Consider the following 57,671-nt stretch of genomic DNA (forward strand, 5'->3'; position numbering starts at 1 on the left):
CCACAGGACGGGACCGTCTAGGCCGGCGGAGACGGTCCCGTCCTGGGGCTCCGCCCGGGACCGTCTAGGCCGGCGGAGACGGCGACGGCTGGACCGGGGCCACGTCCGTGGCGGTGGCGCCGTGAGGTGGCGGGGACTGCCGGAGGGCGGCTTCGCGGGCGTACGAGCGGAGGTACCCGACCACCGTGTTGGTGACGGCGACCAACGGCACGGCCACCACCGCTCCGCCGATCCCGGCGACCATCCCACCCGCGGCGACGGAGAGCACGACCGCCAGCGGATGCACCCGCACCGCCCGCCCCAGAATGAACGGCTGCAGAATGTGGCCCTCGATCTGCTGCACGGCAAGGACGACGGCGAGCACCATCACGGCGGTGAACACGCCCTGCGTGACGAGCGCGACGACCACCGCGAGGGCGCCGGACACCACGGCGCCGACGAGCGGGATGAAGGCGAACAGGAAGATGAAGACGGCGAGCGGGACGGCCATGGGGACATCCAGGAAGTAGATGCCGAGGCCGATGAAGATGGCGTCGATCATGGCGACGATCACCGTGCCGCGGACGTACGCGGTCAGCGTGCGCCAGGCCCGCGGACCGGCGCCGGCGACACCGGGCCGCGCCGCGGAGGGGACGAGCTTCAGCGTCCACTCCCAGATCCGCTTGCCGTCGTAGAGCAGGAACAGCGTCGAGAACATCGTCAGCAGAATCCCGGTCAGCGCCTCGACGATGACCGTGACGCCCTCGAGGCCGGCCGAGGTGATCTGGTCGGTGTTGGCGCCGATCGCCTCGCGCAGGTTCTTGGCGATCTCGTTGATCTGTTTGTCGGTGACATGGAACGGGCTGTTGAGGAGCCACTTGCGCAGCTCGTCGATGCCGTCCTGGACCTGGTTGGAGAGATTGTCGATGTTCTCCATGACCTGCCAGACCACGAACCAGCCGACCAGGCCCATGATCACGAAGCCGAGGATCGCGGTGAGCGCGGTGGCCAGACCGCGCGGCACACCGAGCTTCCGCAGCCGGGCCACCGTGGGCTGCAGCAGCGCGGTGATGAGCAGGGCGGCCACGAAGGCGAGCACCACCAGTTGTACGGCGCTGATGACCCGCATCAACACCCAGACGGTGCCCGCGAGTACGAGCAGCCGCCAGCCGGCCTCGGCCGCGACACGTACCCCCCACGGCACGGCCGCGGAGGGGTCGGGGCGGGCGGCCACGGCGGGAGCGTAGAGGGGAGGTGCGGGGACCTGGTCGGGTGTGGACGAGCCGGTGTCTTCGGGGGCGTCCGCCAACGGGTCGGCAGCACGGGTCCCGCCCGCGCCCGCACACGCTCGGTCCTCAGACGCGCCAAAGCCGTCCGAGTCCTCGAGTGTCTCCCTTTCGACCTCGGCGCGGCGTTTGTCCAACCGGTCGCCCAGTTCGGTCAGTCCGGCGCCGACCCGGCCGAGCCACTGTGGCACTCGTGACATCATCCGTCCCTTTTCCCCGTCGCTTCCCACCACTCCCCCCTGGAAGTCGTCCCGTCAGACCGTACATGCCCGGGGCATCCATTGCCCGGTCGCGGGGACGTCATGACCGAAGCCCCTCACCAAAGGACGGTGAAGGGCTTCGCGAGGTTGAGCTGCCGCCGGGCGGCCGTCGGCTCAGTACCAGTTGTTGGCCTGCCAGAACGACCAAGCCTCACACGGGCTGCCGTACCGGCTGTCCATGTAGTTGAGGCCCCACTTGATCTGGGTGGCGGGGTTCGTCTGCCAGTCGGAACCGACGGACGACATCTTGGAGCCGGGCAGAGCCTGGAAGAGACCGTAGGCACCGGAGGACGCGTTGACCGCCCGGTAGTTCCAGCTGGACTCGTGGTCCACGATGTTGCTGAAGCACTGGAACTGCCCGCTCGGCACCATCTGGCGCGCCATCGCCTGGATCTGCGCGACGGTGTACGAGCTCTGGACGGAGAAGGTGGTGGCGTCACGCGTGCTGGAGCGGCTGGCCTTGGCCTCCGCCTCCTTGCGGTCCTTGGCTGCCTGCTCGGCCTTCTCCGCGGCCTTCTGCTTGGCGATCGCGTCCTCGGCGGCCTGCTTGCGGGCCGACTCCTCCGCGTCCTTCTTGGCACTCGCGTCCGCGGCGATGGCCTGGGCGTCGGCCTGCTGAGTCAGGGACGCGGTCTGCACCTGGGCCTGCTGGCCCGCGGGTATGTCCGCGAGGAGCGTCACGTCGCCGGCCGTTGCCTCGGCGTCGCTCGGGGACTGCGCGGTGCTGCCCGAGGCAACACCGGTTACGGCGCCGACAGCGGTGACCGCGGTGGCCGAAGCCACTGCGAATCCCCGGACCGAAATCCGGCTCACACGGTTTCCTTCCAGCATCGCCCGCTACAGGTGACCCTCGCGGACGCAATCGTGCCCCTTGGCACTGGCCTCCCAACTGCGGGGTCACGGGAGGCACGGGCCCGGTGGGAACTCCCGCGAGGGGAGCGCCGCGTGGTGCTCGGGCGGCATACGACGGCTCTATGGAGTTCTGGGGTTCCTGTTGTGCCGTACCGCTGGGGGTACAAGTGTGTCGTATGCGGGGCCTGACAGGAGTGAGACTCTGCCGTACCCCGACGCCGCAAGGCAATTCCGAGTTGCGTGTGAAAGCTCACACCTCGTTTGCCTCAGGAGTTTTCCGGAAACGAGCGCGCAGCACGGCGCCGCCCGGCTAGGCTCTTGGCCTTTTCCGGGCGGCGTCAACTTCCTGGTATTCGCCGCGAGTTGAGCGGCTGAGGGCAGAAGCCCTAGATGTGTCCGTCCTCCAGCATTTCGGTCACAAGCGCGGCAATCTGGGACCTCTCGGACCGGTTCAGGGTCACGTGCGCGAAGAGCGGATGGCCCTTCAACTTCTCGACCACGGCGACGACACCGTCGTACCGGCCGACTCGCAGATTGTCCCTTTGCGCCACATCGTGGGTCAGAACGACCCGTGAATTGGCTCCGATACGCGACAGAACGGTCAGCAGCACATTCCGTTCCAGCGACTGCGCCTCGTCCACGATCACGAAGGCGTCATGGAGGGAGCGGCCGCGGATGTGGGTCAGCGGCAGGACCTCCAGCATGCCGCGGGCGGTGACCTCTTCGATGACGTCGCGGCTGGTGACCGCGGAGAGCGTGTCGAAGACCGCCTGCGCCCAGGGGCTCATCTTCTCGGACTCGGAGCCGGGCAGATAGCCGAGCTCCTGCCCGCCGACCGCGTACAGCGGCCGGAAGACCATCACCTTCTGGTGCTGACGCCGCTCCAGGACGGCCTCCAGGCCCGCGCAGAGCGCGAGCGCGGACTTGCCGGTGCCGGCCCGGCCGCCCATCGACACGATCCCGATGTCCGGGTCGAGCAGCAGGTCGAGCGCGATGCGCTGCTCGGCGCTGCGGCCCTTGATGCCGAAGGCCTCGCGATCGCCGCGGACGAGCCGGACATTGCCCTCGGACGTGACCCGCCCCAGCGCCTTGCCGCGCTCGGACTGGATCGTCAGACCGGTGTGCACCGGAAGGTCGGCCGCCTCGGGGACATACGCGTGGCCGACATCGAAGAGGACGTCCACCTGCTCGCCCGACAGGGTCAGTTCGGACATTCCGGTCCAGCCGGAGGAGCCCGTGATGGCCAGCTCCGCGCGGTACTCCTCGGCGAGGAGCCCGACGGACGAGGCCTTGATCCTGAGCGGAAGATCCTTCGACACGACGGTGACGTCGAATCCCTCGGCCTGCAGATTGCGGGCGACCGCGAGGATGCGGGAGTCGTTGTCCCCCAGGCGGTAGCCACTGGGCAGCACGCTGGGGTCCGAGTGGTTGAGCTCGACGCGAACGGTCCCGCCGAGGTCCCCGATCGGAATCGGGGCATCGAGGCGGCCGAACCGCACCCGGAACTCGTCGAGCAGGCGCAGGGCCTGCCGGGCGAAGTACCCGAGCTCCGGATGATGCCGCTTGGCCTCCAGCTCCGTGACCACGACGATCGGCAGCACTACTTCGTGCTCGTCGAAGCGGTTCAGGGCGTTGGGATCGGCCAGCAGGACGCTGGTGTCGAGAACATAGGTGCGCCGGTCTGGCATACGGCGCTTTGTGCTGGTCACCACGGAAGGACGTACCCCCTCGGATGAGGTCGGGGAGCGACGAAGGAGATCTGGACCGGTCTCGGGCCCACTGCACGGGCCGACGACCGGCCCTCCGCTTCGTCCGTGCTGACCGCACGAGCGCGCTGGTGCAAAGGGCCTCCCGGGCGGACGGCCCCGTGCCGTCCGCTGAGATCCGACACCCGTGGTTCGGGTGTCGACCTGGATGGTTTATGCCCTCGAACATGCGCTGCCATGCCACGGCATAGGGCGGCGCACGGATGAACTCCTTGTTACTTCCGCCCCAGACCACCCGGCTCCGGGCCCGGACCTGGTGTCTTCCGGCTCACGGCCCCCACGGCGGGTGAGCCGAAGGGGCGCGTGCCGGGAGCGAACCGAGCCTCAGAACCTCAGCCGCCGTAACGGCGGTGTCGCGCCGCGTAGTCACGCAGGGCGCGCAGGAAGTCGACCTTGCGGAAGGCCGGCCAGAAAACCTCGCAGAAGTAGTACTCCGAATGGGCCGTCTGCCACAGCATGAATCCGGAGAGCCGCTGTTCGCCGCTGGTCCGGATCACCAGGTCGGGGTCGGGCTGGGCGCCGGTGTAGAGGTGCTTGCCGATGAGGTCGATGTCGACGCACTCGGCGAGGTCCTCGATCGCGGTGCCCTTGTCGGCGGCGTCCAGGAGCATGGAGCGCACGGCGTCGGCGATCTCCTGACGGCCGCCGTAGCCGATGGCGACGTTGACGACTATCCCGTCGACGTGCGCGGTGGCCTCCTCGGCCTCCTTCAGGACGGTCTGCATCTGCGAGGGCAGGATGTCCGGCGTGCCGACGTGGTGCACCCGCCAGCGGCCGTCGGCGGCGAGGGTGCGGACGACGCCCTCGATGATGCCGAGGAGCGGGACGAGCTCGTCCGGGGGACGGTCGAAGTTGTCCGTCGAGAGCAGCCAGAGGGTGACGACCTCGACATCGGTCTCGGAGCACCAGCCGAGGAATTCCTCGATCTTGTCGGCCCCGGCCCGGTGACCCTGGGCCGCGGTGCTGCCGGCCGCCTTCGCCCAGCGCCGGTTGCCGTCCATGATGACGCCGATGTGCTTGGGCACCTGGTCGTGGTCGAGGTGGCCTTCCACCCTGCGTGTGTAGAACCTGACCAGGAGACGGCGCAGGTTGTCGCGCAGGTTCACGTGTTGTCAGCCCCTCCGTGCGGATCAGACAGGTGCGCCGCAGCGCAATCCCTGTCCATATGGCGGTCCCCGGGGGCGAAGCCTACCCCCGTACAACTGCGGCTCCGGCATGGGGTGTCAGTGCGCTGAAGTAGTTTCGTGTCCATGAACGACTCCCCCCTTTATCGCGCGTCAACCGAGCGATACGACTCAATGGAGTACCGCCGCACGGGACGCAGCGGCCTCCAGCTCCCCGCCGTCTCCCTCGGTCTGTGGCACAACTTCGGCGACGACCGCTCGCTCGACTCCCAGCGCGCGATCCTGCGCCGCGCCTTCGACCTCGGTGTCACCCACTTCGACCTGGCGAACAACTACGGGCCGCCGCCCGGCTCCGCCGAGCTCAATTTCGGCAAGCTCCTGAAGGAGGACTTCGCGCCCTACCGGGACGAGCTGGTCCTCTCGACCAAGGCCGGCTACCTGATGCACCCCGGGCCGTACGGCGAGTGGGGCTCCCGCAAGTACCTGCTGTCGTCCCTGGACGCGTCGCTGCGCCGGATGGGTGTGGACTACGTCGACATCTTCTACTCGCACCGCTTCGATCCGGACACTCCGCTGGAGGAGACGATGGGCGCGCTGGCGTCCGCCGTCCAGCAGGGCAAGGCGCTGTATGTCGGCGTCTCGTCCTACACCGCCGAGCAGACACGCGAGGCGGTCCGGATCCTCACCGGTATGGGCGTACGCCCGCTCATCCACCAGCCGTCGTACTCGATGATCAACCGCTGGACCGAGGACGACGCGCTGCTCGACACGCTCGACGAAGCGGGGATGGGCTGCATCTCCTTCGCTCCGCTCGCACAGGGTCTGCTGACGGGCAAGTACCTCAAGGGTGTCCCCGAGGGCTCGCGCGCCTCGCAGGGCAAGTCCCTGGACCCGGGCCTGGCGTCCGACGCCGACGTCGTACGACGTCTGAACGGGCTGAACGAGATCGCGGGCCGCCGCGGCCAGTCCCTCGCCCAGCTGGCGCTGACCTGGGTGCTGCGTGACGAGCGGATGACCTCCGCGCTGATCGGCGCGTCCAGCGTGCGCCAGCTGGAGGAGAACCTCGCGGCGCTTTCCGCGCCGAAGCTCACGGACGAGGAGCTGAAGGAGATCGACACGTTCGCGGTGTCGACTCCGGGCACGAACATCTGGGCCGGGCGGAGCTGAGTCCCGGCGCGGGGGCCGGGCCGGGGGCGTGGGGGCGTCTGCCGGGCCGGCCCGCGTACGGGGGCGCGCGGGCGGGGGGCGCGTAGGCCGGGGGTGCGCGCGGGCGGGGCTTGGTCGACGTACTGGGGGTGCCTGGCGGGGTGGCCGGTCGCCCCGGTGCGGGGCGGGTCACCCGGCTGAGGGCAAAAAAACGGGCCGGTCCGTGGGGGGGAGACGGACCGGCCCGAGGGGGGGTTTCCACCATAACCCTTCGTAAGTGATGCTGCGTGCATCGGCGTGCCACAACTACTCTCCGAAACCGGCCGACGACGCGGCGATGGGTGCGGAAGCTCTGATTCAGGGCCTGATCATGGCCGAATCCCAGCTGATTCCAAGGGAATCCGGGCGAATCCAGAGAGAACCAGGGGGTTTGCGCGCACTTATGGGGTGTGAGGCATCCGGGGCCCCGCGTCCTCCGCGTGGGTGACGCGTGTCGGAACGTCGGCTTGACGCCGTCGCTAACTTCGCAGTCATGGCCACGTTCACCACCCCGGAGACATCCGCACCCGTTCCGCTGGAGCTCGCCGAGTCGGCGCGGGCGCGCCGGCGGGGGCTGCTCGGGCGGGACGGGATCGAGGGGGCACTGCTGCTGAGCCCGGCGAGCGCGGTGCACACCCTGGGGATGCGTTTCGCGATCGATGTCGCCTATCTGGACCGGACATTGCGGGTCGTAGCCGTGCGCACGATGCGTCCGGGCCGGGTGGGGCTGCCGCGGCCGTGGGCCCGGCATGTCCTGGAAACGGAGGCCGGGGCGCTGGAGCGGTGGGGGGTCCGGCGCGGGGTGCGGGTGGTCGTCCAGGACCGCTGACCTGCGGTCGGAAGAAGCGGACCCAGCACCGCGCAGCCCCCTCCACTGCGCGGTGCCACACGCGCAGCTTTGCTCACGCGAATTACCCTTGGTCTGAACTTACGTGAACCGGGGAGTTCGGCGCGAGCCGCCCTCGATAACGATGTGGAAACCGTGTGGAGATGTCCGGGATACGGATTCACGTCTCACGGAGCGAGCGCTCGGCGCCCCCGGTCACGGCGAGGGCGACCGCCCCGGCTTGCGTGCCTCGATGAGGTAGCGGGTGCTGTGCGCCACGAACGGGCCGTCCTTCTCGATCCGGTCGTGGAGGGTCATCAGCCGGTCCCGGTACGCCTCGACCGTGAAGCCGGGGACCATCCAGACCACCTTGCGCAGGAAGTGGACGACGGCACCGACGTCGTGGAACTCCATGCGCAGCCGGGCCGTGCGCAGGTCGACGACCTCGAGACCGGCGGTCCCTGCGGCGGCGCGGGCGTGCTCGGGGTGGCGCCGGTTCCTGGTCCGTGCCGGCTGCGCTCCGAGGAAGTACTCGACGATCTCGAAGACGCTCGCGGGGCCGACCTGTTGGGAGAAGTACGTACCGCCGGGGCGCAGGACGCGCGCGATCTCGTCCCAGTACGTCGCGACCGGGTGCCGGCTGGTGACCAGGTCGAAGGCCGCGTCCGCGAACGGCAGCGGCGCGTCCTCCGGGGAGGCGACGACCACGGCGCCGAGCGGGTGGAGCAGGGCGGTGGCCTTGGCGACGTTCGGCGGCCAGCCTTCGGTCGCGACGGTGAGGCGGGGCAACTCGGGCGCGGAGGCGAGGACTTCGCCGCCGCCGGTCTGCAGGTCGAGCGCGGCGGACGCTTGCGCGAGCCGCTCCCCCATCGCCCGCGCGTATCCCCACGGCGGGCGTTCCTCGGTGGCGCGTCCCTCGAACCAGGAGAAGTCCCAGCCCTCGACGGGCGCGGCCGCCGCCTCGGCGACAAGGTCCTCGAAGGTACGGCTCGTGGTCATGAGGTCGATCCTGCCAACGGGCGGGCGCGTGCGCGACGGCATTTCCCGCGAGCCGCGCGGACGTACGCCGGGTCCACATCGTCGAGGAGAGGGCACGGCACGCGGGCCACGTGGGCATCCTGCGCGAGCTGATCGACGGAGGAGCGGGCGACCACCGGCCCGGCCGACCGGGCGGCCGCCGGCTACGGCATGGCCCGGCCGCCCCGGTTACGGCACGAGGGGCCGTACTTCGGTCGCCGCGAAGCGGAGGAAGCCCTCGGGGTCGGGTTCGTCGGCCGTGGGCTGGAGGACGACGGTGTCGGCGCCGGCGTCGGCGAGGCGCTGGACGGCCTTGGCGACGGCGCCCGCGTCACCGGCGACGCCGTGTTCCTGCGCCGGGTCCTCGCCGCCTGCGGCGATCTCGGCCCGCAGCCGGGCGGCCGCGTCCGGGCCGGTCGCCGTGTGCAGATAGACGACGACCTGGTGCGGGTCGGTGCGTCCCGCGGCCTCGCGGCCCTCGTCGATGAGCCGGCGGGCCCGCCGTACACCGTCGGGACCCGTGGCGGCGGTCAGGATCGTGCCGTCGGCCGCCTCGCCGGAGAGCCGCAGCGAACGGGGTCCGGTGGCGCCGGCCAGTACGGTCACGCCGGGCGCCGGCGGCCAGTCGAGGGCGACGCCGTCCAGCTTCACGTACCGCCCCTGCGTCGTGACCGTCTCCCCGCCGAGCAGTGCGCGCAGGGCGAGCAGATACTCACGCAGCAGTGTCACGGGCGACTCGGCGCGCGCCCCGACCTGTTCCATCCAGTCCTGCACGCCGTGTCCGACGGCGACGACGGCCCGCCCCGGGAAGAGGCGGTGCAGGGTGGCGGCCTCCATCGCGGTGACCGCGACATTGCGCAGGGGGACCGGCAGCAGTCCCACCCCGACGCGCAGCCGCTCGGTCCAGGCGAGGGCGGCCGCGGCGGCGGAGACGCCCCCTTCGAGGAAGCAGTCCTCCCACAGCCACAGTTCCTCCAGACCGGCGTCGTCCGCGAGCCGGGCCAGGTCGCGCAGGCGCTCAGGGGGCAGTTGGGGCCGGAAGACAGCACCGAGTCCAGTCATGGACCCTTCCTACCCACCGCCGGCGCGGCGGACAACCGCATTACGCGTCGGCGGGGCGGGGTTGGCGCACCGGCCCCGCTATTTCCGCTCGGCTCGCTCGTAGCGCAGGAGTACGACGCCGTTGCCGAAGGTCCGGGTCTCGATGAGCCGGAGGAAGGTGAGGGCATCCGTCTCGGGGAACAGGGGTTTGCCGCGGCCGATGAGGACCGGGTGGACGTACACCCGGAATTCGTCGACCAGGTCGTGCCGCAGGAACGTGGCGGCGAGGTCGGCGCCGCCCAGGCCCAGGTCCCCGCCCGGCTGCGCCTTGAGGGCACGGACCTCCTCGGGGACGACGTCCCGCACGACCTGCGTGTTCCAGTCGGCCCGCTCCAGCGTCCGGGAGTACACGATCTTCGGGATGTCACGCCAGATCCCGGCGAACTCCGCCATCGTGGGGCCGGCCGCGGGATCCTCGTCGGCCGTCGGCCAGAACTCGGCCATCAGCTCGTGCGTCACCCGCCCGCTCAGCAGACCGCCGAGCTCCTTGACGTATGCGTTGAAGTGACGGTGGAGTTCCTCGTCGACCTGGTGCCAGCTGATGTCACGGCCCGGTCCCTCGATGTACCCGTCGAGGGACACCGAACTCATCAGAACGATCTTCCGCACCGCAGCCATCCCTTTCGCCGCGGCCGCGCCCTGGGCTCAGCCGCTGTCTTGACCCGACCCAGTGGGCTCGCCCGAGCCGGTGGACTTGTCCGAACCCGAGGACCCGCTCCTCGGGAACGACACCTCCACCCGGCGGTTCTTGCGCCGGCCCTGTTCCGAGGTGTTGTCGGCGATCGGGTAGTCCTCGCTGTAGCCGCGGACCTCGAAGGTGACGTCGCCGCCCAGGTTAGCGGCGAGCTGGTCGTGGACCGCCTCGGCGCGCTTCTTGGAGAGGGTCAGCCCGTGCGCGTAGGAGCCGAGGTTGTCGGTGAAGCCGAAGACCCTGACGTTCGAGGCGTTCTGCGCCCCGATCTCCTCGGCGATCGCCTGGATACGGGAGCGGGCCTCCGGGTTCAGCTTCGAGCTGTCCTTCGGGAACAGCACCTCGGCCTGGAGCGCGAACGTCACGTTCTCGTTCGTGTCCACCCGGCGCTCCTCGCCACCCAGGTCCTCCACGACCGACTTGATGTCCAGCACCTTGGCCGGCGCGAGCGTGGCGCCGTCGGCCAGCTTCAGCCCCGGACTGGTCGCGTCCACCTCCGGTGGCGGTGACGTGGTCACACTGCCCGGCGGCGCACTCGGGTCCTCGTCGTCCGCATACGCCGGACCGGGCAGACCGAGCGTGACCAGCACGGCGAACGCGGTGAGCGTGGTCGCGGTACTGCGGCGTGGGAGAGCGCGTGGGAGGGCCATGGGTCACTCGCCCTCGGAGAGTTCGACGGAGGCGGGGGGCATGGAGCCGACTTGGAAGTTCACTTTGGTGGTGGCGGTGGGCGGGGCGGGGAATTGGGCGAACCAGTCGGTGGTTTCGCCCGGCTGGAGGCCTCCCGTGAACCTGGTGCACAGGCACCGGCCCTCGGTGTCACGGAGGATCAGGTACTTCTTCTTGCCCGTCGAGTCGATCAGACTCGCGCCGGCGATCGACCCACCGTTCCCGGCCAGTTCACGCTCGTCGCCCCGCCAGTCGGCGGCGACCCACGACTTGGCGCCGCCATTCGTCACCGTGCCCTCGACGGTCACGAACCCTCCGTCGTCCCGGGTGGCAGAGGTGACCTTCAGCGTGAGGTCGCCCCCCTTGACCTCGGCGAGAGTCTGCTGCGACGACGGCGAGGCGGACTCCTTGTCCTTGTTGCCGCCGCCTCCGCTGTCCTTCGCCGGCGAAGAGGACGCGCTGGAGCCCGACTTGTCGTCGTCTCCGCCGCCGCAGCCGGCCACCGTGAGGAGCAGCCCAGCCGTGATCGCCATTGCGCTCAGCGCCCTGCGGCTCTTCAGGGTGTGCCGGATATCCATCGGTACGGCTTCCTCTCACTCGGCCAGATGCACAGAGAACAGCACAGACGCGTCGGGAAGGTCGGCCGGATCGAAATCTCCGGGGTCGATGTTCACGAGTTCGTCGCCGCAGTCCAGTTCCAGGGGCTTTTCGGGATCCGCGTCCGGGTCGAAGTCGCAGCGCGGCTGGATGACGGCGGTGGCGTGCGCCTTTGCCCGCATGCCCTCCGTGCCCGGAATGATCGAGTCACCGACCGTGTAGTTCGTCTCGATGGCGACTTCATAACCCGGAAAACCGTTGTTCGTGGTGGGCTCGACGCTCTCGACGGTCGACTCGTTCTCGGAGGCGAGTTGCTGAGCCGCGGCTGTCGCGCCCGCACCGGCAGGGGGCAACTCGCCCAGCCAGTCGAGCCAGTTGTCGTCCTGCCCGATTGCAGCCGTCAAGCCGTCCATCAGCTCGTCCCGGGCGTCCTGCGCGGCCGCCAACGCCGCAGCGTCCGCCGCGGATTGAGCTCCATTGCGGGCGGACGCTGCCTGGGCGAACGCGAAGAAGGCGAAGGCGGCGAAGAGCAGGATCGCGGTCAACCAGATGTAGATGGGCAGTGTCTGCCCTCGGTCGCCGAGACGCCGTCGGGCTGTCAGCCTCCGATGACGCTGGTCACGGCGTCGAGGATCGCGCCGGAGATCAACCCGTCCAGCCCCAGCCCATCGATCAACGTAAAAATCCCCGCAATAATGATCATCAACCCCGCATACTCCACAAACCCGGCCCCCGCGTCCCCCCGCATCCGGGAGACCACGGTCCGCTTCCAGCTGTCGAACCTGTTCATCGTCACTGCCCTCCCGCGCGACGCGATTACCGACCCGAGCACCGTACGTGAGAACCCGCGTACTCCGGGTGGGTCCAGGGGCCCAACTTCTGGCGGGAGGAATCATCGGTTCCACCCCCCACGCGCGGTCCCCAGCCAGTGGGCGATCGCTTCGCTGCGCGAAGAACTGTGCAGCTTTGCGAAGATGCGGTTGATGTGGTTCTTCACGGTCTTCTCGCTGATGAAGCAGGCGGCGGCGATCTGCTGGTTGTTCATGCCGGACGCGATGAGATCCATGACCTCCACCTCCCGTGAACTCAGGCCGAAGTCGAGCCGGTTGGGGCCGCGCCGCGGCCGCATGTCCGCGGACCGGGGCCGAGCCTCCGACGACTGTGCCACAACTGATTGCAGATGCGAAGAGATTTCGTTCGGTTCGTACGAAACACCGAGTGAATCCGCCACAGCGGTGGCCCGTCCGTGCGGCAAGTCGCGTACGGCGGTGATCAGTTCGGGGGCTGTGAACTCGCCGTGGACGAGGTAGCCGGCCGCGCCCCGGCGCAACGCCTCGGCCACGACCTCGGGTTCACGGCTGTACGTCAGCATCATCACCGGTGCGAGGTGCGTGAGCCGGGGCAGTGCGGTGAGGCCGTCGGTGCCGGGCATGCGGACGTCGAGCAGAACGACGTCCGGGGCGCAGCCGCTCGCGAGGGTCACGGCTTCCTCGCCGTCCGCCGCCTGCGCGACGACCTCGATGTCCGGGTGGGCGCCGAGCAGGGCGGTGAGTCCCGCCCGTACGACGGGGTTGTCGTCGGCCACGAGTACACGCAGGGGCGGGCCGGAAAGTGCCTGGTCAGGCATGGGCGGCCTCCTCTTGGGGGGTGGGTGCCGGTGCGGCGAGCGGCACGGTCAGGGTGATCTCCGTGCCGCCCCGCGGGGGACGGGCCAGGTCGAGGCGCCCGCCGAGGGACGCGGCCCGCTCCACCATGCCCAGCAGGCCGAAGTGGCCGGATTCCGCCAGGTCGTCGAGTACGGCGGTGGCGGGCAGGCCCACTCCGTCGTCCCGGACCGTCAGGCGCAGGGCATGGGCGGAGGCGTCGAGGCCCACGCGGACCCGGGTCGCCGACGCGTGGCGGTGGGCGTTCTCCAGTGCTTCCGAGACGATCGCCAGGAGGTGGCGGGCCGTCTCGCACGGGAGAGGCGGGACGCTTCCCGTGCAGCGCAGCTCCGCCGGGAGTGCCGTACGGGCGGTGAAATCGCCGACGCGCGCGGCGAGTTCGGCGGGCAGGTGCGGTCGTGCCGTGGTCAGATCCGTCCGGCGCCGCAGGTCCGATAGGAGCTCGCGGGACTCCGTCGCCGCGCGGCGGGCCGCGCCCGCCACCACCGTCGCCTGGCGCTTGAGGTCGTCGGGGTCGCGGGAGTCGGGGGACGCGGCCAGTGCCTCCGCGGCGAGGGCGAGTCCGTGCAGCGTCTTGGCCACCGAGTCGTGCATCTCGCGGGCGAGACGGGCGCGTTCGGACTCCACGGCCTCCGCGACGGCGAGCCGCGCGTGTGCCTCGGACAGGGCCTGGCTGGCGGCGCCGAAGCGGAACATCAGATTGCGCAGGGTGACGCCGATGATGCCGGCGCCGATGCAGAAGCCGGCGATGAGGAGGGTGCTCGCGCCGGTGCCGGGGCGGTGTGCCCAGGCCCGGAACACCGTGAGCAGGACTACGAGTTGGAGGCCGGTGAAGACGCCCGAGCCGCGCCAGCCGTACAGCAGGCCCGCCAGCAGCGGGGTGCAGACCGTCGCGTAGGCGAGGGGGGAGGCCGGGGAGGCGGTGAGGAGCAGGACCGCACCGAAGGTCAGGTCGACGGCCATCAGGCTCGGGTGGGCCAGCAGACGGGGGCCGAAGCGGTCCCAGTCCCTGAGCATGGCGTACGAGCCCATGATGCCGAGGACGGCGGCGGCGAGGACCGCGTAGCGGGGTGCTCCGTCCGTGGTGTTGGTCATCGCGAAGGGGGCGCCGACCGCGATGGCCGCCAGCCGTACGGCGAAGGCCTGTCGGCACAGGGCCTGGAGGGCGTTCAGTTGGAGACGGACGCTTCCGGGTGCCGGGGCATCGTCCGCGAGATAGCCGGCGGCCTCCGCGGGCCAGCCCGCACCCGCGTCCTCCGGCCGGTACCCGGCGTCCTGGCCGGCGTCGGGCCGCTCACCCGCACGGGCGGGGTGCCACCCGCGCCGAAGCGGGTGCCGCCCCTCGCGGCACCCCTGCCCCCGGATGTGCGGACGGCGGTTCATCAGCGGCCCAGGATCGAGCCGAAGTTGGTGCCCGAGCCGAGGAACATGCCCGTCGCGATCAGGATCATCGTGGCCGGGAGCATGAAGACGAGGGTCACCATCGTCGCCTTGGGGATGGTCTTCGCGGCGCGGCGGCGGGCGTTCTGGGCATCGGTCCTGCGCATGTCCGTGGCGAGCTGGATGAGGGTCTCGGCGATCGGCGAGCCGAGCTCCTCGCCCTGTTGGAGCGCGGAGACGAACTGGGCGACGGACTCGGAGGAGTTGCGCCGGCGGAGTTCGTCGAAGGCCTGGCGGCGGCTGACGCCCATGTCCATCTGGCGGAGCGTGATGCGCAGTTCGTCCGCCCACGGACCCTCGTACTTCTCGGCCACGCGGTCGAGGGCCTGGCGGAAGCCGAGGCCCGCCGAGACGACGACGGCCAGCACGTCGAGGAAGTCGGGCAGGGTGCGGTCGATGACGTCCTTGCGCTCGCGGATGGCCTGCCAGATCAGGGCATCGGCGGCCAGCAGGCCGAACGCCAAGGTGGCTGCGGCGAAGAGGAGTTGGCCGTTCGAGAGGAAGACGAGACCGAGTACGACGCCGAAGATGCCGTAGACGGCCCGGCGGGCCGCGTAGCGGTTGAGGGTGAGGCCGCCGGGGTTGCCCGCCATGTCGATGCGGCGACGCTTGGCGTCGACGCGGCGGGGGCCCATCAGCCGCAGCACGAGGGGCGCGAAGCGCATGCCGAGCCGGTCCACGGCGGAGTCCGCCTTGGAGACCCGGGTCGCGCCGACCTCCAGGGCGAGCACCAGGTCGCTGGGAAGCTTGGCGTCGGCGCGGATCATACGGATGCCGAGCAGGACGCCCGCGACGGCGGCACCCATCAGAGCGGCGAGCAGCAAGGCCGGCATGGCGGATTCCCCCTCACACTTCGATCTTGCCGAGGCGGCGGATGACGAAGAAGCCGACCGTGTAGAGGCCGAGCGAGATCAGTACGAGGGCCTGGCCGAGCGGCGAGCCGGTCACCCGGGCCAGGGCGCCCTCGTTCGACGAGTTGATCAGCAGCAGCGAGCCCAGGCCGAGGAGCGGGACGGTGAAGGCCGTCGCGTTCACCTCGGAGAGCATGGTGCGGACCTCGCGCCGGGTCTCCTTGCGGTCCTCCAGGGTCTGGGTGAGGTTGCGCAGGGAGCTGACGACCGAGCCGCCCGCCTTGTTGGCGAGGACGAGGGTGGTGACGAGGACGACGAGTTCGCGGGACGGGAGCCGTTCGGCGAGCTCGTCGAGCGCGTCGTCGACGGACCGGCCCAGGGTCAAGTGGTCGGCCACGCGGGCCAGTTCCTCACCGGCCGGCGCCTCCAGTTCCTCGGCGGCCATCGCCAGTGCGGTGCGCAGGGCGAGTCCGGCGGCGGTGGCGTTGGCCAGGAGCCGTGCCACGTCGGGGAGTTGGTTGATGAAGGCCTCGATGCGCTTCTGGCGTTGCCAGTTGAGGAAGATGACCGCGCTCCAGACGCCCACCAGTGCGGCGATCGGACCGAAGAAGGGGGCCAGGGCCGCGGCGGCGATCAGCCACAGCGCGACGACGACGGCGGTGACGTAGGTGAAGAACTCCCCGGCCGTCAGGTCGAGTCCGGTGGCCGACAGCCGCAGGTGGATGGTGCGGCCGAGCCGGGTACGGCGCAGCCGGCGGTCGACGCCCATGAACCGGCGCGCGCGACCGGCCGCCGTACGGACGGGTCCGCCGCCGGAGAGACGGTCGACGAGGGCCTGGCGGTGGGCGCGGCCGGAGGCGTACGCGTGCACGCCCGCGACGGCGAGCGTGCCGCACAGGACGGTGGCGCCGAGGGCCAGCAGAGCCGGGTTGTTCATGCCTGCCTCCCGTCCGGGATACGGGACTTCATCCGAACCCCAGCCCCGCGAGACGCCAGCTGGCTGCCTGTCTCGTGCGACGCCATCCGATCGCCTGCCACGTATGTCTCGTGTGACGCCATCCGATCGCCCGCCACGTATGACTCGTGCGACGTCATCCGATCGCCTGCCTCGTGTTGAGTACGTCGACGGCCTCGGTGACTCCGAAGGCGGAGGGCAGCGGCTCGCCCGCGACGTACAGCTTCTCGGCGATCCGGCGCGGCAGCGGCAGGTGCTCGAAGTGGCCGTGCACCACGCGGTCGGGCCCGCTGGGACGGGTCACGAAGCGGGAGACGGTGACGATGCGGAACTGTTCGCGGCCGTGCGAGACCAGCAGGGCGATCTCCGCGACCTTGCGGGAGCCGTCGGCGTGCCGGGCGAGCTGGACGACGACCTCGACCGCCGAGTTGATCTGGTCCTTGAGGGCCTCGAAGGGGATCTGGACCTCGGACATCGAGCCGAGGGTCTGCAGTCGCATCAGCGCGTCCTCGGCCGAGTTGGCGTGGACGGTCGCGAGCGAGCCGTCGTGGCCCGTCGACATCGCCTGGAGCATGTCGAGGGTCTCGCCGCCGCGGACCTCACCGACGATGATGCGGTCGGGGCGCATGCGCAGCGAGTTGCGGACCAGGTCGCGAATGGTGATCTGGCCCTTGCCCTCGACGTTCGGGGGCCGGGACTCGAGGCGGATGACGTGCTCCTGCTGGAGCTGGAGTTCGGCCGAGTCCTCGATGGTGATGATGCGCTCGCGGGCCGGGATGAGTCCGGAGAGGGCGTTGAGCAGGGTCGTCTTTCCGGTGCCCGTACCGCCGCTGACGATGACGTTGAAGCGGGCGCGCACGAAGGCCGCGAGGAGCATCAGCATCTGTTCGTCGAGCGAGCCGAGGCCGATGAGTTCGGGGAGGGTGTACGCGCGGGGGAAGCGGCGGATCGTCAGGGTCGGGCCGGTCAGCGCGAGCGGCGGGATGATCACGTTGACGCGCTCGCCGGTGGGGAGGCGGGCGTCGACCATCGGATTCGACTCGTCGACCCGCCTGTTGACGGTCGAGACGATGCGCTCGATGGTCTGCATGAGCTGCTCGTTCGAGGCGAAGCGCAGGGGGAGCTGTTCGACGCGGCCCGCGCGCTCGACAAAGATCGAGTCCGGGCCGTTGACCATGATCTCGGTGATCGAGGCGTCGGCGAGGAGCGGTTCGAGGACGCCCAGGCCGAGGGCCTCGTCGACCACCCGCCGGATCAGCTGGGAGCGCTCGGCGGAGGAGAGGACCGGGCCCTCGCGGCTGATGATGTGGCCGAGGACGCGTTCCAGCCGGGCGCGCCGTTCGGTCGCCGCCAGGCTCGACATCTCGGCGAGGTCGATCTCCTCCAGGAGCTTGGCGCGGTAGACGGCGACGAGATGTCCGTCCTCGCGGGCGGGTCCCCCCTCGTCCGGGGCGGCCATACGGGAGCGCAGGCTCATCTCTTCAGCTCCTCTCGGTCAGTCGTCCTGGTCGTTGGGCATGGTGGCGTGACGTTCCGCGGTCCAGCCGCCCATGAAGGGGATGACCGAGGGGATCTGGACCTGGACGGTGGCGGTGACCGTGTCGCCACCGCCGCCGACCGAGACGTTCGCAGTGAACCGGCCGTCCATCGCGGCCTGGCCCGCCGCCTCCCCTTCCCCGCCCTGCGACGCGACCCGCGCCGCCGCCCGTGCTCCGGAACCCGCCTGGTTGATGCCGTATCCGACGAGGCCGAGCTGAATGGCCGCCATCCCGATGAGGAGCAGGATGGGCAGGAATCCGGCGAACTCCAGCATGGAGACCCCTCGGTCACTCCAGCGCCGGGTCCGCCGCGCAGGTGCGGTGACCGCTTCGGCGTCAGCACAGCTGCCCGCACTCGGGGAGTCCGGCGTCCCGCGCACCCCGCGTCGCAGCAAGGAGACCGGCGTCATCCCACGTCCCCCTCCACCGCCGCACCCGCCTCGCCGTCGACCTCCCAGTTCACGTCGAACCCGGGGAAGAACAGCGGCACTTGGGCGTTCACCCGGGCCTTCCACACCGAGCCCTCGAGCGTGCAGGCGATGTCCGCGCCCTGCCAGGCGTCCGGCAGGTGTTCCTGGCCCGCGGCCTGGCAGGCACCCGCCGCGTCGCCCTGTACGGCATACGCCGCCGTCGCCGCCCGTGCCGCCTCGTCCGCCGCGTTCCCGGCGAGCGACCACGTGTAGCCGTACAGCACGCACTGCCACAGGATCGTCATCACGACGAGCAGCAGCGGGAACATCCCGGCGAATTCGAGGGTCACCGCTCCCCGGTCGCCGCCCTTGCGGCGGAGGGCGAGGGCGCCCCGTTCCGGTGAGGGCTTGCGGCGCCGGCCGCCGCCGCCCTCCGGGGCCGGGACCACCAGGTCCAGCTCGCCGGCCAGGGCCCACAGGGCCTGCTTGACCGTCGAGCGCGCGTCCAGGTCCTGGAGCCGGCCCGCGTCGACCACCGACTGGAGCTCCTTGAAGGCGGCCGGTACGGCGGAGCGGGCGACCTTCGTTCCGGTGACGCGCTCGACGAGGGACGGCTGGATCTCCGTACCGCGGGAGTGGCGGTTGACGACCGTCGTCGTCTCCTCGGCCTTGCGGATCTGGAGCCGGTCCCACATGCGGACCATGCGTTTGGCGGCGCGTACGGCGATCACGTCGGGGGTGACCAGGAGCAGGGCCTGGTCGGCCATCTCGACGGCCGCCGCGGTCGCGGAGTTCATCTGGGAGCCGCAGTCCACGACCACCACGTCGTGGCGGGAGCGCAGGGCCGCGACGACCTGGCGGGCCACCCGGTCGGTGACCTCCTCGCCGCGCTCGCCCTCGCCGGGCGCGAGCAGCAGCCCGATGCCGCTGTCGTGGAGGTAGACGGCGTCCTGGAGCACGCGCGGGTTGATGTCGGTGATGCCGGCCAGGTCGACGACCGACCTGCGGAACTGCACGTCCAGGTACGAGGCCACGTCCCCGGACTGGAGGTCCAGGTCGAGGAGGGCGACCGTACGGCCCGACGCCTGGGCGGCGAGGGCGAGTTGGACGGCGGTGACGGTCGCGCCGACGCCGCCCTTGGCGCCGGTGACCGTGACGACGGTGCCGCCGGGCCCCGTGTACAACTCGGGTGTACCGCTGCCGAGATGGCGGCGCATCCCGAGCGACCACGCGGCCGCCGCCTGGACGCGCTCGGCCAGGGTGTCGTAGCCGAGGGGCAGCCCGACGATGCCGCGGGCGCCGGAGTCCATGGCGGCGGTGAGCACGCCGCTTCCGGTGTCGGCGGTGATGAGGACGACACCGACCGCCGGGAAGCGCAGCACCACGTCGCGGACCAGGTCGAGGGCCGGGACCGGGCCGATCCGTTCGTGCACCAGGACGACCTCGGGCAGCTCGTCGAGGGATTCCGCGGCGAGCCGGGCGAGGGTGTCGAGGAGGGCGGTCGAGTCGGCGACGGGCGGGGCGGGTTCGGTGTCGGCGAGCTGGCTCAGCAGCGTGGTGAGCGCGCGGGCCGAGTCGATGTCGCCGACGGCGGGGAGGATGCGGATGGTCATCGACGACACCTCTGACGGCTGGGGCGGCTCGTACGGCGGGGCCGGCTCCTGCGACGGGTACCGGCGGGCGCGGTCGTCATGCGCGGCCTCCTACTTGTCCTCGTCGAGGGTGTACGTACGGTCGCCGGGGGCGACAGTGGTGGCGGAGCCGCCCGCGACCAGGGCGAGGCGGACGTGTGTCGCGAACGACTCGGCGTACGCGACCCGCTGGGCGTCGGCGGTGTCGAGCGCGAAGGTGATCGGGACCGCCTGCGTCGCCGTGCGCCGCTGGTCGGCGCTGGACTGGCCCGGTTCGAGCGCGGTGAGCTTGCCGACGTCGATGACGCGGGCGTTCGCGACGATGACCTTCGACTGGTCCTTGGCCTTGTCGTTCGCCGCTTCGAAGGTGGCGTAGATGTTGACCCGGGCGCCCGGGTCGATCTTTCCGGCCACGCCGGTGGCCGCGTCGATCATGATCGCGATCTCCTGCTGGCCCGACTCCAGGGCGGGCCGGTCCACGATCATGTCGGCCTGGAGCAGCGAGCCCTTCTCCAGCTTGGTGACCGCGATCTTGCCGCGGATCTCGGAGAGCCTTCTGACGGCCGTGGCCGACAGCCAGCGCTCGGGCATGGAGACCTTCTCGAACTGGTCGGCCGAGAGCTCCTTGTAGGGCGCGATGTCGCCCTTGACGCGGTACGCCGTCACCTCGGGGCCCACCTTCGAGTCCACGTCGTGGATCACCGAGAGCACTCCGGCGAAGGCGCCCACGGCGCACAGGGCCGAGAGGACCAGCAGGATGACGCCGCGGCGCTGGCGTGAGTTCACTACATCTCACCTCGTAGGGGCGTACCGGGTGCTTGCCCGGGCCTGCTGTTTCCGCCGGGGGCCGGGGGCGTCTCCGGGGGATGCGGCATGGCGCGGACAACCTCGATCTGGGGGCGGGGACGGCGGGGTCGAGCGGTGGTGCCTGGTGCCGATTTGGCGGTGTGTGTGGGGGGACTTGCGTGGCTTATGTGACGCCCCGGGGCAGGGCGCGTACCGAAGAGGCTGCCCGTACGGCGGGGGCCGGAAGCTCCGGCGGCGGGGCCAGTGGCGCGGAACAGAACCCGCAGCGGTCACCGATGAGTTCGAGGCCGCACCAGTGGCACTCCTCCCGCCGGACGGACGACACGAGCTGGTAGAGCACGGAGACGTCGTACAGACCCGCGGCGAACTCGACGAGCCGTGCCGTCCCCCACCAGCGCGCCGACTCCTCGGGCAGCGGTACGGTCGCCACGCCCTGGACCCGCCAGGCGGGCGCGAGCGTGGTGGTGACCCAGTCGGAGGGCGGCTGGCCGGCGGCGACGAGCAGCCGCGTGCCGAACTCGGGGCCCGCCAGCTCCTCCTGGCCGATCCGGACGAGCTGCGGTCTCGGGTTGGCCAGGACGCCGAACTGGGCGCCCGGTACCCACGACTTGGCGTGGGACTTCAGGGAGACGGGGACCCGGTCGAGCTTGGCGACCGAGCCGAGCAGGGCGCCGGCGTAGATGTAGTGGGCGAGCAGGCGCGCGGCGGAGGCGAGGACACCGGGGCTGATGTCGCAGGCGGACAGCTGGCGCAACTGCTGGGCCAGCAGGGCGAGTCCGAGGGGCGGCAGGTCGATGCCGAGCAGTGCGATGCGGTCGCTCTCCAGCACCGAGCGGACGGTGTGCAGGCGCCGGGCGGCCTCGCCGGCGGCGGAGGCGGCGGACGCGGGGTAGAGCGAGATCACGTATCCGTGCTGCTCGATGAGCGCGTGCATCCCGGTGAGGGAGCTTTCGAGGGTCGCCAGGGGCTGGACGACCGCGGGCGGGGTCTGCCGGTCGTGCGGCGGGAGCACCAGGTCGGGACTGGTGACGGCTATCGCGGTCGGCACGCTGGACACCACCCCGTTCACTGGTGCGGGGTGGTCAACCGCCGCCTCAGATCGACCCTGTTTCGCCATGGACCGTCACAGATGGCCACAGATCGTCACTGTGGCGCCCTTCTGCCTCTGCACCATATCCACGGCATGCCCCGCTCAACACCGACTTCCCGAGATCAACTCACGGAAGGTGCGGGCATGATCAACGCAGAGTGAGCCGCATATGCCACAACTCCCGCGCGCGCCAAGGGGATTGAGGGCCGGGCGGTACCTCCAGAGGTCTTGACAACCGAATTGGTCTGGACCACCTTGTACTTCCAGCGGTGGCCACCGTTCCGCAACCTCCCCGCCCTCTCCCCCTCACCGGAGGCAGCAGTGGACCGCGTATCAGGTATGTCCAGGCACAGACGCACATGGTCGGGAGTGCTCGCCGCCGTGCTGGGGGCGGCCACCCTCACCCTCACGGGGCTCGCCACCGAGGCCCAGGCCGCGGACGTCAACAACGCCAAGAACGCCGGCTACGAGTCGGGCCTCGGCAACTGGACCTGTTCGGCGAGCAGCGGTACGACCGTCTCCTCGCCGGTGCACGGCGGCTCGGCGGCGCTGAAGGCCACGCCCGCCGGGCAGGACAACGCCAAGTGCAGCCAGACCGTGGCGGTCAAGCCCAGCTCGACGTACACGCTGAGCGCCTGGGTGCAGGGCGGGTACGCGTATCTCGGCGCGAGCGGCACGGGTACGACGGACGTGTCGACGTGGACCCCGGACTCCTCCTCCTGGAAGCAGCTGACGACCAGCTTCACCACGGGCGCCTCGACGACCTCGGTGACGGTGTACACGCACGGCTGGTACGGACAGGCCGCGTACTTCGCGGACGACCTGTCGGTGTTCGGCCCCGACGGGGGCGGTGGCACCGATCCGGTCCCGACGATCCCGGCGGCGCCGGGCGGTCTGGCGGTCGCCTCCACGACGTCCTCGTCGGTGTCCCTGACCTGGAACACGGTGTCGGGCGCGACGGGCTACAACGTCTACCGCAGCGGTACGAAGGTGACGGCGGTGACCGGCACCTCGGCGACCGTGACCGGGCTGACCGCCTCCACCTCGTACCCCTTCCAGGTCACCGCGACGAACGCGGCCGGTGAGTCGCCGAAGTCCGCGACGGTCACCGCAACGACGGCCGCAACGGGCGGCGGCGGGGGCGGCACCCTGCCCGCGCACGCCGTCACGGGGTACTGGCAGAACTTCAACAACGGCGCGACGGTCCAGAAGATCTCCGCCGTCCAGTCCCAGTACGACATCATCGCCGTGGCCTTCGCCGACGCCACCACCACGCCGGGCGCGGTGACCTTCAACCTCGACTCGGCCGGGCTCGGCGGCTACACCGTCGACCAGTTCAAGGCGGACATCAAGGCGAAGCAGGCCGCGGGCAAGAAGGTCATCATCTCGATCGGCGGCGAGAAGGGCACGGTGTCGGTCAGCGACTCGGCCTCCGCGACGAACTTCGCCAACTCCGTCTACTCCCTCATGCAGACGTACGGCTTCGACGGTGTCGACATCGACCTGGAGAACGGCCTCAACGCGACGTACATGAGTCAGGCGCTGCGGTCCCTGTCGGGCAAGGCGGGCTCGTCGCTCATCATCACGATGGCCCCGCAGACGATCGACATGCAGTCGACCTCGAACGCCTACTTCCAGACGGCCCTGAACATCAAGGACATCCTCACGGTCGTCAACATGCAGTACTACAACAGCGGTTCGATGCTGGGCTGCGACGGCAAGGTGTACAGCCAGGGCTCGGTCGACTTCCTCACGGCCCTCGCCTGCATCCAGCTGGAAGGCGGCCTCACCCCGTCCCAGGTGGGCCTCGGCCTCCCCGCCTCCACCAGCGGCGCGGGCAGCGGTTACGTCTCCCCCACGATCGTGAACAACGCCCTCGACTGCCTGGCCAAGGGCACCAACTGCGGTTCTTTCAAGCCCTCCAAGACCTACCCGGCCCTCCGCGGCGCCATGACCTGGTCCACGAACTGGGACGCGTCGGCGGGCAACGCGTGGTCCAACTCGGTGGGCCCGCACGTGCACGGGCTCTGACAGCAGGTACGTCACTTCAGTACGACGGCGTCGGCCGTCCCGCGGATGCGGGGCGGCCGACGCCGTTGCGGTCCGGGCGGTTTCAGCCGGCCCGGGTGATCGGGGTGCCCTGCCAGTGGCCGGCCGCGGGGACCCGCTCCGCCGCCATGACCAGCGAGCCCGCGCCGACCCGTGCCGCCTCGCCCAGCGCGCTGCCCGGGAGGACGATGCTGTGCGGGCCGAGCACCGACCGGCTTGCCAGGGCGACCGGTTCGAGCCGCATGACGCGGTCGTGGAACAGGTGCGTCTGCAGGACGCAGCCGCGGTTCACGACGGCGCCGTCACCGACGCTGATCAGGTCCGGCTCCGGGAACCAGTACGTCTCGCACCACACACCCCGGCCGATCCTCGCGCCCATGCTGCGCAGCCACCAGTTCAGCACCGGGGTGCCGGTCGCGGGGCCGACCAGCCACGGAACCGCGAGCATCTCCACGAAGACGTCCCACAGTTCGTTGCGCCACACGAACCCGCTCCACAACGGGTGCCGCCCGGCGGTGAAGCGTCCCATCAGCACCCACTTCGCGGCCGTGGTGACCAGCCCGGCGACCACGCCGGCGCCGCACATCAAGAGGCCGGTCGCGGCCACCGCGCACCAGCCGCCGACGGTGTCCCACAGGTCCAGCAGTACGTAGGTCAGGGCGAGTTGAAGGAGCGAGCTGAGCATCATGGGGATCGCTCGGCCCAGTTCGACGGCGGTGCGGGCGGCCCGCAGGGAGGACGACGGGGCGAACGTGCGGGCCGGATCGTGCTGTTCCGCCACCCGGCGCAGCCGCATCGCCGGGCGTCCCAGCCACGACGAGCCGGCCGGGACCTCGGCGGGCGTGTCGGACAGGACACCGATCAGCGCACCGTCCGCGACGGACCGGTCGGGGCCCACGACACCGGAGTTGCCGACGAAGGCGCTGTCACCGATCCCGGCGGTTCCGAGCCGCACCCAGCCGCCGCGCAGCTCGTAGGGCGCGGCCAGCACATCGTCCGCGAGGAACGCGCGGTCGTCGACGCGCAGGAGCCGGGGCAGGGCCACGACGGTCGACGCCTCGACGTTCCTGCCGACATGGGCGCCGAGCAGGCGCAACCAGACCGGGGTGAACAGACCGGCGTACAGCGGGAAGAGGGTGGTGCGGGCCATGACCATCAGGTCGTGGGTCAGCCACGCCGACCAGCCGGCCCTGCTGTGCGCGGGGTGCAGGCCGGGCACAAGGCCCCGGCCGGCGAAGCGGACACCGGCGAGGATGAACAGGGCCTGGCAGGACGTCCCCAGGAGCACCAGCGGCGGCAGCCACAGCAACCGGCTGGACCAGGCCATGCCGTCCTCGCCGGTCACGGCTACGAGCATCAGCAGCGCGGGGGCCGCGGCCACGGCCATCAACACGCCGCGCACGGCGGCCGTCAGGATGTAGACGAGCGCCCAGGCCCGGGAGCGGGCCGCGCGCGGCCGGGGCCAGGCGGTCTCGGAGGCCGTTGGCCGAGCGGGCGATCCGCCCCAGCACTCGCCGGAGGGGATCTTCGTGCCCTCGGTCACGGTGCTGCCGGTGAGGACCTCCGCACCGTCGCCGATGTCCGCGCCGGGCTGCAGGGTGACGCGTCCGCCGATGCTCGCTCCGGCTCCGATCCGTACGGTGCCGACCCGGAGCCGGTCGCCGTCGATCCACCATCCGGCGAGGTCCGCCTCGGGGTCGACGGACGCGCCGTCGCCGAAGTGCCCAAGGCCGGTGACCGGCGGCAGCGTGTGCAGGTCGACGTCCTTGCCGACGGTGCAGCCCAGCAGTCGCGCGTACCAGGCCGCCAGGGGGGTGCCGGCCACTCCGACGAGTCCGATGGCGGCCACCCAGCGTTCCGCCGTCCACAGGCGCAGGTGTGCCGCTCCGCCGCGCCGGTGCTCACCCGGCCTGCTCCGGCCGCGCAGCAGTCGTGCGCCGCCCGCTGCCAGCAGGACGCGGGTGGGCGAGGTGAACATGACCAGCCAGGCGGGGGCGAGCAGCCACCAGGACACGGTGGGCAGCCAGGAGGTGAAGCCGACGGTGGCGAGCACGTTGCCGGTGAGTCCGAGGGACAGCACCCAGCGCAGTCCGGGGACGCAGAGCAGCAACGGCTGCAGCGCGGTCTGGACCCAGCCGGTCCACCGGGGTGTTCCCTGCGCCCTTTTCTCGTCCTGCGTGCTGTCGGCTTCTCGCTGCGGTGTGCCGGCGGCGGGGTCCGCGCTCACCATGCGGGTGCGCAGGGCGGCGGGAGTGGTGTTCAAGTAGAGGTCGGAGACGGAGATTTCGGGGAAACGCTCGCGCAGTGCGGAGACGAGCCGGGCCGCGGCGAGACTGGTGCCGCCGAGGTCGAAGAAGTCGTCCTCGGCTTTCACGTCGGTGCCGAGCAGATCGCTCCAGACGCCGAGCATCCACGTGGTCACCGGGTCGGCGAGGTCCGTACGGCCGGCAGTGGCCTCCTGCGCGGAAGCGACCGCCGCCGGTCCGTCCGGCGAATCGGCCGGGGCGGTGTGCGGTGCGGGTTCCGCCGGCAGCGGCCACGGCAGGGCGTCGCGGTCGGCCTTGCCCGAGCCGCGGGTCGGGAAGTCGGCCAGCACGGCGAGCCTGGGCACGAGGGGTGCGGGCAGCCGTTCACGCAGCCGCCGGGTCGCGTCGGCCCGGTCGAACGTCGCGGGGCTGCCGTCGGCGGGGACGAGGTAGCCGATCAGTACGTCGAGGCCGCCGGCCGTGCGCCGGACGGTCGCCGCGGCCGCGGCGACGGAGGGCAGATCGAGCAACGCGGCCTCGATCTCGCCGAGTTCGACGCGCCGTCCGCCGATTTTGACCTGGTCGTCGGCGCGGCCGACGAACTCCAGGCCGCGGGGGTCCGCGCGGACGAGGTCGCCGCTGCGGTAGGCGCGGTCCCAGTTCAGCGAGGGCAGCGCCGTGTACCGCTCGGCGTCCTTGACGGGATCGAGGTAGCGGCCGAGCCCCACGCCGGCGATGACGAGTTCGCCGGTCTCGCCCCAGGCGACGGGCTCCCCGTCCGAGTCGACGACAGCGAGTTCCCAGCCGTCCAACGGGAGGCCGATGCGGACGGGTTCGCCGTCGAGGAGCTGGGTGGCGCAGGAGACGACGGTCGCCTCGGTGGGGCCGTAGGTGTTCCACACCTCGCGGCCGTGGCAGGCGAAGCGCCGGACGACCTCGGGCGGGCACGCCTCACCGCCGACGATCAGCAGCCGTACCGCTGCGAGCATGTCCCGTGACCACAGCGCGGCCAGCGTCGGGACGGTGGAGACCACGCTGATCCTGCGTTCCCGCAGCCAGGGGCCGAGGTCCGCGCCGGTCCGGACGAGGGCGCGCGGCGCGGGCACCAGGCAGGCGCCGTGCCCCCAGGCCAGCCACATCTCCTCGCAGGAGGCGTCGAACGCGACAGACAGGCCCGCCAGTACGCGGTCGCCGGGGCCGATCGGTGCCTGGCTCAGGAACAGTCGGGCCTCCGCGTCCACGAAGGCGGCCGCCGAACGGTGGCTGATCGCGACGCCTTTCGGCTTGCCGGTCGAGCCCGAGGTGAAGATGATCCAGGCGTCGTCGTCGGGTCCCGGGCCGCCGTCCCGGCCGCCCGGGACGATCCCCGGGCGGTTCTCCAGCGCGTACCCGTCGCCCAGTACGGCGCAGACGCCCGACTCGCTCCAGACCAGTTCGGCCCGTTCGTCCGGGTCGTCGGCGTCGACCGGTACGTACGCGGCGCCGGCGGCGAGAATGCCGAGGATCGCCAGGTAGAGGTGGGCGCTGCCGGAGGTCATCCGGACACCGACCCGGTCACCCCTTCCGACGCCCGCGGCGCGCAGGACGCGCGTGATGCGGCCGACCTCCTCGTCGAGCCGGCGGTAGGTCAGTGCGACCGTGCCGTCGTCCACGGCGAGGGCTTCCGGGGCTCCCGCGACGGAGCGTTCGAGGACGTCGAGCAGGGTGCGCGGCGCGGCCGGAGGACCGGACCGGTAGACCCCCTGCTCGCGAGTAAGGAGCTGTGAACTCCGGTCACCTTCAATTTTTTCCCGTACCTTCACTTTTGGTGCCAATTTCGTTCATCCCTGCCATGTATGTCTGCGGGTTCCTTGCAGACGCGGAAGCGGTCGAATATTCGACTCACTCGAATCCGTCGTTTGCCTGGGCGAATGAACATTAGGCAGGGCACCCTGTGGATCCACGAGCAGGAACCAATGGAACTCCTTTGACGATCCAGGATCCCGTCTGCACCGGCAGTGACCTGGGATTTTGTACTTCCGCAGCCCGTCACGGAATCGTCACAGAGGTCGTTACAAATAAGCCATTGATAAACATCAGGCCACACGGCAAATCGCAATGTGAAATATCAGTAGGGCCTAAGTAAAGAATGGGTTGGGAGCCGTGCGGGCCATTGCGCCGCGATGGTCGAGCTTCCCCCGCGCGCCGGGCCGGCCTCCGCTTGCCCATACGCGGCTGCGGGCAGCGGGCAGCGGGGCCGCTCGAAAACCAGTGGAGCAGTGCCGCCGTACGCCACTACCGTGCTGGCGGACCAAGTCGCCTGGATACCCGTCCCGGGTTCGGACCGACAAGGCCTACCACTTACTCCGAGGCGCCCGGCGCCCGGAGGAGGGCGGCGCCCAGGACTCCGTAAGGATGGCGAGCAGGGAAGTCGCAAGTCACGACGGCGTCGGCCACTCACACGCGTGGCCGACGCCGTCAGCCGTCGACATCGTTTTCGTTACAGCGAGGTAGCCGACATGGGACGCTTTTCCGAGCAAGTGGACCAAGATCTTAAACAGGCCGGCTGGACGCCCGACCGGCAGGTTGATCCAGCACCGTGGCTGTCAGCCTTCGAAGCTGAGGGCCTCCATGGGCACCCGGCGGCCAGCGCCTTCTTGGCCGAGTTCGGAGGCCTCGCAGTGGACATCTCCGGTTCCGGAATCAGCCGTGCCCGCGAGCCTTTTGAACTCAATCCCCTGCTGTGCTTGGGGGAAGGAGACCGTTTTAGTGCGTGGGGCGAGGACATTAAAAGGTCGATCTTTCCGGTAGGAGTGCTTGACCAAGGGCGTTTCTTCCTTGGGATCGATGAGAACAGCGAGATCTACCTCCTCGAGACCTGGCTGGCTTCTTTCGGCCGCATGCCAGAGGCCATGAGCAACCTCATCCTCGGTGTCCAGCCGACTGTCATTGACGATGGCAGCGACTAGGCCTCACAACTCGGGGTGTTGTGCGGCCGATCGGATACCCCGTCGCGGGTTCGGGGCGGGGTATCCGGCGCGTCGAGGTCCCGATCCCCGTGCCGATGATCCGATGGCCGGGCTCAGCACTCCCCTCTGGCGGGGACCGGAGGCATCGTGCACGAGCGCGCTCCGTATGCGCTTCGGCGGGCGGGCGGTGGCCCGGGCCCAGCTCGACCATCTGCTCAAGAAGTCCGAGCAGCCCCACATCACGCTCCTGGTCATCCCGTTCGAAGCGGGCGCTTTCCCCGGGGCCGGGCAGACGGTCCTGTACGCCGAAGGGCAGGTACCGCAGCTCGACACCGTACAGATCGACAACTCACACGGGCCCGACTTCCTTCACGCAGACACCCAGTTGGCGAAGTACCGTGCGCACTTGGACTGGATGGAACGCATCGCGCTGACACCGCCGGCGTCACGCGACTTCATCCGCAGCATCGCCAACGACCTCTGAGGAGACACCCCGTGGACGACATCAGCTGGGAAGAGCCCTTCTGCGGCGAGGGAAACTCCTGCTTCCGCCTCGGCACCGACGACAAAGACAACGCCTACATCGCGATAGCCGGAGCCGAGGACACGTATCTCACGGACAGCCGTGACGCCCTGCGTACGTTGATCCGGGACATCAAGGCGGGCAAGGCCGACCACCTTCTCTGAGGGACCCGGCGGAGACCCTGATCAGAAGAACTCCGACCACGGCTGGTCCCAGATCTGCTTGACGCACAGGACGACGAAGAGCAGGCCCGCGATGGCCAGCATGGAGTTGCTGAGCAGGCCGTTGCGCCACTCCGGGGGTGTGCGGGCGGAGTTGAGGAGCCAGATCAGGGTGAGGGCGAGGAAGGGGAGGAACGCGGCGCCCAGGACTCCGTACAGGATGATCAGGCGGAAGGGCTGGCCCTCGAAGAGCAGCACGATCGGCGGGAAGGTCAGCCAGAGGAGATACGCACGGAAGGGCCAGGCCTTCTCGCGGGCACCGGACGCCACCTCCTCGCCGGACGCCGGCCCCACACCGGACGGCAACCCCTCGCCGGACGCCACCTCCTCACCGGACGCCGGCCCCACGCCGGACGGCATCTCCTCGCCGGACGCCACCTCCTCACCGGAGGCCGACCCGACGCGGGACGGCTCCCCCGCGGTGGACGGCGCCCTGTCGGCCGCGGAGGCGACCGGCGCCTCGCCCGTGGCCGCGGCCAATGCATCCGCACGGGCCGCCCGGTCCCTGCGGTTGCGTTCCACGAAGTCGGCGAACATCAGGCTCACCCCGTGCCAGACGCCGATCAGTGAGGTGAAGGACGTGGCGAAGAAGCCGATCAGGAAGAACTTGGCGGTCGCCGTGCCGTACTCCGCCTCCAGGATGTCGCTGAGCTGGATCAGCCCCTTGTCGCCGCTGGCGATGGCGACGTTCGAGGAATGGAGAAGCTCCGCGCCCACGAAGAGCATCGCGACGACGAAGATGCCCGTGGTGATGTACGCGACGCGGTTGTCGAGCCGCATCACCTTCATCCAGCCCGTGTTCGTCCAGCCCTTCGCGTTGACCCAGTAGCCGTACGCGGCGAGCGTGATCGTGCCGCCGACGCCGCCGATGAGGCCCAGCGTGTTGAGGACCGAGTCCTTCTCGTCGGGGAGGACCGGCAGCAGTCCGGCGAAGGCGTCGCCCAGATGCGGGGTGACCCGGATCGCCAGGTAGACGGTGACGACGAACATCACGCCGACCAGGACCGTCATCACCTTCTCGAAGACCGCGTACTTGTTGAACCAGACGAAGACCAGACCGACCAGGCCGGTCAGGATGGCCCACCACTTGAGGTCCATGACGTCCGGGAAGAGGGCCTGCAGGGGCAGACCGGACGAGGACATCGCCGCCGCGCCGTAGACGAAGCCCCAGATCACGACGTACGCGACGAAGAACCAGCTCGTCCAGCGCCCGATGCTCGCCCAGCCGTCGAAGAGGGTGCTGCCGGTGGACAGGTGCCAGCGGCCGGCCGCCTCGGCCAGGGAGATCTTGACCAGGCAGCCGATGACGGCGGCCCACAGCAGCGTGTAGCCGAAGTTGCTGCCCGCGATGAGCGTCGCGACGAGGTCACCGGCGCCCACCCCGGTCGCGGCGACGACGATCCCGGGCCCGATGTACTTCCAACTGGACTTACGAGGGCGGGAGATGGCCTCCCCTGACACGGACTTCCCAGTTGTCTCCGCCATGTTGTTCAAGGAAGCGTAAAGCGGCCGCGCGCACAAGAGGGCGTGGTGTGCAGGATCGGCCAGGATGTGCAGGCCGCGTACACCGCCCGGCCGATTTTCGGATGGCTTCCACCAGGCACCCTTGACCTGCTCATGCCACGCCCGCACCATGAGCGCCACACCCGCACCAAGCACGTCGGCATGAACCACCCCCCGCTCCACTCCCCTTCCGGAGACCCCGGAATTCCTGGAGAACCTAGGAGACTTCATGCGACTTCGCATACGCGGCAGCGGCAGCGGTACCAGAGGCGGCGGCCGGCGCACCGCCGCCCTCGCCACCCTCCTCGCACTCGCCCTCGCCGCCCCCCTCACCGCCACGGCCACCGACGCCACCGCGACCGGCGCGAAGGCCCCCGCGCCTTCGTCCGACGACGTCCGCCAGTACGAGATCCACCAGAGCACCGACCCGGTGACCCGTACGGCCATCCAGCAGACCGGTGTCACCGTGGACGAGGCCGACGAGGAGACCGTCGTCGTCTCGGGCCGCGCGGACCAGATCAAGAAGCTGCGCGGGCTCGGCTACGACGTCTCGCTCCTGGGGTCCGCCCCCGACCGCACGAGCGGCTCGGACGTCCGGATCCTCGACTTCCCGTCGGCCGACTCGAAGTACCACAACTACGCCGAGACGAACACGGAGATCGACCAGCGGCTGGCCGCCTACCCGTCCATCATGAGCAGGAAGGTGATCGGCAAGTCGTACGAGGGCCGGGACATCGTCGCCATCAAGGTCAGTGACAACGTGGCGACCGACGAGTCCGAGCCCGAGGTCCTCCTCACCTTCCACCAGCACGCCCGCGAGCACCTCACCGTCGAGATGGCCCTCTATCTGCTGCGCGAACTCGGCGCGGGCTACGGCTCCGACTCCCGCGTCACCAGCATGGTGAACAACCGCGAGATCTGGATCGTCCCGGACCTCAACCCGGACGGCGGCGAGTACGACATCGCGACCGGCTCCTACCGCTCCTGGCGCAAGAACCGCCAGCCCAACAGCGGTTCCTCGTACGTCGGCACGGACCTGAACCGCAACTGGAACTACAAGTGGGGCTGCTGCGGCGGCTCTTCGAGCTCCAAGTCCTCGGAGACCTACCGAGGCGCGTCGGCCGAGTCGGCGCCCGAGGTGAAGGTGGTCGCCGACTTCGTGCGCGGCCGTGTCGTGGGCGGCAAGCAGCAGATCACGGCCGGCATCGACTTCCACACCTACAGCCAACTGGTGCTGTGGCCCTTCGGGTACACCACCTCGGACACGGCGACCGGCATGACGGCGGACGACCGCAACGCCTTCGCTGCCGTCGGCCAGAAGATGGCCGCCAGCAACGGCTACACGCCGGAGCAGTCCAGCGACCTGTACATCACCGACGGCTCGATCGACGACTACCTCTGGGGCACTCAGAAGATCTTCGACTACACCTTCGAGATGTACCCGAGCTCCAGTTCGGGCGGCGGCTTCTACCCGCCCGACGAGGTCATCGAGCGGGAGACGTCGCGCAACCGGGACGCCGTGCTTCAGCTCCTGGAGAACGCGGACTGCATGTACCGCTCCATCGGCAAGCAGGCGCAGTACTGCCCGAGCTGACAGACCGGCACAACGCCCTACAGGCACATCGGTTGACGGGCGAGCCGGCCCGGCGCGCGGACGCTCAGTCGTCCGCGGCCACCGGCTCGTCCCCGGCCTTGTCGGACTCAACAGCCTTATCAGCCATGGACTTCTTGGAGGGCTTGGAGGGCTTCGACTTGGTGGCCTCGGCGGTCACCTCGTTCTCGGCGGCCTCGGAGGCCTCGGAGGCCTCATCGACGGCATCGGCGTCGTGGGCGTCGACGGCATCGGCGTCGTCCTCCGTGCCATCGTCGAAGTAGGCGTCGAGGACCGCGTCGAGCTGGCCCTCCCACTCCGCGAACCGCGCCCGGGCCGTCGCCTCGATCTCGATCGGGTACCAGCGGCGGTCGGGCGTGTGCACCGTGATGGTGAACCGCTTCCCGAAGCGCGGCGACTCCGTCTCGACGGCTCCGATCTCGTCCCAGCGGAACTCCGCCTGCTGGTCGTCCAGACGGAGTTGTACGCCGCTGTGGTCGGCCTTGATCGAGGCGCGCCGGTCGGAGGCCTCGAAGACGGGACCGTCCGGCTCGGGGTCACCCTCCTCGTCCTCGTCGGCGGCCTCGGCGGATGCCTCACCGGGGGCGGACTCCTCACCGAAGACCGTCCCTTCGGAGGCCGTCCCGTCGGAGGCCGTCCTTCCGGAGACGGAACTCCCCGGGACGCCCTTCTCCGGGACGGAGTCCTCGCCGTCGGTCCCCGCTGTCGCGGTCCCCGGGGCGTCGGCATCCGCGGCCGCGTCCTCCGGCGCCGCGGGCGCGGGTGACGTGATCCCGGGGATGTACGCCGGGTCGGCCGCGGCGACGGGGACGACGGGAACGACGGATCCGTCGAGGGGCTGGCTGTTCGAACCTATGCGCTGCTCCACGCGGGCAGTATGGTCGACGATCCTGTGTCGGGCACAGCCAGCCCCGTTATAGCTACGCGGCTGTTATACGAAACCGCCCGCCACCGGACGAAGCCGCCTCCCCGCCATCGGATGAAGGCGCCCTCGCCACCGGACGAAGCCGCCTCCCGCCATCGGATGAAGGCTGCCCGTCGCCGCCGGCTGAAGGCGCCCCCGCCGCCGGACGTGAGCGCCCGTCGCCGCTAGACGAAGACGCTCACGACCGCCGCCATGGCGAAGCCCACCACCGACAGCACGGACTCCAGGACCGTCCACGACTTCAGGGTGTCGCGTTCGGTGATGCCGAAGTACTTGGCGACCATCCAGAAGCCGCCGTCGTTGACGTGCGAGGCGAAGATGGAGCCCGCCGAGATCGCCATGATGACGACGGCGACGAAGGCCTGGGAGTGGTCCCCCTCGGTGAGCAGCGGGGCCACGATGCCGGCCGTGGTGACGATGGCGACGGTGGCCGAGCCCTGGGCGACCCGGAGGACCAGGGAGAGCAGATAGGCGAGGACGACCACCGGGAAGCCGACGTCGTGGAACGTGTCCGAGAGCGCCTGGGCGACATTGCTCGCCTTCAGTACGGCGCCGAAGATACCGCCCGCGCCGACCACGAGCAGGATGTTGCCGACCGGCTTCAGGGACGCGGTCGACACCGTCTCCAGGGACTTGCGGGACCAGCCGCGCCGGATGCCGAGCAGGTAGTACGCGAGCAGCAGGGCGATGGTGAGGGCGACGAACGGGCTGCCGAAGAACTCGATGACCGAGCGGCCGGTGGACGGGTCGAGGGCGATCGACGAGAAGGTCGCGGCGAGGATCAGCACCAGCGGCGTACCGATGATGCCGAGGACCGTGCCGAGCGACACGGGCTTCTCGCGCGGCTCCACGCCCGACGCCCGCTGCTCCTCGATGACGGCGAGCTTGGCCTCGGCGGCCGCCTCGACCATGTCCTGCGGTACGGCGACGAAGATCCGCTTTCCGATCCAGGCGGAGAAGACCCAGGCGGCGAGCACCGCGGGGATGCCGCAGACGATGCCCATGAGGATGACCCAGCCGAGCTGGACGTGCAGCAGTGCGGCGGCGGCGACCGGGCCCGGGTGCGGGGGCAGGAAGGCGTGGGTCATGGAAAGGCCCGCGAGCAGCGGCATGCAGTACAGCAGGATCGACTTGCCGGAGCGCTTGGCGGCGGCGTAGACGATCGGCGCGAGGACGAAGATGCCGACGTCGAAGAAGACCGGGATGCCGAAGATCAGGCCGGTCAGCCCCATCGCCAGGGGCGCCCGCTTCTCGCCGAAGAGGTTCAGCAGCCGGGACGCCAACACCTCGGCGCCGCCGGAGACTTCGAGGATCGCCCCGAGCATGGTGCCGAGGCCGATGATGATCGCGACATGGCCGAGGATGCCGCCCATGCCGGACTCGATGACGGAGACCGCGGTGGACTTCTGGACGGTGCCGAACAGTTCCGTGACCGACAGTCCCGCTCCGAGGCCGACGGCTATGGAGACCGCGAGCAGGGCGACGAACGGCTGGAGCCGGACCTTGATGATCAGGAACAGCAGCAGGGCGATACCGAGGGCCGCGACCGTGAGGAGTCCGGCGGTGCCGTCGATGAGGAGGAGCAGTCCGCCGGTGTGAGGTGGCGGTTCGGGGGCCGGGACTGGTGCTGCGAGCGGAAACGACGACATGGGGAGGGCCTCTGTTTCGTAAGTGCATGGTGCTTTCGGGCAGGGGGGATCGCGGCACGGCACCCCGGGATGACGGGCGCCGCACCGTGATGACGTACGGCGTGCGGGAGTTGGGGGGACCTGAGCCGTCAGGCGGCCTCGGACCTCAGGAGGCGTCAGCCCTGCGCGGACATCGACCTCAGAAGGCGTCAGCCTCTGCGTGGGCATCGACCTCAGGAACCGTCAGCCTCTGCGTGGGCTTCAGCCCGGCGGTCAGCCGAGGACGGCGAGCGCGTCGATCTCGATGAGGAGTCCGGCCGGCAGCCCGACGTACACGGTCGTGCGGGCGGCCGGGGGCGCGGTGAGGCCCTGCTCCTCGAAGTACGTGTTGTAGATCTGGTTCATCTCGGCGAAGTGGTCGACGTCCGTCAGATAGACGCGGATCATCACCGCGTCGTCCCAGGAGGCGCCGCCCTCTTCGAGGATCGCCCGGACGTTGGCCAGGGTCTGCAAGGTCTGCTCGCGCAGCGTCGGCCCGGCGGGCGTGGGCGGCTTGCCCTCCTCGGCGGGCAGGAAGCCGACCTGGCCGGCGACCTGGAGGATGTTCCCCTTCCTGATGCCGTGCGAGAACTTGGCGGGCGGGGTGGTGTGGGTCTTGGGGGTGAGGGCGGTCTTGTCGGTCATGCGGGGTCCTTACCTGGGGTCTTTCCGGAGTAGTCGCGGCTGATGGCGTCAGCCGTGCGGCGTACCAGCGGGAGCAGTGCGAGGAGTTCGTCGGCGGTGACGACGACGTTCGGCGCGGAGACCGACATCGCGGCGGCGACACGGCCGTCGGCCCCGCGGATGGGGGCGCCCACGCAGTTGATGGACTCCTCGTGGCCACCGAGGTCGGTGGCCCAGCCCTGTTCGCGCACCGTCGCCAACTCCTTGAGGAAGGCGGGGGCGCTGGGGATCGAACGGGCCGTGTACAGGGGGTAGTCGAGCTTCTCCGCGAGGGCGCGGCGCTCGGGCTCGGGCAGATCGGCGAGGAGCAGCTTCGCCACGGCGGCGACGGTGATGGCCACCGGTTTCCCGATCCGCGAGTACATGCGGACGGGGTAGCGGCTCTCCACCTTGTCGATGTAGAGCACCTCGTTCTCCTCGTACACCGCGAGGTGGACGGTGTGCCCGCACTGTTCGTTGAGGCGTACGAGGTGGGGGTGGGCGATCTCGCGGATGTCCAGGTTCTCCACGGCCTCCTGGGCGAGGGCGAAGAGGCGGGCGCCGAGGCGGTAGCGCTGGTCGGACTGGCGGTAGACGAGGCCGTGCTCGTGCAGGGTGCGCAGGAGGCGCAGTGCCGTGGACTTGTGGACCCCGAGGCGGTCGGCGACCTGTCCGAGGTCGGCGGGGCCCTCGGCGAGCAGCGGCAGGATGCTGAGCGCCCGGTCGACGGTCTGGCTCATGGGGTGGGTACCTCCTCGTCGGCCCGCGTGACGGCTGCGGTCCAGCCGGGGCCGAGTCGAAGTGTCTCCCACGCCTCGTCGTCCGCGGCGGCCAGCCGGTCGGCGTGGTCCCGCGCGGGCGGGGCGGCCAGGTCGCCGGGGACGGTGAGGGCGGCGGCGGCGATGAGGTGGCCGTGCCGCAGCCGGTCCCGGGCGGACAGCCCACGCAGGGTCGCGGAGAGGAACCCGGCCGCGAAGGCGTCCCCGGCCCCGACCGGAGCGACGACGTCGACGCACAGGGAGGGGACGAAGGTGACGGTGTCGGCCGGCCCGCTCTCCGCGGGCCGGTCACCCGCAGGCGCCATGCCTGCCCCCCGCTCGAAAAGCGTCGCCCCCCGCGCCCCCTGTTTCACGACCAGGGCCCGGGGTTCGGGCAGCGCGGCGCGGATCGCGGCTGGGCCGCCGGTGACGCCCCACGCGGCCTCGGCCTCGTCCTCGCCCACGAAGACCAGGTCGCAGCTGCGGGCCAGACCGAGCAGGACACCGCCCGGCTCCTGGCCGCTCCACAGGTGCACCCGGTGGTTGACGTCGAAGGAGACGAGGGGGCGGCCGTGCCGGGCCGCGGTCAGCTCGCGCAGCAGGGCCAGGCAGTCCGCGGAGAGCGCGGCCGTGATGCCGGACAGATGCAGGACGCGGCCGGAGTCCAGTTGCTCGCGGGGCACGTTCCCGGGCGACATGGCGGAGGCGGCGGAACCGGCGCGGTAGTAGACGACCTCGTGCGCGTCGGTGGCCCGGTCGCCCGCCGTACGGAAGTAGATGCCTGTCGGCCGGGCCGGATCACGGCGTACGGCCGAGGTGTCGACGCCGTACGAGGCGATCGTCTCCACCAGGTGGTCGCCGAACCCGTCGGCGCCGACCCGGCTCACCCAGCGCGCGGAGTGGCCCGCCGAGGCGAGCACGCACGCCACGTTCGACTCGGCGCCGCCGATGCCCCGCTCGAACGACGGCACGTCGGCGAGCCGCCCGGGCCGGGAGGGCAGGAACGTGACCATGGACTCGCCGAGCGCGACTACCTCCACGAGGGCGTCGCGGCCGTCGGCGTCGTCGGACACGGCACCTGCGGGTCCGTTGGGGGTCACGATGGCGGGGACTCCTTGCTCTCGCGGTCAACGGCACCGTTGACCCTGCGTTGGCTGGGATGTTAGACAGCAGTGAGCGACATACGCAATGACCGTTGCACATATCGCAACGCACCACATGAGGGAGGCCCCATGGGCGCCGACACCGCCGCGACCGCAGCCGCTTCCGGCGCGGAACGCCTCGCCGCACTCGGCACGGAACGCGTCGACCACCGCTTCAAGGGCCTCCCGCCGGACGCCACGGGCCTGACCGTCGACGAGCTGGCCGCCCAGCGCCGCAACCTCTTCACGGGCGGCTTCACGACGCCCGTGCTCGCCCTCTCCGCCGAGCGCCTGCGCCACAACCTCACGCTCATGGAGACGTACGCGGCCCGCCACGGCCTCGCCTTCGCCCCGCACGGCAAGACCTCCATGGCCCCGCAGCTCTTCCAGCGGCAGATCGAGCACGGCGCCTGGGGCATCACCCTCGCCGTGCCCCACCAGGTGCGCGTGGCACGGGAGTTCGGCATCCAGCGGATCTTCCTCGCGAACGAACTCGTCGACGCGGCGGCCCTGCGCTGGGTCGCGTCCGAACTCGCCGCCGACCCGTCCTTCCGCTTCATCTGTTACGTCGACTCGGTCCGCGGCGTGGAGCTGATGGACGCGGCCCTGCGCGGCGCCGCCCGCCCGCTGGACGTCGTGGTCGAGCTCGCCGCCGGCGAGGGCGCCCGCACCGGCGTCCGCACGGAGGCGGAGTGCGCGGCCGTCGCGGACGCGGTGGCCGCCACCCCGACGCTGCGCCTGGTCGGCGTGGCGGGCTACGAGGGCGAGGTCCCGCGCGCGGACCCGGAGCGCGTGCACGCGTGGCTGCGCCGTCTCACCGCGCTGGCCGGTGACTTCGACAAGGCGGGCCGGTTCGCCAAGAGCGGCGTCGACGAGATCGTCGTCAGCGCGGGCGGCAGCGCCTGGTTCGACGCGGTGGCGGACGTCTTCGCCGAGATCCCCGAACTCTCCCTGCCGGTGCTGAAGTTGCTGCGCTCGGGCGCGTACGTCTCGCACGACGACGGCCACTACCGCAAGCTCACCCCCTTCACCCGGGTGCCCGAAGAGGGTGCCCTCCAGCCCGCCTTCCGCCTCTGGGCCCAGGTCCTCTCACGCCCCTCCCCCGAGCAGGCGTTCGCCAACGCGGGCAAGCGCGACGCCGCGTACGACCTGGATCTGCCGATGGCCCAGGTGGTGCACCGCGACGGCGCCGAGCACGCGGCCACCGGCGTCACCGTCACCGGCCTCTCCGACCAGCACACCTGGCTCGCCACCACCCCCGACGCCGACCTCCGCCTCGGCGACTGGATCGGCCTCGGCCTCTCCCACCCCTGCACGTCCTTCGACAAGTGGCAGCTGATCCCCCTGGTGGAGGCGGACGGCACGGTCACCGACTACGTCCGAACCTTCTTCTGACCGACCCGAGCCGGCCCTTCGCGGCGAAGCCGAGGGGTGGCTTTTCTCGGCGGAGCCGAGGGGTGGCTTTTCTCGGCGGAGCCGAGGCAACGGACCGAGTCGGGTGGCCGCGGGTGGGCAGACACCCGCGCGGAGCGCGGAGAACGTACAGCGCGGGCGCAGCCCGGAAAGGCGGCACCAAGTGGACCTCGCGATCAGAGACGTACGTGTCGTCGACGGCACCGGCACGGCCCCCTACCAGGCCGACGTGGGCATCACGGCCGGCCGTATCACGGAGATCCGCAGGGAGGGCCCGCCCCTGGGGGGACACCGAACCCTGGACGCCCACGGCCTCGCCCTCGCCCCCGGCTTCATCGACATGCACGCCCACAGCGACCTCGCCCTCCTGCGCGACCCGGACCACAGCGCGAAGGCCGCCCAGGGCGTGACCCTGGAAGTCATCGGCCAGGACGGCCTGTCGTACGCCCCGGTCGACGACCGCACCCTCGCCGAGATCCGCCGCGCGATCACCGGCTGGAACGGCAACGGCGACGACATCGACTTCAGCTGGCGCTCGGTCGGCGAGTACCTGGACCGCCTCGACCACGGCTTCGACGGCGAGGGCATCGCGGTCAACGCCGCGTACCTGATCCCGCAGGGCTCCGTCCGGATGCTCGCCGTCGGCTGGGACGACCGCGAGGCCACGCCCCAAGAGCTCGACCGTATGCGCCGGTTGGTGGCCGAGGGCATGCGGGAGGGCGCGGTCGGCATGTCCTCCGGGCTGACGTACACCCCCGGCATGTACGCCAAGGACGCCGAACTCACCGAGCTGTGCCGCGTGGTCGCCGAGCACGGCGGCTACTACTGCCCCCACCACCGCTCGTACGGAGCGGGCGCCCTGGCGGCGTACGAGGAGATGGTGGCCCTCACCCGCGAGGCCGGCTGCCCCCTCCACCTCGCCCACGCCACGATGAACTTCGGTGTGAACAAGGGCCGCGCCCCGGATCTGCTCGCCCTGCTGGACGACGCCCTCGCCGCGGGCGCGGACATCAGCCTGGACACGTACCCCTACACCCCCGGCTGCACCACCCTCGTCGCGATGCTGCCCAGCTGGGCGAGCGAGGGCGGCCCCGAGGCGATCCTCGGCCGGCTGGCGGACGACGCGACGGCCGAGCGGATCCGGCACCGCATGGAGGTCGTGGGCGCCGACGGCTGCCACGGCGTCCCCATCGAGTGGGACACGATCGAGATCTCGGGAGTGAGCGACCCCGCTCTGGCGTCGTACGTCGGCAGGACCGTCCAGGAGTCCGCCGGCCGGCTCGGTGAGTCCCCGTGGACCACCGCCCGCCGGCTCCTCGTCGAGGACCGTCTCGGCTCGACGATCCTCCAGCACGTCGGCCACGAGGAGAACGTCCGCGCGATCATGCGGCACCCGGTGCACACCGGCGGCTCCGACGGCATCCTGCGCGGCGACAAACCGCACCCGCGCGCGTACGGCACCTTCCCCCACTATCTGGGCCGGTACGTAAGGGAGTTGGGCATCCTCTCCCTGGAGGAGTGCGTCGCCCACCTCACGGGACGGCCGGCCGGCCGGCTGCGGCTGCCCGACCGCGGGCTCGTCCGCGAGGGGTACCGCGCCGACCTCGTCCTCTTCGACCCGGACACGGTCGCGGCGGGCTCGACCTTCGAGGCGCCCCGCACCCTGCCGGCCGGCATCCCGCACGTGCTCGTCGACGGCCGCTTCGTGATCGAGGACGGCCGCCGGACGGACGTACTGGCAGGGCGGGCGGTCCGCCGTACGGCATGACCGCCCACCACCGGGCCGCTGGTGCTACGGCTTGGGCAGGGTGCACCCGCTCCGGCTCAGGTCGATCTTGTTGTCGAGCCCGACGCACGGCACGATCAGATAGGTCTCCTGGGCGTAGTTGATGCCCTGGCGAACGGTCACGTTGCCGTTCGCGTCGACCTCGCACGGGTTGTTCTCGGTGCAGCGGGCGCCGTCCTCGTTACCCGTGTTGTTGACGGCGACGACCTTGCCGGTGGCGGTGTCGATGACGGGCGAGCCCGAGGTGCCGCCGATGGTGTTGCAGGCGGAGGTGTAGCGGACCGAGTCCTTCCAGGTCCACGCCCCTTCCTTCAGCCGGTACGCGAAGCCGTCGATGTTGCAGCTGTAGATCCGCTTCCAGTACCCGGAGACGACCTTGATCGCGGTCCCGGCGGTGGGGCGTGCGGCGTTGAGCGTCAGCGCGTTGATGCCGTACGAGCTCTTGATCTGCGCGTAGGTGCTGGTGAGCTGGTAGATCGAGATGTCCGTGTCGGTCATCGTCCCGTACGCGATCTTGCTGGCGCGCAGGGTCGCGACCTTCGTACCGGCGGAGTTGAGGAGGCTGAAGGTACGGGTGGAGGCCCGGTCGACGATGACCTCGCCGGCCGCCGGGAAGCCGGTCTCCAGGCAGTGGCCGTTGGACAGGACGAGCGCGGGGTCGTCGTCCTCGGAGGCGGGCATCCGGACGACCGAGCCGGAACAGTTGCTGAGCGCGACCGTGCCGGCGAAGTCCACCGCCTTCAGGGTCGGCGCGGCCTCGGCCGAGGCCCGGCCGGCCGCCGCGTGCTCCGCCGGTGCGGGCACGGGAGCCGCGACCGCGGGTGCCGCCCCCGCCCCGGCGATGACCAGGGCGAAGAGCGCGGCAACGAGAGGCTTTCTCATGTGGGGTCCCCTCTAGTTTTCTGTTGTGCGACATGGGTGGCCGGAGATCTTCCAGCCATCTCCTTTTTTGTCATGCGCATTGTGAGGGGAGCGGGACACGGGGGCAAGGAGCGGTTTCCGGCCCCGTACGGCGATTTCCGGCTACCGAGGGGCGGCACCGCCGTCCGCGCGCCACGCAGGAACAAAGGCCCGCAAAACATCCCGTCTCACGTGGTGGAAAACACGCCCCGCAACCGGTGGGGCGGCCGTAAGCTCACGGATATGCAGGTGATCCAGTCCACGAAGCTCGCCAATGTCTGTTACGAGATCCGGGGCCCGGTTCTCGAGGAGGCGATGCGGCTGGAAGCGGCGGGTCATCGCATCCTCAAGCTGAACACCGGCAATCCGGCCGCCTTCGGCTTCGAGTGCCCGCCGGAGATCCTGGAGGACATCCTCCGCAACGTCTCCTCGGCGCACGGCTACGGCGACGCGAAGGGCCTGCTCGCCGCCCGCCGGGCCGTCGTGATGCACAACCAGACCCTCGGCATCGAGACGGACGTCGAGCACGTCTTCATCGGCAACGGCGTCTCCGAGCTGATCGTGATGGCGATGCAGGGCCTGCTGGACGACGGCGACGAGGTCCTCGTACCGGCTCCGGACTACCCGCTGTGGACCGCCGCCGTGTCCCTCTCCGGCGGTACGGCCGTCCACTACCGCTGCGACGAGCAGTCGGACTGGATGCCCGACCTGGCGGACGTGGAACGCAAGGTCACCGACCGCACCAAGGCGATCGTCATCATCAACCCGAACAACCCGACGGGCGCGGTCTACGACGACGCGATGCTGCGGGGGCTGACCGACATCGCCCGCCGCCACAACCTGCTGGTCTGCTCGGACGAGATCTACGACAAGATCCTCTACGACGGCGCCACGCACACGCCGACCGCCGCCATCGCCCCCGACCTGATGACCCTCACCTTCAACGGGATGTCCAAGGCCTACCGGGTGGCCGGCTACCGCGTCGGCTGGATGGCGATCTCCGGCCCGCGGGCGCACGCCGACTCCTACATCGAGGGCCTGACGATCCTGGCGAACATGCGGCTGTGCGCGAACATGCCGGGCCAGCACGGCGTGGTCGCCGCACTGAGCGGCCGTCAGACCATCGGCGACCTGGTGCTGCCCGGCGGCCGGCTCAAGGAACAGCGGGACGTGGCGTACGACCTGCTGACCCGGATCCCGGGCGTGACCTGCGTGAAGCCGAAGGGCGCGCTGTATCTCTTCCCGCGCCTCGACCCCAAGGTCTTCAAGATCAAGGACGACCGGCAGATGGTCCTGGACCTGCTCCGCGAGGAGAAGATCATGGTGGTGCAGGGCACGGGCTTCAACTGGCCGGAGCCGGACCACTTCCGCGTCGTGACGCTTCCGACGGTCGGCGACCTGACCTCCGCGGTGACCCGGATCGGCAGCTTCCTTGACGGCTACGGCCAGCCCTGACGATCACCCTCCGTGCCCCTCGGAGCACATTGCCGAACGGGCTCAACTTTAGAACGGTTCTAAGCTAGGATGGTTTCCTGAGAGCACAGGAGGCCATCCCATGTACGAGCCGATCCGCACCAAGTCGGTCCACACGGTGGCCGGCTCCCCCTCCGACTTTCCCCACCGGTCGCGCGAGGAGGAGCTGGACATCCAGCTCGCGGGTCACCTCGCGGCCCTGCTGGCGGTGACGGACGAGCTGCGCACGCAGGCCCCGTCCGCCGACCTCGACACCGCCGCCGAGCGGCTCGCCGACCAGGTCACCCGGTTGCGCGGAGGGCTCCCGCCGGTGCGCGCCTCGGTCGCCGCCACCCTGCACCAGCCGCCCGTCGGCGCCCTCCACCTGCGGGCGCACGCGCTCGCCGGCCGTGCCCTCGTCGTCGCCGCCTCCCGCGCCGACACCGCCGCCGCCATCCTGGCCGCCGAGCGCATGGACGCCCACGCGGCGGCCACCGAGCCCGCCGGACTCGCCACCCACTGAGCCTCCCGGCTCCCCTCGACGGCCCCGGCCCGCGCGCACCCGCAGCGACGTGCGGGCCGGGTGCCACACACGGCGCGCGACGCATCGCCGTCGGCCGGCCTGGACATGACCGGCACACGGCGCGCGACGCACCGCCCTCGGCCGGCCCTGGACATGACCGGGGCCCCACACTCCGTTGTGTGGGGCCCCGGTCATTTTCGATGGTGCTCTGTTGTTCTGTTGTGCTCACCTTCGGTGCTGCGTCCACCTCCGGTGTCCTACTCACCGCGACCGGCCCGGACGACGTCGCAGGTCAGGGCAAGCCAGGCCGGCCGCGGAGCACTCGGGGACGTCAGCCCAGGCGCTTGACCAGCGCGCGGTACTCGTCCCACAGCTCCTTGGGGGTGTGCTCGCCGAAGGTGTTGAGGTGCTCGGGGACCAGAGCGGCCTCCTCGCGCCACACCTCCTTGTCGACCGTGAGCAGGAAGTCCAGGTCGGACTCCGACAGGTCCAGGCCCTTGGTGTCGAGCGCGCCCTTCGCCGGCAGGACGCCGATCGGGGTCTCGACGCCCGCGGCCGTGCCCTCCAGGCGCTCGACGATCCACTTCAGGACGCGGCTGTTCTCGCCGAAGCCGGGCCACACGAACTTGCCCGCGTCGTTCTTGCGGAACCAGTTCACGTAGTAGATCTTCGGCAGCTTCGCCTGGTCCTTGTCCTTGGCGACGTCGACCCAGTGCCCCATGTAGTCGCCCATGTTGTAGCCGCAGAACGGCAGCATGGCGAACGGGTCGCGGCGCAGCTCGCCGACCTTGCCCTCGGCGGCGGCGGTCTTCTCCGACGCCACGTTGGCGCCGAGGAAGACGCCGTGGTTCCAGTCGAAGGACTCCGTCACCAGTGGTACGGCGGTGGCGCGGCGGCCGCCGAAGAGGATCGCCGAGATCGGCACGCCCTTGGGGTCCTCCCACTCGGGCGCGATGATCGGGCACTGCGAGGCGGGGACGGTGAAGCGGGCGTTGGGGTGCGCGGCGGGCGTACCGGACTCCGGAGTCCAGTCGTTGCCCTTCCAGTCCGTCAGGTGGGCCGGAGTCTCCTCCGTCATGCCCTCCCACCAGATGTCGTTGTCGTCCGTCAGCGCGACGTTCGTGAAGACGGAGTTGCCCCACAGCGTCTTCATCGCGTTGGCGTTGGTGTGTTCACCGGTGCCGGGCGCGACGCCGAAGAAGCCGGCCTCGGGGTTGATCGCGTAGAGCCGGCCGTCCTCGCCGAACCGCATCCAGGCGATGTCGTCACCGATCGTCTCGACCGTCCAGCCGGAGACGGTCGGCTCCAGCATGGCGAGGTTCGTCTTGCCGCAGGCGCTCGGGAAGGCTGCGGCGACGTACTTCGACTCGCCCTGCGGCGGCGTCAGCTTGAGGATCAGCATGTGCTCGGCGAGCCAGCCCTCGTCCCGCGCCATGACGGACGCGATGCGCAGCGCGTAGCACTTCTTGCCGAGCAGCGCGTTGCCGCCGTAGCCCGAGCCGTACGACCAGATCTCGCGGGACTCGGGGAAGTGGGAGATGTACTTCGTGGAGTTGCACGGCCACGGCACGTCCGCCTCGCCCTCGGCCAGCGGCGCTCCGAGCGTGTGCACAGCACGCACGAAGAAGCCGTCGGTGCCGAGCTCGTCCAGGACCGGCTGACCCATGCGGGTCATGGTGCGCATGGACACGGCGACGTACGCGGAGTCGGTGATCTCGACGCCGATCGCGGAGAGGTCCGAGCCGAGGGGGCCCATGCAGAACGGGACGACGTACATCGTCCGGCCGCGCATCGAGCCGCGGAAGACACCGCCCTTGCCGCCTGCCCCCTGGAAGATCTCCCGCATCTCGGCAGGGGCCTTCCAGTGGTTGGTCGGGCCCGCGTCCGCTTCCTTCTCGGAGCAGATGAACGTCCGGTCCTCGACCCGCGCGACATCGGTCGGGTCGGAGGCGGCGTAGTACGAGTTGGGGCGCTTGACCGGGTCGAGCTTCTTGAAGGTGCCCTTGGCGACGAGCTCCTCGCACAGGCGCTCGTACTCGGCTTCGGATCCGTCACACCAGACCACACTGTCCGGCTGCGTCAGTTCGGCGATCTCGTTCACCCACGAGATCAGGTCTTTGTGGTGGGTGGGTACGACGGTGGGAGCCGCGATGTCGCGCGCCACGATTGCTCCTAAATGAGGGGTTTTGTTGTTGAATGCCCCGTGGGGGCTGCGACCCGGATGCCTTCGTAGCCCGCTCATCCGGTGCCGACCGCACTCATTTGATCATCCGACGTAACCGCCCATATGTCCAGAGGGCCTCACACCTGAGCGGCGTGAGGATCGCCACTCGTCGGCAGGTTTCCTCCCGGGCAGCGCGGGTTCACCTCGGCCACCCCCTCGGAAAACCTCAACTTCCCGTGAGAACATGGCCACTCCCGACCGTTCAGCACGCCGTACTGACACGTAACTTACGGTTCCGTAGGTAGGATTCGGTCCATGACTGCGCCCGTCCCCGACGCGCCCACGGACACGCCGGCCGCCGGCCGTGGCCCCGTGGAGCTCTCCCTGCCGCACCCGGTCAAGCCACGGCTCCGCGGCTGGCTCCACCTCGGGATGTTCCCGGCCGTGCTCGTCGCCGGCCTGATCCTCACCGCCCTCGCGGACTCCAGCCGCGGCCGGCTCGCCTGCGGCATCTTCGCCCTGACGGCCTGCCTCCTGTTCGGAGTGAGCGCGCTCTACCACCGCGGCAGCTGGAGCCCGCGCATGGACGGCGTCCTGCGCAGACTCGACCACGCGAACATCTTCCTGATCATCGCGGGCACCTACACCCCGCTGACGATGCTCCTGCTGCCGCGTTCCACGGGGCAGTGGCTCCTGTGGAGCATCTGGGGCGCCGCCGCGGCCGGCATCGCCTTCCGCGTCTTCTGGGTCGGCGCACCCCGCTGGCTCTACACCCCCTGCTACATCGCGATGGGCTGGGCGGCCGTCTTCTTCCTGCCGGACTTCATGCGCACAGGCGGGATCGCCGTGCTCGTCCTGGTGGTCATCGGCGGTCTGCTCTACAGCGCGGGGGGCGTGATCTACGGCCTCAAGCGCCCCAACCCCTCACCCCAGTGGTTCGGCTTCCACGAGGTCTTCCACTCCCTCACGCTCGCCGCCTTCGCCGCGCACTACGTCGGGATCTCGCTGGTGGCCTACCAGCACGGGTGACCTGCCCCCACCAGCATCCGTCCAGGGACCGCGGCTTCCGAGCCGCGGCCCTTTCGCACGTCCGGACACCAGCCACCCGGGACGCCCCCGTCCGGACGTCGGCGGGCCCTCCCGTGGCCGGCGACCGCTGCCGCCGCCATGGCCCCCGCCCGCGCCGTTGCCCGACAATGAGCACCATGGCCGCCACCGCACACAGCTCCCCTCCCGCCGCGGGACCCCGGCCGGGGCTCCGCGAGCGGAAGAAGATGAAGACCCGGGCCACGATCCGCGAGGCGACGTACCGGCTGATCCAGGAGCAGGGATACGACGCGACGACCGTCGAGCAGATAGCGGAGGCGGCCGAGGTCTCCCCGTCCACGGTCTTCCGCTACTTCCCGAGCAAGGAGGACATCGTCCTCACCGACGAGTACGACCCGGTCCTCGAGGAAGAGCTGCGGGCGCGCCCCGCGGACGAGCCGTGGTCCGACTCCCTGCGCCATGTGCTGCGGAAGGCCATCGGCCTCGGGAACACCGAGGAGCCCGAGGTGACCCGGCTGCGCACCCGGCTGATGGTCGACGTCCCCGCGGTGCGCTCCCGGATGATGGAGAACATGTCCGTCACCGGCCGTCTGCTGTGCCGGGCCATCGGGGAGCGCCTCGGCCGGGACCCGGACAGCCTTGAGGTGCGCGTCTTCGCGATGTCGCTGATCGGCGGCCTGCTGGAGACCTCGCTGTACTGGGCCGAGGGCGGCCACCGGGAGGATCTCGCGGAGGTCGTCGACCGCGCGGTGGACGTCCTCGAACACGGGCTGACCGCCAAAAACCCGGAGGCCACAGGCGCCCCGCGCATGACATCCTGACCCGGTGAACGGACCGGAGATCCACGTCGAATTCGCCCCCGAGCTCGGCCTGTTCGTGCCGCACGCACGCCGCTCGGGCGCCACCAGGGCGGTCACCGACGGAGCCTCCACACTCGGCCACGTCGTCGAGTCGCTCGGCGTGCCGCTGACGGAGGTCGGCACCCTGCTCGTGGACGGCCGCGAGGTGCCGGTGTCGCACATCCCGCGGGCCGGCGAGTCCGTCGAGGTCCGTGCCGTCCGGCGCCCCCAGTCCGTGCCGGGAGCCCCGCTCCGCTTCCTCCTCGACGTCCACCTCGGCACACTCGCGCGCCGGCTGCGCCTGCTGGGCGTCGACGCGGCCTACGAGTCCACCGACATCGGCGACCCGGCCCTCGCCACCCGGTCCGCGACCGAGCGCCGCGTCATGCTCAGCCGCGACCGCGGCCTGCTGCGCCGCCGCGAACTGTGGGCCGGCGCCTTCGTCTACAGCACCCGCCCGGACGACCAACTGCACGACATCCTGGGCCGGTTCGCCCCCGACCTGAAACCCTGGACCCGCTGCACCGCCTGCAACGGCCCGCTCGCCGAGGCCACCAAGGAAGACCTCGCCGACCGTCTCCACGACGGCACCCAGCGCTCCTACGACGTCTTCGCCCAGTGCCGCGACTGCGGACGCGTCTACTGGCGAGGCGCCCACCACGAACAGCTGGAGGCGATCGTGGAACGGGCGTTGAGCATGCGTACCCAGGAGAATTGAGTACCGCAGCCGATCACCGGGGGCCGGTGCCCGCGGTTGGCTTGGGCCATGACCACAGCGCAGCAGCCAGTGACCCCGTCCACCGCGAACCCCCAGCCGGCCCACCGGGCTCTGAGCCTGTGGGCCGGCTGGGGACTGGGCCTGCTCGTCCCGACCGTCGTCCTCGCCTGGATCGCCGTACTGTCCGGGGAGCGCGGCAGCAACTGCCTCATGAACGGCGAGCAGTGCTCCCCGGTCCCGGGCTCACTTCTGTACGGCCTCTTCTGGGGCGCCCTCGCGCTCGGCGTGCTGGCACTCGCGTTGCCCCGGACCCGGCCGACCTGGGCCAGGTCCTGGGCCGTATTCCTGCAGTGGAGCGCCCAGTTGACGCTGGGCGCCCTGATCCTCAGCGGCGCGTGACGTCCCCCTTCCCGCACGCCAGCCCGTCCCCGTTGCGGTCGAGGCCCAGCGGGTCGTCCTTGCCGTTGATCTTCAGGCGGCCGTAGTCGTTCGCCTTGAGCCAGGCACAGCGGGCGGCCGTCGTCTTCTTCACCTCGGCCGGGAAGACCGTCGGGACGCAGACGTTGATCGAGCCGTAGTGGCGGTCGCAGCCGGAGATCGTGGCGGGGACCTTCTGCGAGGTCCGCTTCGTGCCGGGCTCCTCGACCGCGCCCTCCAGGGAGTCGGCGAACGAGTGGACGTGCGCCGAGGGGGTGTCCTCGGCCAGGGCGGAGGGGCCCTGGAGGTGGACCCACTTGGCGACCGACGGGACGCCGTTCGCGTCGACCGCGAAGAGCATGTACCAGCCGGGCGGCGCCAGGTTGGGGTTGCTCGTCACGTTCAGGTCGACGTTGTTGCCGTCCACGCTCAGCGGCAGGTCCACGAACCGCTGGTTCGGGTCCGACGAGTGCGTCACCGCCGCCGGACGGATCAACTCCGCCTTGGCGATGGGCCGGTCGACGGTGATGCGCTGCGTGTCGCCGTACACCCACTCGTTGTCGATCAAGGAAGTGATCGCCGGGCGGGGGCCCTTGAGGAGGTAGGGCGGGGTGTAGACGGACACGTCGTGGTTCCACGTGCCGTTGCCCGGGTTGTCCCCCGTCGTCATCACCCGGCCGTCGGGCAGCAGGAACGCGGACGAGTGGTAGCCGCGCTCCTCGGGATCCGGCGTCACCGGGTCGAACGTGGAGGTCGCCGGATCGAAGACCGACGACTCGTAGACCGGGTTGGCCCGGTTGTGCAGACCGCCGCCCGTCTCCAGGACCTTGCCGTCGGGCAGCAGTACGGCGGAGACGTACATCTTGCCCTGGTTGCCGGTCTCGGCCACCTTGCCGCCCCCGAGGTCGACCTTGCCCTGCGGGATCTGCGGCCCGGAGACGTACGACGGGTTGGCGGCCTTGAGGTCGATGATGTCCGTCAGCCGGTTCGCCTCCGGGTTCGAGTCGATGTTGCCGCCGCCGAGGGTGAGCACCTTCTGGTCCTGGGCCGGCGGCAGCAGCACGCTCGCGGACTGGTCGCGTTGGTCCTTGTTCTGCAGACCGGGGATCGCGGTCGTCGTGTTCGCGTCGTAGTCGTAGACCGCCGAACCGGTGCCCGGGGTGCCGTTGCCGAAGACATGACTGCCCGAGTAGAACAGCCGGCCGTCCTGCATCAGGATCATCGACGGGTACAGACCCCAGTACGACCAGGTCTGGTTGACCTTCCACAGCGGCAGCCACTGCTGCTCGGCGTTCGACCAGCGCTCGGCGGTCACCGAGCCGGTCGAGTCCTCGCGCAGCCCGCCGAAGGAGATCACGTCACCGTTGCCCATGACGGTCGCCGACGGATACCAGTGCCCGTCGTTCAGGTCGTTGGTCTTGCTGTACGACTCGGTGACCGGGTCGAAGATGTACGAGTCCTTGTACCCCTCGTACCCGTGCCCGCCCGCCACCGGGAACGCCTTGTTGCCGCTCATCACGAGCACCCGCCCGTCGGCCAGCTGCACGTGCCCGGCGCAGAACATGTCCTTGGGCGTGGGGACCTGCTTGTACATCCCCTGCACCGGGTCGTAGACCGCCGAGGTGAACGTGCCCGCGTTGAACATCTCCTCGCTGTTGCCCGAGCCCGCGATCAGCAGCACCTTGCCGTTGTTCAGCACGACGGAGTGCATCGAGCGGACCGGGTTCTGCGTGGGCAGCACGGACCACTTGCCGTTGGCGCACTCGTCGGCCGTGCCGGTGCACTGGGCCGGCGGCAGCGGGTCGGCGACCTGTTCCATCGTGTAGTCGTCGGTGGTCGCGGAGCCGGTGCCGTAGACGGAGACGCCCCAGGTGATGCGGTCGGTGCCGGCCGGCACCGCGGGCGTGCGCACCGTCGCCCGGGTCCAGCCGGCCGCCGTCTCCAGCGTCTTGAGGTCGGTCCAGTACTGCCAGCCGGCCGTCGCGTCGTGCCGGAAGAGGGTGAGGGACGCGTCCGGGGTCGTCGTCTTGTACCAGAGCCCGAGGTCGTACTGCTTGCCCGCTGTGACCACCGGCGCGCAGGCCGTGCTTTCGGTGATCAGCGCCTTGCGGTCACCGTCGACGCGGCGGGTCAGCGTGACCTTCATGGCCTTGGTACCGGAATGCGCGTCGGCGACGGTCGCGAAGCTGAAGTCGTTGTCGCCCCAGCCGGACTTCTCCCAGCAGTACGGCATCCCGTCCGTACCGGCCGTCTCGAAGCCCGGGTTCTTGACCAGGTTGGCGGCGGACGCGGGCTGCGGCGAGACGAGCAGCAGACCGGCGGCGAGACCCGCCACGGCCAGAAGGGAGGTTCTCCGTCGTGGTCTGAGTCGGAAGGTCACGTGGCTCTCCTTGCTGCACGGCTGCGGCTCGCGCGCGCGGACCTGTCCGTCCGGCGCGGCAGATAGACCAGCGCTTCGGTCCCCGCGAAGCGCAGAACGAACGTCGTCACCAGCGCCACCGCCGTGGCGCTGAGCGCACCCATTCCGAACTCGCCGACCAGCAGCGCGATCAGCGGGATGCGCAGCACCAGATCGGCGTTCGCGATCAGCGCGAACCGGCCCACCCGGTCCCACCAGCTGCGGTGCCGGCGGCGCTCACGGAAGAGGAGATGCTCGATGAGCAGGAAGTTCCAGGCGACGCCGAGCTGGTTGGCGAGGATCTCGGCGGGCACGTAGTGCATTCCCACGGCCGTCAGCGCGTACAGACCGAGCAGGTTCGGCACGAAGCCGGTGGCGCCGATCAGCCCGAAGACCACCAGGCGCGCCACCGGCGAGGCGGTCCGCAGGCCGACCAGATGGCGCAGGAAGCGGAGGCCCTCCTGCGCCGTCGACTTGGACTCGCCCGCGTACCGGTCCTGGAAGACGAAGGGCACCTCGGTGACCTGGCGAGGGCGGCTGCGTACGGCGAGTTCGAGGAGGATCTTGTAGCCGAGCGGCTGGAGGATGTCGGCGGTGACCGCGCTGCGCCGGATGGCGAAGAAGCCGCTCATCGGGTCGCTGATGCCGCGCAGCTTGCGCGGGAACAGGGTCTTGGTCAGCCAGGTCGCGCCGCGCGAGACGGCGATGCGGTAACCGCCCGCGAGCCCCTCCCGGCTGCCGCCCTTGATGTACCGGCTGGCGACCACGAGCCCGGCGGAGGACCGCTCGCCCGTGCCCACCAACTCCGGTACCAACGACGGCGGATGCTGCAGGTCGCCGTCCATGACGACGATCCAGTCGGAGGTCGCGGCCTTCAGTCCCTCGACCACGGCACCGCCGAGACCGCCCGTCGGTTCGTCGCGGTGCAGCAGGGTGACCGGGAAGGGGCAGTCCCGCGCGGCCTCGGAGATCACCTCGGGGGTGTCGTCCGTGGAGTCGTCCACGAACAGCACCTCGCAGGGCAGCCGCGCCGGCACCGACTCGGTGATCCGGTGCAGCAGTTCACGGATGTTCGCGGACTCGTTGAAGGTCGGCACGACGATGGTGACGGCGCCGGGCTCCGGTACCTCGATCGCGCGTACGGACGGTTCGCCGAGTTCCTCGGGGACGGTGCTCTCGAAACTGCTCATCGACTGCCTCCCGCGCTGCCGCCGGTTCCGGTGCCTGCAGTGGTTGCCGTACTGCCCGTGACCTGCCGGATCTCGATCCGGTCCGGGCCCTTGCCGAAGGTGGCGACCGGCGTCGAATGCTCCATCGCCGCCTTGACGTTGGGCAGGTCGACGGCGTCCCGCCGGACCGTCGGGGAGGCGACCACGAAGTCGAGGTCGCGCCAGCCGCCCGGAATCGTCTTGGTCACCGCCGGGTCGAGGTCCGCCTTGTAGAACCAGATGACGCCGAGGCCGGGCCGGTAGCCCTGGTGCACGAGGTCGAGCCAGAGCGCGTCGTCGACCAGGACCCGGGTGTCCTGCGGGTTCGCCACCTGGGTGCCGAGCCAGTGGGACGCGGCCCGGTAGGGGGCGTTGGCGTCGGCGGTCACCGCCGTGCGGTCACCGTCGTACCAGCGCGGTACGACATAGGCCGCGGCGGCCGCCACCAGCAGGGCCGCCGTCGCCCGGCGCCCCCAGGTGACGTACGGCCTCTCCTCCGCTCCGCGCCACCGGCGCAGCACCGCGTGGGCGACGCTCGCGGTGCCCCCGGCGAGGACCAGCGCCAGGAACGGGAGGGCCTGGATGACGTACATCGCGGGCAGATAGCCGCTCGGGCGCAGCGCCACCAGGGCGAGGATGCCCACGGTGAGCGCGGGACCGGCCAGGGCGCGCGCGGTCACCGACCAGCGCCAGGTGAGCAGGAGCAGGACGGCGCCCGCGAGACCGCCCAGGAGCAGCACGCGGTCGTAGTAGAGCCAGGACTGCAGGACGCCGTACGAGCCGGACCCGGCGTCGAGGATGAAGCCGGAGCCGGGCCGGCTCATCTGGTACGTGATGCCGTCCCACAGCGACACATGGCCGGCGCCCGGGAACAACTCGCCCTTGAGGAGGGCGAAGAGCGGGTACGCCAGCCCGATCAGGACACACGCCGTGACGGCACCGGTGAGCGCGAACTTGCGGGTGTCGCGGTGGCCGTGGCGCCACATGGTGACCACGAGCGCGGGCAGGATGACGAGCATCGTCTCCTTGGTGAGCACACCCGCCGCCGCCGCGAGCCCCGCCCCGAAGTGGTGCCAGAGATGGCGGCTCGGGGAGGCGGCCAGACAGAACGCGAGCAGCGTCCACATCACCGCGATGTTGTCCAGGAAGATCTCGCGCTGGAGCACGACCGACAGCGGCGACAGCCCGAAAATGGCCATCGCGAGACCGGCCGCCCAACGCGGCAGCGACAGCCGGCGCGCCAGCACGTACAGGAGGACCGCGCTCGCCGCGCTGACGAGCAGCATCGCGACGCGCATCGACCCGACGGTCATCAGCGACGGATCGATCCGGGCGGGGAGCCAGGTCAGCGCGGCGATCTGGATCCAGCCGAGGGGCGGGTGGTCGTACCAGTACGTGTAGTGGGCCAGTCCGCTGCCCTGCTGCACGGCCCAGGCCTGGGCGAGGTAGGTGCCCTCGTCGTCGCTGAGCGTCGGGTAGTCGGCGATGTTCCAGCCCTGCACCACGAGGATCGCCGCGAGGAGCACCCCGCACAGCACCAGATCGGCGCGCGAGCTGCGAAAGCGCAGGGGCGGACGGATGACGGGGACGATTTTGGGCGCACGGGGCCGCTGCGCGGGGACCGTGGTACTGGTCGCCGCGGGAAGAGTGGAGGTCACGCAGGAACGTCCTCTCGGATCGTTTCGGTGAGATGCGCGCCGACGTGACTGGTCAACTCCCAGTCGTTGCGGCCTCGTTGCTCGCGCCACACCGCGCGGACGGCCGCGCCGGCCAGCAGCACCTGGTAGAACGGGCCGCCGACGACGAGCTTGAGGTAGTGCCCGAAGCGGACCCGGAGCCCGTACTGCTTGCCGAAGTCGTGCAGTCCGACGACCTCGAAGACGAACGTCACGAAGGCGGTGACGGCCGGCAGGAAGGTGATGAACGCGATGCCGACCGGCACGTCGAGGAAGAGCGCGATCGCCACGTTGAGCGGGATGATCACACCCGAGACGGCCTGCAGATACGGCGTCATCAACGTGTAGCGGGCCAGCAGCCGCTGGCCGAAGCCCGGCAGCTGTTTCCAGTCCCGCTTCCGGTAGACCTGGAGGAAGCCCTGGTTCCACCGGGTGCGCTGCTTCAGCAGTGACACCAGGCTGCCCGGGGTCTCCTCCCGCGTCACCATGTCGGAGTCGTACGCGACGACGACCTTCTTGCCGGCGCTGGACAGCCGCACCCCCAGGTCGCAGTCCTCGGCGAGGCACTCCGGGTCCCAGCCGTCCGCCGCGCGCAGCACCTCGGTGCGTACGAAAACGGTGTTGCCGCCGAGCGGAATGAACCCCTTCAGCGCGTGCAGATGCAGCCGCGAGCGGAACCAGAAGAAGTACTCCAGGCAGTTGCGCAGGCTGTACCAGCTGGAGTTGAAGTTGATGAGCTGGACGCCGCCCTGGACGACGTCCGCACCCGTCGTGCGGAACGCGTGGTCCACGTGGGCGAGCAGCTCCGGGTGGACCTGGTCCTCGGCGTCGAAGACCCCGACGACATCGCCGCGGCAGTGCGGCAGCGCCGTGTTCATGGCCTTCGGCTTGTTCTTCTTCTCATGGGTGTCGACGACGACCCGCACGCGCGGGTCGCGGGCCTCGGCCCGCCGGGCGACCTCCGCGGTCTCCGGGTCGTCGTGTCCCACGATGACGATGATCTCGAAGTCGGCGTGGCTGGACTCGAGCAGCCGCTGGATCGTGTGATCCAGCACGGCCTGCTCGTGCCGCGCGGGCAGCAGCAGCGAGAAGGACAGGCCTTCGCCGCCGTCCGGTCTGCTGAAGCGAGTGGAAGCGAGCACCTCGGGCGTACGCCACGCGTGCATCTGCCACCACAGAGTGAAGGCCGCCATCCAGAAAAGGGCAAGCGAAACGGCAGCGATGAAGACAGACGTGAGCAACAGATCCCCCCAGATCCAAAAACCCCCTGTCGCGACGGCGTCACACCCCGTCGCGTCCCGTGGAGACACTAGGAGGGAACTGTGAAGTCCGTAGGCTCTTCAGATAAATAGAGTGTTTCGGAATGCTCAGTCGGAGAAGGGGATGTATCCGACTACGTCGGAGGTTTCCCGTCCAGGGGTGACTGTTTCAGACACTGACAACGCTGCCCAGCACCTCACGAAGCCGCTGGACATCCGATGTCGGGGCGTCACAGGTGAAATGACGGCACACATACGCCGTGGGTTCACCGCCGAGCAGCGGACGGTCGGCGAGGAGCGGGAGTTCATCACTGCCCGGAGCCCCCACGGCGACGACCGCTCCCGGGGCCGTACCCAGAAGTGCCGTACGGTGCAGGGCCTTTGTGCCCGGATCGTCGGCCGCACCCACGATCGCGACCTCGCGGGGCCCGTCCAGGAGCGCCTCCGCCGTCGCGAGCCCCCAGCCGATGAAGCGGGGGGCCCGCGGGCCGAGCGCCTTCACCACGCCCAACGCCCGCTCCGCGGCGGTCCGGTGCGGCTCGGCACCCGTCTGAGCCGCGTACGACAGCAGGGCACCGGCGGCCGCGCTCCACCCGGACGGGGTGGCGTTGTCCGTGGGGTCCTGGGGCCGCCGGATCAACTGCTCGGCGTCGGCCGCCGTGTCGTACAGGGCACCCGACCCGGCATCGGTGAACTGCACGAGGACGTGATCGAGCAGGAACCCGGCGAACTCCAGCCACACCCCCTCACCAGTGACGGACGCGAGCGCGAGGAAGCCTTCCGCGACATCCGCGTAGTCCTCCAGCACCCCTGCGTTGGCCCCCACTTGACCACCCTTGCTGGTACGCGCGAGGCGCGCCCGGTCGTCCAGATGCAGGCGTACGAGGAGGTCGGCGGCGCCGATCGCGGCCTCCACGAGGTCGGGCCGCTCGAAGAACGCGCCGGTCTCGGCGAGCGCGGCGATCGCCAGGCCGTTCCAGGCGGCGACCACCTTGTCGTCACGGCCGGGCGCGGGGCGCGCACCGCGCGCGGCGAGCAGCCGCTCACGGACGGAGGTGATCCGCTCCGCGTCGGACACCCCCTCCCGCAGCGGGAGTTGGAGCACGGAGGCACCCTCCTCGAAGGTGCCCTCCTCGGTCACCCCGAAGTGCTCGGCGGCGAACCGGGCGTCGTCCCCGAGGACCTCGCTCAGCTGCTGGGGCGTCCACACGTAGTACGCGCCCTCCACATGCCGGCCCGTGCCGTCGTCACTGTCGGCGTCGAGCGCGGAGGCGAACCCGCCCGCCGCGGTGCGCAGTTCACGCACCATGAAGTCGGCGGTCTCCAGGGCGACCCGGCGGGCGAGCTCGGACCCGGTGGCACGCCAGAGGTGCGCGTACACGCGGCACAGCAGGGCGTTGTCGTACAGCATCTTCTCGAAGTGCGGGACCACCCAGTCGCGGTCCACGGAGTAGCGGGCGAAACCGCCGCCGAGCTGGTCGTAGATGCCGCCGCGCGCCATGCGTTCGCAGGTGTCCCGCGCCATCTGAAGGGCACCCTCGGAGCCGGTGCGGGCGTGGTGGCGCAACAGGAACTCGATCGCCATGGACGGCGGGAACTTGGGTGCGCCGCCGAAGCCGCCGCGCTGTGCGTCGTACTCACGGGTGAGCGCGAGCAGTGCCCCCGCCAGCTCCTCCTCGCCCGGCGCCTGCCCCTCACCGAAGCTCAGCTCGCGTCCCGCGAGGTCCCGCACGATCTTCCCCGCGACCTCGGCGACCTCGTCCCGGCGGTCGGTCCAGGCGCTGTGCACGCCTTCGAGGACCTGCCCGAAGGACGGCATTCCCTGCCGGGACTCGGGCGGGAAATAGGTGCCGAAGTAGAAGGGCTCGGCATCCG

Annotated in this window: 49 protein-coding genes and 1 pseudogene (1 of these 50 running past the window's edge); 16 read left to right on the plus strand and 34 right to left on the minus strand. The window is 70.4% G+C overall.

Translation table 11 applies throughout. The annotated features are described in order from the left end of the window. Positions 1–64: 64 nt before the first annotated feature. The 4 genes from ACFVYF_RS34565 to ACFVYF_RS34580 form a co-directional block, all read right to left on the minus strand. Positions 65–1,465 (minus strand): AI-2E family transporter, encoded by a 1,401-nt coding sequence (locus ACFVYF_RS34565; RefSeq protein WP_389461829.1) that lies wholly within the window; start codon positions 1,463–1,465, stop codon positions 65–67. 174 nt (positions 1,466–1,639) lie between these two features. After that, a complete protein-coding gene (locus ACFVYF_RS34570) occupies positions 1,640–2,356 on the minus strand; it encodes a transglycosylase SLT domain-containing protein (protein WP_389461831.1) in 717 nt (238 codons plus the stop codon). Positions 2,357–2,763: 407 nt separating this feature from the next. Beyond that, positions 2,764–4,089, minus strand: coding sequence for a PhoH family protein (locus ACFVYF_RS34575; RefSeq protein ID WP_383278866.1), 1,326 nt, complete (start codon positions 4,087–4,089; stop codon positions 2,764–2,766). Between the two features lie 386 nt (positions 4,090–4,475). Beyond that, entirely contained in the window at positions 4,476–5,249 is a 774-nt protein-coding gene (locus tag ACFVYF_RS34580; RefSeq protein WP_389461833.1) for an isoprenyl transferase, read from the minus strand. Between the two features lie 144 nt (positions 5,250–5,393). Here ACFVYF_RS34580 and mgrA point away from each other — a divergent pair, with 144 nt between their 5' ends. Next, positions 5,394–6,434, plus strand: coding sequence for an L-glyceraldehyde 3-phosphate reductase (gene mgrA / locus ACFVYF_RS34585; RefSeq protein WP_389461835.1), 1,041 nt, complete (start codon positions 5,394–5,396; stop codon positions 6,432–6,434). Between the two features lie 511 nt (positions 6,435–6,945). Then, positions 6,946–7,281: a DUF192 domain-containing protein gene (locus ACFVYF_RS34590; protein ID WP_389461837.1), complete on the plus strand. Its 336-nt coding sequence runs from the start codon at positions 6,946–6,948 to the stop codon at positions 7,279–7,281. 213 nt (positions 7,282–7,494) lie between these two features. On the opposite strand, the gene ACFVYF_RS34595 is transcribed toward ACFVYF_RS34590, so the two are convergent. Then, positions 7,495–8,277 carry a class I SAM-dependent methyltransferase gene (locus tag ACFVYF_RS34595; RefSeq protein ID WP_389461839.1) on the minus strand — a complete coding sequence of 261 codons (783 nt, stop codon included), beginning with the start codon at positions 8,275–8,277 and terminating at the stop codon, positions 7,495–7,497. A 74-nt stretch (positions 8,278–8,351) separates the two neighbouring features. On the opposite strand from ACFVYF_RS34595, the pseudogene ACFVYF_RS34600 reads away from it, so the two are divergent. After that, positions 8,352–8,408, plus strand: a pseudogene (locus tag ACFVYF_RS34600) (hypothetical protein); the annotation flags it as partial. A gap of 76 nt (positions 8,409–8,484) precedes the next feature. Here ACFVYF_RS34600 and ACFVYF_RS34605 read toward each other — a convergent pair. From ACFVYF_RS34605 to ACFVYF_RS34675, 15 genes are all read right to left on the minus strand, one after another. Next, positions 8,485–9,357, minus strand: coding sequence for an LLM class flavin-dependent oxidoreductase (locus ACFVYF_RS34605; protein WP_389461841.1), 873 nt, complete (start codon positions 9,355–9,357; stop codon positions 8,485–8,487). A 78-nt stretch (positions 9,358–9,435) separates the two neighbouring features. After that, positions 9,436–10,005 (minus strand): dihydrofolate reductase family protein, encoded by a 570-nt coding sequence (locus tag ACFVYF_RS34610; RefSeq protein ID WP_389461843.1) that lies wholly within the window; start codon positions 10,003–10,005, stop codon positions 9,436–9,438. Between the two features lie 36 nt (positions 10,006–10,041). Continuing rightward, positions 10,042–10,737, minus strand: a complete 696-nt coding sequence (locus tag ACFVYF_RS34615; RefSeq protein WP_389461845.1) for an OmpA family protein — start codon at positions 10,735–10,737, stop codon at positions 10,042–10,044. 3 nt (positions 10,738–10,740) lie between these two features. Beyond that, positions 10,741–11,334, minus strand: a complete 594-nt coding sequence (locus ACFVYF_RS34620) for a hypothetical protein (protein ID WP_389461846.1) — start codon at positions 11,332–11,334, stop codon at positions 10,741–10,743. A gap of 15 nt (positions 11,335–11,349) precedes the next feature. Beyond that, complete coding sequence (locus tag ACFVYF_RS34625; protein WP_389462002.1) at positions 11,350–11,955, minus strand: pilus assembly protein TadG-related protein; 606 nt, start codon at positions 11,953–11,955, stop codon at positions 11,350–11,352. After that, entirely contained in the window at positions 11,952–12,143 is a 192-nt protein-coding gene (locus ACFVYF_RS34630) for a hypothetical protein (protein ID WP_389462004.1), read from the minus strand. Before ACFVYF_RS34630 ends, ACFVYF_RS34625 begins: the two co-directional genes overlap by 4 nt. A gap of 102 nt (positions 12,144–12,245) precedes the next feature. Further along, on the minus strand, positions 12,246–12,980 hold the full coding sequence (locus ACFVYF_RS34635) for a response regulator (protein WP_389461848.1): 735 nt from the start codon (positions 12,978–12,980) through the stop codon (positions 12,246–12,248). Next, the gene (locus ACFVYF_RS34640; protein WP_389461850.1) at positions 12,973–14,400 is read right to left on the minus strand and encodes a sensor histidine kinase; all 1,428 of its coding nucleotides are present in this window, start codon (positions 14,398–14,400) and stop codon (positions 12,973–12,975) included. The genes ACFVYF_RS34635 and ACFVYF_RS34640 overlap by 8 nt, the downstream gene beginning before the upstream one ends. Further along, entirely contained in the window at positions 14,400–15,290 is an 891-nt protein-coding gene (locus tag ACFVYF_RS34645; RefSeq protein ID WP_389461852.1) for a DUF5936 domain-containing protein, read from the minus strand. The genes ACFVYF_RS34640 and ACFVYF_RS34645 overlap by 1 nt, the downstream gene beginning before the upstream one ends. Positions 15,291–15,303: 13 nt before the next feature. After that, positions 15,304–16,245, minus strand: a complete 942-nt coding sequence (locus tag ACFVYF_RS34650; protein ID WP_389461854.1) for a type II secretion system F family protein — start codon at positions 16,243–16,245, stop codon at positions 15,304–15,306. Positions 16,246–16,399: 154 nt separating this feature from the next. After that, a complete protein-coding gene (locus ACFVYF_RS34655) occupies positions 16,400–17,740 on the minus strand; it encodes a CpaF family protein (RefSeq protein WP_389461856.1) in 1,341 nt (446 codons plus the stop codon). Positions 17,741–17,758: 18 nt separating this feature from the next. Next, positions 17,759–18,076 (minus strand): TadE/TadG family type IV pilus assembly protein, encoded by a 318-nt coding sequence (locus ACFVYF_RS34660; RefSeq protein ID WP_389461858.1) that lies wholly within the window; start codon positions 18,074–18,076, stop codon positions 17,759–17,761. Between the two features lie 131 nt (positions 18,077–18,207). Beyond that, on the minus strand, positions 18,208–19,824 hold the full coding sequence (locus ACFVYF_RS34665) for a CpaE family protein (RefSeq protein WP_389461860.1): 1,617 nt from the start codon (positions 19,822–19,824) through the stop codon (positions 18,208–18,210). Positions 19,825–19,914: 90 nt separating this feature from the next. After that, complete coding sequence (gene cpaB, locus ACFVYF_RS34670; RefSeq protein WP_389461861.1) at positions 19,915–20,628, minus strand: Flp pilus assembly protein CpaB; 714 nt, start codon at positions 20,626–20,628, stop codon at positions 19,915–19,917. 184 nt (positions 20,629–20,812) lie between these two features. Then, positions 20,813–21,697 carry a hypothetical protein gene (locus ACFVYF_RS34675; RefSeq protein ID WP_389461863.1) on the minus strand — a complete coding sequence of 295 codons (885 nt, stop codon included), beginning with the start codon at positions 21,695–21,697 and terminating at the stop codon, positions 20,813–20,815. 381 nt (positions 21,698–22,078) lie between these two features. On the opposite strand from ACFVYF_RS34675, the gene ACFVYF_RS34680 reads away from it, so the two are divergent. Beyond that, positions 22,079–23,770, plus strand: a complete 1,692-nt coding sequence (locus ACFVYF_RS34680; protein ID WP_389461865.1) for a chitinase — start codon at positions 22,079–22,081, stop codon at positions 23,768–23,770. Positions 23,771–23,852: 82 nt separating this feature from the next. Here the strand turns inward: ACFVYF_RS34680 and ACFVYF_RS34685 are convergent, their stop codons facing one another. Beyond that, positions 23,853–27,848: a Pls/PosA family non-ribosomal peptide synthetase gene (locus ACFVYF_RS34685; protein WP_389461867.1), complete on the minus strand. Its 3,996-nt coding sequence runs from the start codon at positions 27,846–27,848 to the stop codon at positions 23,853–23,855. 630 nt (positions 27,849–28,478) lie between these two features. On the opposite strand from ACFVYF_RS34685, the gene ACFVYF_RS34690 reads away from it, so the two are divergent. The 3 genes from ACFVYF_RS34690 (at position 28,479) to ACFVYF_RS34700 (ending at position 29,669) form a co-directional block, all read left to right on the plus strand. Next, the gene (locus ACFVYF_RS34690) at positions 28,479–28,982 is read left to right on the plus strand and encodes an SUKH-3 domain-containing protein (protein WP_389461869.1); all 504 of its coding nucleotides are present in this window, start codon (positions 28,479–28,481) and stop codon (positions 28,980–28,982) included. Between the two features lie 103 nt (positions 28,983–29,085). Continuing rightward, positions 29,086–29,466, plus strand: coding sequence for a Scr1 family TA system antitoxin-like transcriptional regulator (locus ACFVYF_RS34695; protein ID WP_389461871.1), 381 nt, complete (start codon positions 29,086–29,088; stop codon positions 29,464–29,466). An 11-nt stretch (positions 29,467–29,477) separates the two neighbouring features. After that, complete coding sequence (locus ACFVYF_RS34700) at positions 29,478–29,669, plus strand: hypothetical protein (RefSeq protein WP_389461873.1); 192 nt, start codon at positions 29,478–29,480, stop codon at positions 29,667–29,669. Between the two features lie 21 nt (positions 29,670–29,690). On the opposite strand, the gene ACFVYF_RS34705 is transcribed toward ACFVYF_RS34700, so the two are convergent. Continuing rightward, on the minus strand, positions 29,691–31,211 hold the full coding sequence (locus tag ACFVYF_RS34705; protein WP_389461875.1) for an Nramp family divalent metal transporter: 1,521 nt from the start codon (positions 31,209–31,211) through the stop codon (positions 29,691–29,693). 247 nt (positions 31,212–31,458) lie between these two features. On the opposite strand from ACFVYF_RS34705, the gene ACFVYF_RS34710 reads away from it, so the two are divergent. Then, entirely contained in the window at positions 31,459–32,823 is a 1,365-nt protein-coding gene (locus ACFVYF_RS34710) for a M14 family metallopeptidase (RefSeq protein ID WP_389461877.1), read from the plus strand. Between the two features lie 64 nt (positions 32,824–32,887). On the opposite strand, the gene ACFVYF_RS34715 is transcribed toward ACFVYF_RS34710, so the two are convergent. The 5 genes from ACFVYF_RS34715 to ACFVYF_RS34735 all read right to left on the minus strand — a co-directional run bounded on the left by ACFVYF_RS34715 (position 32,888) and on the right by ACFVYF_RS34735 (position 37,954). Beyond that, positions 32,888–33,709 carry a hypothetical protein gene (locus ACFVYF_RS34715; RefSeq protein WP_389461878.1) on the minus strand — a complete coding sequence of 274 codons (822 nt, stop codon included), beginning with the start codon at positions 33,707–33,709 and terminating at the stop codon, positions 32,888–32,890. A gap of 221 nt (positions 33,710–33,930) precedes the next feature. Next, complete coding sequence (locus ACFVYF_RS34720) at positions 33,931–35,415, minus strand: GntP family permease (RefSeq protein WP_389461880.1); 1,485 nt, start codon at positions 35,413–35,415, stop codon at positions 33,931–33,933. A gap of 252 nt (positions 35,416–35,667) precedes the next feature. Continuing rightward, positions 35,668–36,078, minus strand: a complete 411-nt coding sequence (locus tag ACFVYF_RS34725; RefSeq protein ID WP_389461882.1) for a RidA family protein — start codon at positions 36,076–36,078, stop codon at positions 35,668–35,670. Next, positions 36,075–36,836 (minus strand): IclR family transcriptional regulator, encoded by a 762-nt coding sequence (locus ACFVYF_RS34730; protein ID WP_389461884.1) that lies wholly within the window; start codon positions 36,834–36,836, stop codon positions 36,075–36,077. The genes ACFVYF_RS34725 and ACFVYF_RS34730 overlap by 4 nt, the downstream gene beginning before the upstream one ends. Further along, positions 36,833–37,954 carry a sugar kinase gene (locus tag ACFVYF_RS34735; protein ID WP_389461885.1) on the minus strand — a complete coding sequence of 374 codons (1,122 nt, stop codon included), beginning with the start codon at positions 37,952–37,954 and terminating at the stop codon, positions 36,833–36,835. The genes ACFVYF_RS34730 and ACFVYF_RS34735 overlap by 4 nt, the downstream gene beginning before the upstream one ends. Positions 37,955–38,086: 132 nt before the next feature. Between ACFVYF_RS34735 and ACFVYF_RS34740 the strand changes: the two genes are divergently transcribed. Further along, positions 38,087–39,391: an amino acid deaminase gene (locus ACFVYF_RS34740; RefSeq protein WP_389461887.1), complete on the plus strand. Its 1,305-nt coding sequence runs from the start codon at positions 38,087–38,089 to the stop codon at positions 39,389–39,391. Positions 39,392–39,572: 181 nt separating this feature from the next. Next, on the plus strand, positions 39,573–41,177 hold the full coding sequence (locus ACFVYF_RS34745; RefSeq protein WP_389461889.1) for an amidohydrolase family protein: 1,605 nt from the start codon (positions 39,573–39,575) through the stop codon (positions 41,175–41,177). Positions 41,178–41,201: 24 nt separating this feature from the next. Here ACFVYF_RS34745 and ACFVYF_RS34750 read toward each other — a convergent pair whose 3' ends face one another. After that, the gene (locus ACFVYF_RS34750; protein ID WP_389461891.1) at positions 41,202–42,077 is read right to left on the minus strand and encodes a trypsin-like peptidase domain-containing protein; all 876 of its coding nucleotides are present in this window, start codon (positions 42,075–42,077) and stop codon (positions 41,202–41,204) included. Between the two features lie 261 nt (positions 42,078–42,338). Between ACFVYF_RS34750 and ACFVYF_RS34755 the strand changes: the two genes are divergently transcribed. Both ACFVYF_RS34755 and ACFVYF_RS34760 read left to right on the plus strand, forming a co-directional pair. Then, positions 42,339–43,550, plus strand: coding sequence for a pyridoxal phosphate-dependent aminotransferase (locus ACFVYF_RS34755; RefSeq protein WP_389461893.1), 1,212 nt, complete (start codon positions 42,339–42,341; stop codon positions 43,548–43,550). Positions 43,551–43,650: 100 nt separating this feature from the next. Beyond that, the gene (locus ACFVYF_RS34760; protein ID WP_389461895.1) at positions 43,651–44,070 is read left to right on the plus strand and encodes a hypothetical protein; all 420 of its coding nucleotides are present in this window, start codon (positions 43,651–43,653) and stop codon (positions 44,068–44,070) included. Positions 44,071–44,401: 331 nt separating this feature from the next. Here ACFVYF_RS34760 and ACFVYF_RS34765 read toward each other — a convergent pair whose 3' ends face one another. Further along, positions 44,402–46,234, minus strand: a complete 1,833-nt coding sequence (locus ACFVYF_RS34765) for a phosphoenolpyruvate carboxykinase (GTP) (RefSeq protein WP_389461897.1) — start codon at positions 46,232–46,234, stop codon at positions 44,402–44,404. A 315-nt stretch (positions 46,235–46,549) separates the two neighbouring features. Between ACFVYF_RS34765 and ACFVYF_RS34770 the strand changes: the two genes are divergently transcribed. From ACFVYF_RS34770 to ACFVYF_RS34785, 4 genes are all read left to right on the plus strand, one after another. Further along, positions 46,550–47,263: a hemolysin III family protein gene (locus ACFVYF_RS34770; protein ID WP_389461898.1), complete on the plus strand. Its 714-nt coding sequence runs from the start codon at positions 46,550–46,552 to the stop codon at positions 47,261–47,263. A gap of 167 nt (positions 47,264–47,430) precedes the next feature. Further along, entirely contained in the window at positions 47,431–48,102 is a 672-nt protein-coding gene (locus tag ACFVYF_RS34775) for a TetR/AcrR family transcriptional regulator (protein WP_389461900.1), read from the plus strand. 4 nt (positions 48,103–48,106) lie between these two features. Continuing rightward, entirely contained in the window at positions 48,107–48,838 is a 732-nt protein-coding gene (locus ACFVYF_RS34780) for a Mut7-C RNAse domain-containing protein (protein WP_389461902.1), read from the plus strand. A gap of 48 nt (positions 48,839–48,886) precedes the next feature. Beyond that, positions 48,887–49,237 carry a hypothetical protein gene (locus ACFVYF_RS34785; RefSeq protein WP_389461904.1) on the plus strand — a complete coding sequence of 117 codons (351 nt, stop codon included), beginning with the start codon at positions 48,887–48,889 and terminating at the stop codon, positions 49,235–49,237. On the opposite strand, the gene ACFVYF_RS34790 is transcribed toward ACFVYF_RS34785, so the two are convergent. From ACFVYF_RS34790 to ACFVYF_RS34810, 5 genes are all read right to left on the minus strand, one after another. Then, positions 49,224–51,488 carry a galactose oxidase-like domain-containing protein gene (locus ACFVYF_RS34790; protein ID WP_389462006.1) on the minus strand — a complete coding sequence of 755 codons (2,265 nt, stop codon included), beginning with the start codon at positions 51,486–51,488 and terminating at the stop codon, positions 49,224–49,226. The two genes, ACFVYF_RS34785 and ACFVYF_RS34790, sit on opposite strands and share 14 nt — an antisense overlap. 143 nt (positions 51,489–51,631) lie before the next feature. After that, positions 51,632–52,843, minus strand: coding sequence for a glycosyltransferase (locus tag ACFVYF_RS34795; RefSeq protein ID WP_389461906.1), 1,212 nt, complete (start codon positions 52,841–52,843; stop codon positions 51,632–51,634). Continuing rightward, positions 52,840–54,519, minus strand: a complete 1,680-nt coding sequence (locus ACFVYF_RS34800; RefSeq protein WP_389461907.1) for an ArnT family glycosyltransferase — start codon at positions 54,517–54,519, stop codon at positions 52,840–52,842. Before ACFVYF_RS34800 ends, ACFVYF_RS34795 begins: the two co-directional genes overlap by 4 nt. Next, positions 54,516–55,778, minus strand: a complete 1,263-nt coding sequence (locus ACFVYF_RS34805; protein WP_389461909.1) for a glycosyltransferase — start codon at positions 55,776–55,778, stop codon at positions 54,516–54,518. The genes ACFVYF_RS34800 and ACFVYF_RS34805 overlap by 4 nt, the downstream gene beginning before the upstream one ends. A 187-nt stretch (positions 55,779–55,965) precedes the next feature. After that, positions 55,966–57,671: the 3' portion of a thioredoxin domain-containing protein gene (locus ACFVYF_RS34810; protein WP_389461911.1), read on the minus strand. The gene runs 331 nt beyond the window's last position; only the last 1,706 of its 2,037 coding nucleotides appear in the window; its start codon lies off the right edge, out of view — the gene reads right to left on this strand; it ends in the stop codon at positions 55,966–55,968.

Origin of the sequence: Streptomyces sp. NPDC058274, assembly GCF_042881375.1 — a bacterium.
Taxonomy (GTDB): Bacteria; Actinomycetota; Actinomycetes; order Streptomycetales; family Streptomycetaceae; genus Streptomyces.

What these genes read in the sequence shown, in the direction of transcription:
- ACFVYF_RS34705 (WP_389461875.1), bottom strand. Translation starts at nt 31,211, where the DNA reads ATGGCGGAGACAACTGGGAAGTCCGTGTCAGGGGAGGCCATCTCCCGC.
- ACFVYF_RS34605 (WP_389461841.1), bottom strand. Translation starts at nt 9,357, where the DNA reads ATGACTGGACTCGGTGCTGTCTTCCGGCCCCAACTGCCCCCTGAGCGC.
- ACFVYF_RS34595 (WP_389461839.1), bottom strand. Translation starts at nt 8,277, where the DNA reads ATGACCACGAGCCGTACCTTCGAGGACCTTGTCGCCGAGGCGGCGGCC.
- ACFVYF_RS34795 (WP_389461906.1), bottom strand. Translation starts at nt 52,843, where the DNA reads ATGAGCAGTTTCGAGAGCACCGTCCCCGAGGAACTCGGCGAACCGTCC.
- ACFVYF_RS34730 (WP_389461884.1), bottom strand. Translation starts at nt 36,836, where the DNA reads ATGAGCCAGACCGTCGACCGGGCGCTCAGCATCCTGCCGCTGCTCGCC.
- ACFVYF_RS34725 (WP_389461882.1), bottom strand. Translation starts at nt 36,078, where the DNA reads ATGACCGACAAGACCGCCCTCACCCCCAAGACCCACACCACCCCGCCC.
- ACFVYF_RS34615 (WP_389461845.1), bottom strand. Translation starts at nt 10,737, where the DNA reads ATGGCCCTCCCACGCGCTCTCCCACGCCGCAGTACCGCGACCACGCTC.
- ACFVYF_RS34695 (WP_389461871.1), top strand. Translation starts at nt 29,086, where the DNA reads ATGGCCGGGCTCAGCACTCCCCTCTGGCGGGGACCGGAGGCATCGTGC.
- ACFVYF_RS34785 (WP_389461904.1), top strand. Translation starts at nt 48,887, where the DNA reads ATGACCACAGCGCAGCAGCCAGTGACCCCGTCCACCGCGAACCCCCAG.
- ACFVYF_RS34645 (WP_389461852.1), bottom strand. Translation starts at nt 15,290, where the DNA reads ATGCCGGCCTTGCTGCTCGCCGCTCTGATGGGTGCCGCCGTCGCGGGC.
- ACFVYF_RS34665 (WP_389461860.1), bottom strand. Translation starts at nt 19,824, where the DNA reads ATGACCATCCGCATCCTCCCCGCCGTCGGCGACATCGACTCGGCCCGC.
- ACFVYF_RS34775 (WP_389461900.1), top strand. Translation starts at nt 47,431, where the DNA reads ATGAGCACCATGGCCGCCACCGCACACAGCTCCCCTCCCGCCGCGGGA.
- ACFVYF_RS34630 (WP_389462004.1), bottom strand. Translation starts at nt 12,143, where the DNA reads ATGAACAGGTTCGACAGCTGGAAGCGGACCGTGGTCTCCCGGATGCGG.
- ACFVYF_RS34655 (WP_389461856.1), bottom strand. Translation starts at nt 17,740, where the DNA reads ATGAGCCTGCGCTCCCGTATGGCCGCCCCGGACGAGGGGGGACCCGCC.
- mgrA (WP_389461835.1), top strand. Translation starts at nt 5,394, where the DNA reads ATGAACGACTCCCCCCTTTATCGCGCGTCAACCGAGCGATACGACTCA.
- ACFVYF_RS34680 (WP_389461865.1), top strand. Translation starts at nt 22,079, where the DNA reads ATGTCCAGGCACAGACGCACATGGTCGGGAGTGCTCGCCGCCGTGCTG.
- ACFVYF_RS34755 (WP_389461893.1), top strand. Translation starts at nt 42,339, where the DNA reads ATGCAGGTGATCCAGTCCACGAAGCTCGCCAATGTCTGTTACGAGATC.
- ACFVYF_RS34770 (WP_389461898.1), top strand. Translation starts at nt 46,550, where the DNA reads ATGACTGCGCCCGTCCCCGACGCGCCCACGGACACGCCGGCCGCCGGC.
- ACFVYF_RS34760 (WP_389461895.1), top strand. Translation starts at nt 43,651, where the DNA reads ATGTACGAGCCGATCCGCACCAAGTCGGTCCACACGGTGGCCGGCTCC.
- ACFVYF_RS34635 (WP_389461848.1), bottom strand. Translation starts at nt 12,980, where the DNA reads ATGCCTGACCAGGCACTTTCCGGCCCGCCCCTGCGTGTACTCGTGGCC.
- ACFVYF_RS34790 (WP_389462006.1), bottom strand. Translation starts at nt 51,488, where the DNA reads ATGCCGTACTGCTGGGAGAAGTCCGGCTGGGGCGACAACGACTTCAGC.
- ACFVYF_RS34650 (WP_389461854.1), bottom strand. Translation starts at nt 16,245, where the DNA reads ATGAACAACCCGGCTCTGCTGGCCCTCGGCGCCACCGTCCTGTGCGGC.
- ACFVYF_RS34720 (WP_389461880.1), bottom strand. Translation starts at nt 35,415, where the DNA reads ATGTCGTCGTTTCCGCTCGCAGCACCAGTCCCGGCCCCCGAACCGCCA.
- ACFVYF_RS34710 (WP_389461877.1), top strand. Translation starts at nt 31,459, where the DNA reads ATGCGACTTCGCATACGCGGCAGCGGCAGCGGTACCAGAGGCGGCGGC.
- ACFVYF_RS34750 (WP_389461891.1), bottom strand. Translation starts at nt 42,077, where the DNA reads ATGAGAAAGCCTCTCGTTGCCGCGCTCTTCGCCCTGGTCATCGCCGGG.
- ACFVYF_RS34570 (WP_389461831.1), bottom strand. Translation starts at nt 2,356, where the DNA reads ATGCTGGAAGGAAACCGTGTGAGCCGGATTTCGGTCCGGGGATTCGCA.
- ACFVYF_RS34565 (WP_389461829.1), bottom strand. Translation starts at nt 1,465, where the DNA reads ATGTCACGAGTGCCACAGTGGCTCGGCCGGGTCGGCGCCGGACTGACC.
- ACFVYF_RS34740 (WP_389461887.1), top strand. Translation starts at nt 38,087, where the DNA reads ATGGGCGCCGACACCGCCGCGACCGCAGCCGCTTCCGGCGCGGAACGC.
- ACFVYF_RS34620 (WP_389461846.1), bottom strand. Translation starts at nt 11,334, where the DNA reads ATGGATATCCGGCACACCCTGAAGAGCCGCAGGGCGCTGAGCGCAATG.
- ACFVYF_RS34640 (WP_389461850.1), bottom strand. Translation starts at nt 14,400, where the DNA reads ATGAACCGCCGTCCGCACATCCGGGGGCAGGGGTGCCGCGAGGGGCGG.
- ACFVYF_RS34660 (WP_389461858.1), bottom strand. Translation starts at nt 18,076, where the DNA reads ATGCTGGAGTTCGCCGGATTCCTGCCCATCCTGCTCCTCATCGGGATG.
- ACFVYF_RS34590 (WP_389461837.1), top strand. Translation starts at nt 6,946, where the DNA reads ATGGCCACGTTCACCACCCCGGAGACATCCGCACCCGTTCCGCTGGAG.